The organism is Actinophytocola sp., assembly GCF_009379765.1.
Classification (GTDB): Bacteria; Actinomycetota; Actinomycetes; order Mycobacteriales; family Pseudonocardiaceae; genus Actinophytocola.
The window spans coordinates 1-55,155 of record NZ_WHTD01000038.1 but is presented as its reverse complement, the minus strand read 5'-3'; the positions used below and the strand labels follow the sequence as shown (position 1 = coordinate 55,155).

The 55,155-nt window shown below is 68.1% G+C and carries 61 protein-coding genes and 2 pseudogenes; 37 read left to right on the top strand and 26 right to left on the bottom strand.

Features of this window, described 5'->3' with window-relative positions; translation table 11 throughout:
- Positions 1-4: 4 nt before the first annotated feature.
- The 8 genes from GEV28_RS14340 to GEV28_RS14305 all read right to left on the bottom strand — a co-directional run bounded on the left by GEV28_RS14340 (position 5) and on the right by GEV28_RS14305 (position 6,595).
- On the bottom strand, positions 5-811 hold the full coding sequence (locus tag GEV28_RS14340; protein WP_291412551.1) for an RNA methyltransferase: 807 nt from the start codon (positions 809-811) through the stop codon (positions 5-7).
- Positions 812-1,185: 374 nt separating this feature from the next.
- The gene (locus GEV28_RS14335; protein ID WP_291412550.1) at positions 1,186-2,517 is read right to left on the bottom strand and encodes a recombinase family protein; all 1,332 of its coding nucleotides are present in this window, start codon (positions 2,515-2,517) and stop codon (positions 1,186-1,188) included.
- A 139-nt stretch (positions 2,518-2,656) separates the two neighbouring features.
- On the bottom strand, positions 2,657-3,271 hold the full coding sequence (locus GEV28_RS14330) for a PIN domain-containing protein (protein ID WP_291412549.1): 615 nt from the start codon (positions 3,269-3,271) through the stop codon (positions 2,657-2,659).
- Positions 3,268-4,050 carry an ImmA/IrrE family metallo-endopeptidase gene (locus tag GEV28_RS14325; protein ID WP_291412547.1) on the bottom strand — a complete coding sequence of 261 codons (783 nt, stop codon included), beginning with the start codon at positions 4,048-4,050 and terminating at the stop codon, positions 3,268-3,270. Before GEV28_RS14325 ends, GEV28_RS14330 begins: the two co-directional genes overlap by 4 nt.
- Positions 4,051-4,149: 99 nt before the next feature.
- On the bottom strand, positions 4,150-4,485 hold the full coding sequence (locus GEV28_RS14320) for a helix-turn-helix transcriptional regulator (RefSeq protein ID WP_291412545.1): 336 nt from the start codon (positions 4,483-4,485) through the stop codon (positions 4,150-4,152).
- A gap of 235 nt (positions 4,486-4,720) precedes the next feature.
- Positions 4,721-5,158 carry a DUF6527 family protein gene (locus GEV28_RS14315; RefSeq protein WP_291412543.1) on the bottom strand — a complete coding sequence of 146 codons (438 nt, stop codon included), beginning with the start codon at positions 5,156-5,158 and terminating at the stop codon, positions 4,721-4,723.
- Positions 5,155-6,339, bottom strand: a complete 1,185-nt coding sequence (locus GEV28_RS14310; RefSeq protein ID WP_367115103.1) for a ThiF family adenylyltransferase — start codon at positions 6,337-6,339, stop codon at positions 5,155-5,157. The genes GEV28_RS14315 and GEV28_RS14310 overlap by 4 nt, the downstream gene beginning before the upstream one ends.
- Positions 6,314-6,595: a multiubiquitin domain-containing protein gene (locus GEV28_RS14305; protein WP_291412539.1), complete on the bottom strand. Its 282-nt coding sequence runs from the start codon at positions 6,593-6,595 to the stop codon at positions 6,314-6,316. Before GEV28_RS14305 ends, GEV28_RS14310 begins: the two co-directional genes overlap by 26 nt.
- Before the next feature lie 129 nt (positions 6,596-6,724).
- Between GEV28_RS14305 and GEV28_RS14300 the strand changes: the two genes are divergently transcribed.
- The gene (locus GEV28_RS14300; RefSeq protein ID WP_291412537.1) at positions 6,725-7,105 is read left to right on the top strand and encodes a helix-turn-helix transcriptional regulator; all 381 of its coding nucleotides are present in this window, start codon (positions 6,725-6,727) and stop codon (positions 7,103-7,105) included.
- 4 nt (positions 7,106-7,109) lie between these two features.
- Complete coding sequence (locus GEV28_RS14295; RefSeq protein WP_291412535.1) at positions 7,110-7,850, top strand: ImmA/IrrE family metallo-endopeptidase; 741 nt, start codon at positions 7,110-7,112, stop codon at positions 7,848-7,850.
- 235 nt (positions 7,851-8,085) lie between these two features.
- Here GEV28_RS14295 and GEV28_RS14290 read toward each other — a convergent pair whose 3' ends face one another.
- From GEV28_RS14290 to GEV28_RS14280, 3 genes and pseudogenes are all read right to left on the bottom strand, one after another.
- Entirely contained in the window at positions 8,086-8,538 is a 453-nt protein-coding gene (locus GEV28_RS14290; protein ID WP_291412534.1) for a helix-turn-helix domain-containing protein, read from the bottom strand.
- A 170-nt stretch (positions 8,539-8,708) separates the two neighbouring features.
- Positions 8,709-8,852 (bottom strand): annotated as a pseudogene (locus tag GEV28_RS14285) (type II toxin-antitoxin system HicA family toxin); the annotation flags it as partial.
- A 54-nt stretch (positions 8,853-8,906) separates the two neighbouring features.
- The gene (locus GEV28_RS14280) at positions 8,907-9,302 is read right to left on the bottom strand and encodes a YbaB/EbfC family nucleoid-associated protein (RefSeq protein WP_291412532.1); all 396 of its coding nucleotides are present in this window, start codon (positions 9,300-9,302) and stop codon (positions 8,907-8,909) included.
- Between the two features lie 108 nt (positions 9,303-9,410).
- On the opposite strand from GEV28_RS14280, the gene GEV28_RS14275 reads away from it, so the two are divergent.
- From GEV28_RS14275 to GEV28_RS14265, 3 genes are read left to right on the top strand one after another with little or no spacing between them, the layout of a single operon-like run.
- Entirely contained in the window at positions 9,411-9,722 is a 312-nt protein-coding gene (locus GEV28_RS14275) for a type VII secretion target (RefSeq protein WP_291412530.1), read from the top strand.
- Between the two features lie 2 nt (positions 9,723-9,724).
- Positions 9,725-11,008, top strand: a complete 1,284-nt coding sequence (locus GEV28_RS14270) for a C2 family cysteine protease (protein WP_291412528.1) — start codon at positions 9,725-9,727, stop codon at positions 11,006-11,008.
- 17 nt (positions 11,009-11,025) lie between these two features.
- The gene (locus GEV28_RS14265) at positions 11,026-11,874 is read left to right on the top strand and encodes a hypothetical protein (protein ID WP_291412526.1); all 849 of its coding nucleotides are present in this window, start codon (positions 11,026-11,028) and stop codon (positions 11,872-11,874) included.
- Positions 11,875-12,540: 666 nt separating this feature from the next.
- Here the strand turns inward: GEV28_RS14265 and GEV28_RS14260 are convergent.
- The gene (locus GEV28_RS14260; protein WP_291412524.1) at positions 12,541-12,966 is read right to left on the bottom strand and encodes a MerR family transcriptional regulator; all 426 of its coding nucleotides are present in this window, start codon (positions 12,964-12,966) and stop codon (positions 12,541-12,543) included.
- A gap of 28 nt (positions 12,967-12,994) precedes the next feature.
- On the opposite strand from GEV28_RS14260, the gene GEV28_RS14255 reads away from it, so the two are divergent.
- From GEV28_RS14255 to GEV28_RS14185, 15 genes are all read left to right on the top strand, one after another.
- On the top strand, positions 12,995-13,717 hold the full coding sequence (locus GEV28_RS14255; protein WP_291412522.1) for a methyltransferase domain-containing protein: 723 nt from the start codon (positions 12,995-12,997) through the stop codon (positions 13,715-13,717).
- Positions 13,718-13,884: 167 nt separating this feature from the next.
- Positions 13,885-15,882: an aminodeoxychorismate synthase component I gene (gene pabB / locus GEV28_RS14250; protein WP_291412520.1), complete on the top strand. Its 1,998-nt coding sequence runs from the start codon at positions 13,885-13,887 to the stop codon at positions 15,880-15,882.
- Positions 15,869-16,903 (top strand): nitronate monooxygenase, encoded by a 1,035-nt coding sequence (locus GEV28_RS14245; protein WP_291412517.1) that lies wholly within the window; start codon positions 15,869-15,871, stop codon positions 16,901-16,903. The genes pabB and GEV28_RS14245 overlap by 14 nt, the downstream gene beginning before the upstream one ends.
- Before the next feature lie 37 nt (positions 16,904-16,940).
- Entirely contained in the window at positions 16,941-17,369 is a 429-nt protein-coding gene (locus GEV28_RS14240) for a VOC family protein (protein ID WP_291412554.1), read from the top strand.
- 132 nt (positions 17,370-17,501) lie between these two features.
- Entirely contained in the window at positions 17,502-17,675 is a 174-nt protein-coding gene (locus GEV28_RS14235) for a hypothetical protein (RefSeq protein ID WP_291412515.1), read from the top strand.
- 1,274 nt (positions 17,676-18,949) lie between these two features.
- Entirely contained in the window at positions 18,950-19,237 is a 288-nt protein-coding gene (locus GEV28_RS14230) for a hypothetical protein (RefSeq protein ID WP_291412513.1), read from the top strand.
- Between the two features lie 25 nt (positions 19,238-19,262).
- Positions 19,263-19,535 carry an acyl carrier protein gene (locus GEV28_RS14225; RefSeq protein ID WP_291412511.1) on the top strand — a complete coding sequence of 91 codons (273 nt, stop codon included), beginning with the start codon at positions 19,263-19,265 and terminating at the stop codon, positions 19,533-19,535.
- The gene (locus GEV28_RS14220) at positions 19,532-19,774 is read left to right on the top strand and encodes a phosphopantetheine-binding protein (protein WP_291412509.1); all 243 of its coding nucleotides are present in this window, start codon (positions 19,532-19,534) and stop codon (positions 19,772-19,774) included. Before GEV28_RS14225 ends, GEV28_RS14220 begins: the two co-directional genes overlap by 4 nt.
- Before the next feature lie 167 nt (positions 19,775-19,941).
- Positions 19,942-21,009: a 4-hydroxyphenylpyruvate dioxygenase gene (hppD, locus tag GEV28_RS14215; protein ID WP_291412507.1), complete on the top strand. Its 1,068-nt coding sequence runs from the start codon at positions 19,942-19,944 to the stop codon at positions 21,007-21,009.
- Position 21,010: 1 nt separating this feature from the next.
- Positions 21,011-21,334 (top strand): hypothetical protein, encoded by a 324-nt coding sequence (locus tag GEV28_RS14210; protein WP_291412505.1) that lies wholly within the window; start codon positions 21,011-21,013, stop codon positions 21,332-21,334.
- Entirely contained in the window at positions 21,331-22,353 is a 1,023-nt protein-coding gene (locus GEV28_RS14205) for a methyltransferase (protein ID WP_291412503.1), read from the top strand. Before GEV28_RS14210 ends, GEV28_RS14205 begins: the two co-directional genes overlap by 4 nt.
- Positions 22,350-23,585: a cytochrome P450 gene (locus GEV28_RS14200; RefSeq protein WP_291412501.1), complete on the top strand. Its 1,236-nt coding sequence runs from the start codon at positions 22,350-22,352 to the stop codon at positions 23,583-23,585. Before GEV28_RS14205 ends, GEV28_RS14200 begins: the two co-directional genes overlap by 4 nt.
- Positions 23,582-24,610, top strand: a complete 1,029-nt coding sequence (locus tag GEV28_RS14195) for a thiamine pyrophosphate-dependent dehydrogenase E1 component subunit alpha (protein WP_291412499.1) — start codon at positions 23,582-23,584, stop codon at positions 24,608-24,610. The genes GEV28_RS14200 and GEV28_RS14195 overlap by 4 nt, the downstream gene beginning before the upstream one ends.
- Entirely contained in the window at positions 24,610-25,581 is a 972-nt protein-coding gene (locus GEV28_RS14190) for a transketolase C-terminal domain-containing protein (RefSeq protein WP_291412497.1), read from the top strand. The genes GEV28_RS14195 and GEV28_RS14190 overlap by 1 nt, the downstream gene beginning before the upstream one ends.
- Before the next feature lie 46 nt (positions 25,582-25,627).
- Complete coding sequence (locus tag GEV28_RS14185; RefSeq protein WP_291412495.1) at positions 25,628-26,950, top strand: MFS transporter; 1,323 nt, start codon at positions 25,628-25,630, stop codon at positions 26,948-26,950.
- 314 nt (positions 26,951-27,264) lie between these two features.
- Here the strand turns inward: GEV28_RS14185 and GEV28_RS14180 are convergent, their stop codons facing one another.
- Positions 27,265-28,200: a 3-oxoacyl-[acyl-carrier-protein] synthase III C-terminal domain-containing protein gene (locus tag GEV28_RS14180; RefSeq protein WP_291412493.1), complete on the bottom strand. Its 936-nt coding sequence runs from the start codon at positions 28,198-28,200 to the stop codon at positions 27,265-27,267.
- Between the two features lie 65 nt (positions 28,201-28,265).
- Between GEV28_RS14180 and GEV28_RS14175 the strand changes: the two genes are divergently transcribed.
- Entirely contained in the window at positions 28,266-28,697 is a 432-nt protein-coding gene (locus tag GEV28_RS14175) for a PaaI family thioesterase (protein ID WP_291412492.1), read from the top strand.
- Here the strand turns inward: GEV28_RS14175 and GEV28_RS14170 are convergent.
- From GEV28_RS14170 to GEV28_RS14160, 3 genes are all read right to left on the bottom strand, one after another.
- Positions 28,669-29,937: an MFS transporter gene (locus tag GEV28_RS14170; RefSeq protein ID WP_291412489.1), complete on the bottom strand. Its 1,269-nt coding sequence runs from the start codon at positions 29,935-29,937 to the stop codon at positions 28,669-28,671. The genes GEV28_RS14175 and GEV28_RS14170 overlap by 29 nt on opposite strands.
- Positions 29,934-31,508 carry an AMP-binding protein gene (locus tag GEV28_RS14165; protein WP_291412487.1) on the bottom strand — a complete coding sequence of 525 codons (1,575 nt, stop codon included), beginning with the start codon at positions 31,506-31,508 and terminating at the stop codon, positions 29,934-29,936. The genes GEV28_RS14170 and GEV28_RS14165 overlap by 4 nt, the downstream gene beginning before the upstream one ends.
- A 361-nt stretch (positions 31,509-31,869) precedes the next feature.
- Positions 31,870-33,465: a class I adenylate-forming enzyme family protein gene (locus tag GEV28_RS14160; protein ID WP_291412485.1), complete on the bottom strand. Its 1,596-nt coding sequence runs from the start codon at positions 33,463-33,465 to the stop codon at positions 31,870-31,872.
- A gap of 222 nt (positions 33,466-33,687) precedes the next feature.
- Here GEV28_RS14160 and GEV28_RS14155 point away from each other — a divergent pair, with 222 nt between their 5' ends.
- From GEV28_RS14155 to GEV28_RS14145, 3 genes are all read left to right on the top strand, one after another.
- Complete coding sequence (locus GEV28_RS14155; RefSeq protein WP_291412483.1) at positions 33,688-34,281, top strand: TIGR03086 family metal-binding protein; 594 nt, start codon at positions 33,688-33,690, stop codon at positions 34,279-34,281.
- 48 nt (positions 34,282-34,329) lie between these two features.
- Positions 34,330-35,034 (top strand): sulfotransferase domain-containing protein, encoded by a 705-nt coding sequence (locus GEV28_RS14150; protein ID WP_291412481.1) that lies wholly within the window; start codon positions 34,330-34,332, stop codon positions 35,032-35,034.
- Positions 35,035-35,159: 125 nt separating this feature from the next.
- Positions 35,160-35,930 (top strand): hypothetical protein, encoded by a 771-nt coding sequence (locus GEV28_RS14145; protein WP_291412479.1) that lies wholly within the window; start codon positions 35,160-35,162, stop codon positions 35,928-35,930.
- Here GEV28_RS14145 and GEV28_RS14140 read toward each other — a convergent pair whose 3' ends face one another.
- Positions 35,931-36,203, bottom strand: coding sequence for a phosphopantetheine-binding protein (locus GEV28_RS14140; RefSeq protein WP_291412477.1), 273 nt, complete (start codon positions 36,201-36,203; stop codon positions 35,931-35,933).
- Positions 36,204-36,580: 377 nt separating this feature from the next.
- Between GEV28_RS14140 and GEV28_RS14135 the strand changes: the two genes are divergently transcribed.
- The 9 genes and pseudogenes from GEV28_RS14135 (at position 36,581) to GEV28_RS14095 (ending at position 44,775) form a co-directional block, all read left to right on the top strand.
- Entirely contained in the window at positions 36,581-37,861 is a 1,281-nt protein-coding gene (locus tag GEV28_RS14135) for a condensation domain-containing protein (RefSeq protein ID WP_291412475.1), read from the top strand.
- Positions 37,862-38,122: 261 nt separating this feature from the next.
- Entirely contained in the window at positions 38,123-39,439 is a 1,317-nt protein-coding gene (locus GEV28_RS14130) for an SGNH/GDSL hydrolase family protein (protein WP_291412473.1), read from the top strand.
- Positions 39,440-39,667: 228 nt separating this feature from the next.
- Positions 39,668-39,730: pseudogene (locus GEV28_RS14125) on the top strand (hypothetical protein); the annotation flags it as partial.
- A gap of 56 nt (positions 39,731-39,786) precedes the next feature.
- Positions 39,787-39,918 (top strand): hypothetical protein, encoded by a 132-nt coding sequence (locus GEV28_RS14120; protein ID WP_291412555.1) that lies wholly within the window; start codon positions 39,787-39,789, stop codon positions 39,916-39,918.
- Positions 39,919-40,050: 132 nt separating this feature from the next.
- The gene (locus GEV28_RS14115; protein ID WP_291412471.1) at positions 40,051-40,482 is read left to right on the top strand and encodes an SRPBCC family protein; all 432 of its coding nucleotides are present in this window, start codon (positions 40,051-40,053) and stop codon (positions 40,480-40,482) included.
- Between the two features lie 101 nt (positions 40,483-40,583).
- A complete protein-coding gene (locus GEV28_RS14110; RefSeq protein ID WP_291412553.1) occupies positions 40,584-41,261 on the top strand; it encodes an LPXTG cell wall anchor domain-containing protein in 678 nt (225 codons plus the stop codon).
- Between the two features lie 85 nt (positions 41,262-41,346).
- On the top strand, positions 41,347-42,702 hold the full coding sequence (locus GEV28_RS14105) for an aminotransferase class I/II-fold pyridoxal phosphate-dependent enzyme (protein WP_291412469.1): 1,356 nt from the start codon (positions 41,347-41,349) through the stop codon (positions 42,700-42,702).
- Positions 42,692-43,510 carry a putative RNA methyltransferase gene (locus GEV28_RS14100; RefSeq protein WP_291412467.1) on the top strand — a complete coding sequence of 273 codons (819 nt, stop codon included), beginning with the start codon at positions 42,692-42,694 and terminating at the stop codon, positions 43,508-43,510. Before GEV28_RS14105 ends, GEV28_RS14100 begins: the two co-directional genes overlap by 11 nt.
- Positions 43,511-43,521: 11 nt before the next feature.
- Positions 43,522-44,775: a Gfo/Idh/MocA family oxidoreductase gene (locus GEV28_RS14095; protein ID WP_291412465.1), complete on the top strand. Its 1,254-nt coding sequence runs from the start codon at positions 43,522-43,524 to the stop codon at positions 44,773-44,775.
- Here GEV28_RS14095 and GEV28_RS14090 read toward each other — a convergent pair.
- A complete protein-coding gene (locus GEV28_RS14090) occupies positions 44,766-44,894 on the bottom strand; it encodes a hypothetical protein (RefSeq protein WP_291412464.1) in 129 nt (42 codons plus the stop codon). The genes GEV28_RS14095 and GEV28_RS14090 overlap by 10 nt on opposite strands.
- A 135-nt stretch (positions 44,895-45,029) precedes the next feature.
- On the opposite strand from GEV28_RS14090, the gene GEV28_RS14085 reads away from it, so the two are divergent.
- A complete protein-coding gene (locus tag GEV28_RS14085) occupies positions 45,030-45,587 on the top strand; it encodes a TetR/AcrR family transcriptional regulator (RefSeq protein ID WP_291412462.1) in 558 nt (185 codons plus the stop codon).
- 66 nt (positions 45,588-45,653) lie between these two features.
- On the opposite strand, the gene GEV28_RS14080 is transcribed toward GEV28_RS14085, so the two are convergent.
- The 6 genes from GEV28_RS14080 to GEV28_RS14055 all read right to left on the bottom strand — a co-directional run bounded on the left by GEV28_RS14080 (position 45,654) and on the right by GEV28_RS14055 (position 51,353).
- Positions 45,654-47,126: a beta-N-acetylhexosaminidase gene (locus GEV28_RS14080; protein WP_291412460.1), complete on the bottom strand. Its 1,473-nt coding sequence runs from the start codon at positions 47,124-47,126 to the stop codon at positions 45,654-45,656.
- 202 nt (positions 47,127-47,328) lie between these two features.
- Positions 47,329-48,159 carry a carbohydrate ABC transporter permease gene (locus GEV28_RS14075; RefSeq protein WP_291412458.1) on the bottom strand — a complete coding sequence of 277 codons (831 nt, stop codon included), beginning with the start codon at positions 48,157-48,159 and terminating at the stop codon, positions 47,329-47,331.
- On the bottom strand, positions 48,156-49,142 hold the full coding sequence (locus GEV28_RS14070) for a carbohydrate ABC transporter permease (RefSeq protein WP_291412456.1): 987 nt from the start codon (positions 49,140-49,142) through the stop codon (positions 48,156-48,158). Before GEV28_RS14070 ends, GEV28_RS14075 begins: the two co-directional genes overlap by 4 nt.
- Positions 49,142-50,440, bottom strand: a complete 1,299-nt coding sequence (locus GEV28_RS14065; protein ID WP_291412454.1) for an extracellular solute-binding protein — start codon at positions 50,438-50,440, stop codon at positions 49,142-49,144. Before GEV28_RS14065 ends, GEV28_RS14070 begins: the two co-directional genes overlap by 1 nt.
- Before the next feature lie 362 nt (positions 50,441-50,802).
- Positions 50,803-51,102: a hypothetical protein gene (locus GEV28_RS14060; protein WP_291412452.1), complete on the bottom strand. Its 300-nt coding sequence runs from the start codon at positions 51,100-51,102 to the stop codon at positions 50,803-50,805.
- Positions 51,099-51,353: a hypothetical protein gene (locus GEV28_RS14055; protein ID WP_291412451.1), complete on the bottom strand. Its 255-nt coding sequence runs from the start codon at positions 51,351-51,353 to the stop codon at positions 51,099-51,101. The genes GEV28_RS14060 and GEV28_RS14055 overlap by 4 nt, the downstream gene beginning before the upstream one ends.
- A 156-nt stretch (positions 51,354-51,509) precedes the next feature.
- On the opposite strand from GEV28_RS14055, the gene GEV28_RS14050 reads away from it, so the two are divergent.
- The 3 genes from GEV28_RS14050 to lpdA all read left to right on the top strand — a co-directional run bounded on the left by GEV28_RS14050 (position 51,510) and on the right by lpdA (position 54,096).
- A complete protein-coding gene (locus tag GEV28_RS14050) occupies positions 51,510-52,367 on the top strand; it encodes a helix-turn-helix transcriptional regulator (RefSeq protein WP_291412449.1) in 858 nt (285 codons plus the stop codon).
- A 12-nt stretch (positions 52,368-52,379) separates the two neighbouring features.
- Positions 52,380-52,580 carry a DUF397 domain-containing protein gene (locus tag GEV28_RS14045; RefSeq protein ID WP_291412447.1) on the top strand — a complete coding sequence of 67 codons (201 nt, stop codon included), beginning with the start codon at positions 52,380-52,382 and terminating at the stop codon, positions 52,578-52,580.
- A 130-nt stretch (positions 52,581-52,710) separates the two neighbouring features.
- Complete coding sequence (gene lpdA / locus GEV28_RS14040; protein WP_291412445.1) at positions 52,711-54,096, top strand: dihydrolipoyl dehydrogenase; 1,386 nt, start codon at positions 52,711-52,713, stop codon at positions 54,094-54,096.
- A 170-nt stretch (positions 54,097-54,266) separates the two neighbouring features.
- Here the strand turns inward: lpdA and GEV28_RS14035 are convergent, their stop codons facing one another.
- Together GEV28_RS14035 and GEV28_RS14030 are read right to left on the bottom strand one after the other, a co-directional pair.
- The gene (locus tag GEV28_RS14035) at positions 54,267-54,419 is read right to left on the bottom strand and encodes a hypothetical protein (protein WP_291412443.1); all 153 of its coding nucleotides are present in this window, start codon (positions 54,417-54,419) and stop codon (positions 54,267-54,269) included.
- Between the two features lie 309 nt (positions 54,420-54,728).
- Positions 54,729-55,124, bottom strand: coding sequence for a hypothetical protein (locus GEV28_RS14030; protein ID WP_291412441.1), 396 nt, complete (start codon positions 55,122-55,124; stop codon positions 54,729-54,731).
- Positions 55,125-55,155: the final 31 nt, after the last annotated feature.

Below are 55,155 nucleotides of genomic sequence, written 5' to 3'. Positions count from 1 at the left end.
GTTTCTACCAACCGTCCTTGTGTGCGCGGGCCTCGTAGAGCAGCACGGAGGCCGACACTGACACGTTGAGGCTGTCGGCATAGCCGAGCATCGGCACGCCGACGCGGCTGAAGCCGTGCTGATACCACGGCTTGGTGATGCCGTACCGTTCACTGCCCACGACCAGCGCGGTACGCCCGGAGTAGTCCAGGGCGCGGTAATTCACGCTCTCGTCGGTGTCGGCGAGATAGACCGTGAACCGGCGGGATTTCAGCCAGCCGATCGCGGCGCTAGTCTCCTCGAACTCGATGTGCGGCACCCGCACCGACATGCCCTGGCTGCCGCGCAGCACCTTCGGGTGCGACATGCGGGTGCGTCGGTTGGTCATGATCAGCAGGTCGGCGCGGCAGGCGTCTAGCGTGCGGATCAGTGTGCCCAGGTTGCCAGGGATCTCCACCCCATCGGTGACCAGCACCAGCGCCGAGGTCGGTAGCTCGATCTCGTCCGGCTGCCAGGTCGGCATCTCGACCGTGGCCAGGAGCCCATCGGGGTTGCCGCGCTCGGCCATGCGCGTCATTGTCTTCGCCGAGACCTCGAACGTGCGCCGCGCGCGTTCGGACAGCTCGTGCCCGCGCTTCTTGGCCTCGTCAGAGTGCACCAGTTCGGGGCACCAGTAGAACGTGTCCACCCGCAGGTCGGTGTCCAGCGCGACCCGCGCGGCCCACAGCCCCTCCGCGACGAACAGCCCGAAGCGGTTCGGGGCGGTGTTGTTCTGGATAGCCAGAACATCCTTCACCGCCGGATGGCTGATGCCGATCTGCTGAAACTCCATACGTAAGCCGCTCGCTCCGGTCGGGGGTCGACGGGCAGATCGCCCGCCGCCCCCATGTTAACCGGGCCAAGGTGCGCGTCTTGGCTGGCCAGCTCCACGTGCCCCACTGGACGACCAACGGACGCGCTCTCCGGGCTACGACCGCGTGCGTACCGGCCGGATGGAGACCTCCGGCCCGTCTACCAGCACTTTCTGGTTCTTATGGATTAACGTTAGGTCCACCGAGGATTCGAGTTTTACGTTCTGACATGCGGTTTTGTACGCAGAGTAACCCTCTCGCTCGAACATGAGCGAGAGGGTTTTCGCTGTTCAGGGCCTGTTTTCGTGTTTTAGTCCCGCAACGGTGTGAGCCTGTTGGGCTCGTGTTGTTCAAGTCAGGGCGTCGTCGGCCACAGTTCGTGGTTGGTGATGCGGTCGTCGGCGAGGTAGAGCTGGCGGAAGAGCGCGTGGTTGAGTAGCTGGCGCTGGTCGTCGGTGCAGCCCCGGTAGACCTGGACCGGGTCACGAGTCCAACCAGCGGTGTCGGCCGCGGTCAGTCTCGCCAGAGCGTCGGTGATCCGCTGTTGGCTTACGGTCACGTAGTAGCGCTCGACAGCGTGTTCGGCGACAGAGACGTTCGCGTATGGGGCTGGGCAGGTGCCTTGCTGTCGGTTGCGGCAGAAGAAGTAGGTGTATGCGTCGCGGCGGCGGGTGACAGTGTGCTGGATGATCAGCCGTCCGCTGTTGCCTGCCTGGTGGCAGCGTCCGCAGTACAGGATGCCTTTGAGGTAGTGGTGGTGTACCCGCCGCCGCTCTCCGGAGGTGGTGCGAGCGTCGAGGACGGCTTGGACGCCGTCGAACAGGTGCGGGTCGACGAGCGGTTCGTGTCGGCCAGGGAACTCTTCGTCCCGGTAGGTGACGTAGCCGAGGTAGTAGCGGTCGCGCAGCATCCGGGCCAGTTTGCTGATTGACACCCGCTGTGCCGGGTTCCGGGTGGTCGGACGGGTGCGTAGACCTCGCTGGTAGAGCTGCTCGGAAAGTTGGTTGAGGGTGAGATTGTCGGCGGCTACAAGTTCGAAACCGAGCCGGACCAGAGGCCCGCGCTCGGGGTCGACGACGATCGTGCGGATGTCACGGCCGTCGTTGCGGTCGATGTGGTTGAGGTAGCCGAGTCGGGCGCGGCCGATGGTGCCGCCGTTGCGGGCCTTCTGTCCCATCTTGTAGGCGATGTCGGCACCGGATTCTCGGGACTGGTATTCGTTGAAGGTCGCGAGGATGCCGTGCATGAGTTGGCCGACCGGGGTGTCGTCGACCGACTCGGTGGCGGAGATCAACGTGACGCTCTGCCTACGTAGATCCGTCATGACGATCGCGTCGTCGATCCGGTTCCGGGCTAACCGAGAAAGCTTGTAGACGATCACATGGGCGATGTCGTCGGTGTCGCGGATGCGGGCGAGCATCCGCTGGAACGCGGCACGCTTGGACATCTCCAGTGCCGACCGGCCTGGTTCGACGTACTCGTCCACAATCGTCAGGCCGAGTTGCTCAGCCTTGCGTTGGCAGGCCGTGCGTTGCGCAGGAATCGAGATCCCTTCCTGGTCGTGATCCCGCTCGACCTGCCGTGTCGACGAGACCCGGAGATAGATCACTGCCTGGCCGTCCGGAGGCGCTCCGCCGAGCAACCGGTCGTTGGCAGCGGGATATGAGGACGCACCGATATTGTTCATGGCGGCGAGTCGAGCAACGCTGAGCGTCGACCGCGACTCCACACGTCCGTTGAACGGCCAGGTTCACGTCATTGGGTCAACGCGGCGATGGTGAACCGGCTTTCGACGCGTGCCGTCATCAGGGGCATGCCGCAACGTGTCAGGACCAGTGGACAGATGCCAGGAGGTTGGTGATCTCGATCGGCGGTAGGCCGTCATCGAGACCGCGCAGCCGGTCGTAGATGCTGCGCATCGTGGCCTTGTCTGGAATGTGCTGTCCGCCTGCCGCGCGCTCCAGGATTGTCAGCGTGCTCACTAGTCTGATCGACCCCACAGCGTGACCGCTGGTCCGGAGCCGTCTGAGTCGGTTGATCTCCGAGGTGGCGATCCGTGCTCCTGACCCGTCATCGATGAGCACGGTCACCGTCTCGCCCGATTCGGCAGCGACGACCGCGTGCGCGATGACCATCGTCTCGCCCAGATCTTTCGGGTGTTTCAGCCTTTCTTCCATGGGTAGTTGGGTGATCCGGTGGACGACCGCTGCGAGTTCGGGTGTCTGGTCATCGGAGAGTATCTGTACCCACTTGGGTGTCAGCTTTTGCCAGACCGCTGCGGCGGAGCGGAAGCGCCCATCCTGTCGGGCCTTGCGGAGCACCTCGTCTTGCACGGTCTCCGGGGTGCTGAGCGGACCCAGGACCTCGATGAGGAGGCGCTCTTTGTTGATAGAGAGGAAATTCAGGCCGGGGCCGGCGTCGATGATCGGCCGGTGGCTCATCCCGAGTCGCTCTCTACCGCCATAACCTGGCCGTTGTCATCTGGCGCGTTGAGATCCTCTTCTAGAGCCGCCAGATCTACGTAGACGTCGGGCAGTTCGGCGGGGGCCGCCCACGCGATTGCCGCCTCTGCGGGCACAACACCTGCCTCACGCAGGTCCGCCTCGGCGGCCTCTAGTGTAATGCCGCGCAAGGTGGCGATGGCTTGCGCAGGCAGCACCGCCTCCGCGTAGCCCTTGATCGCGCGAGCGAGCAACTGTTGTGGTGCCCTCCGCTGATCGGAGTCGGCCTGCAATGCGCGGTACTGATCGCTCCATCCGAACCGGACAGCCAGTTGTGGCGCGGTAAGCGCCATCCAATCCTGCTTTGTGTCGTCATCGATGTAATTGGCTTGGTGCAGCGCGATGGCAGCAATCTGGGGTGATACCAGGAATCGCTGAACGACCGCAGAGAGGGTGGGTTGGGTCGCGAACTCTCGATCTCCGAGGAACTCGCGCAAGCCCTCGACCGGTACGAGCAGGTGCCGCGCGAAGGCATCAGCTCGAATCTCCGCGGGGCTGCGTTCGCTCAAGTTGCTCGTACCGTCGTCTGTCCAGTCCTCGAACAGCACGTGGCCAAGTTCGTGGGCAAGCGTGCTGCGTTGTCGCATCGGGTTCGGGGTGCGCGCGACGCCGATGAACACGGCGCCGCGCGCAGGGTCCCGCATCGTCAGGCCGTGTTCATCCGGGCCGACGTCGAGTACGGCCACGTCGATCCGGGTCGTCTGCTCGATGACCGCCACAAGGTCACCTAACGGCTGCAAGCCCAGGTGGTGCTCTTGGCGGAACCGCGCGGCGGCGGTACGACCTTCAGTCTCAGCGCTCAAGATCATCTATCCACATCAGACCGTGGCGGGGATGGCCTGGTCGTCCAGGTAGTTGTCCAGTTCCAGGAAGTGCAGCAGCGCTTCACGCATGCGGTCCATATCGGAGTCGTTGGTGGCGCGGGCCGCGCACTGCACTCGGTCGGCCACCGTCCCAGCTTCGGTGAGTTGGGCGACCGTATGTCCAGTTGCCCACGCGATCGCTACCACCTCCGGCATCTTCGCCGCTCTATCCCCGGAGATGATCCGCGACAAGGTGGGCTGCGAGATGCCGGTCGCGTCCGCAAGGGCGCGCTGACTGAGGCCCGCAGCAATGCGGGCGCGCTCAAGGCGCACACCGACACCCGTTGTCATCGTAGCCACCCTTCACAGGACTGAATCATGATCGGTTGATATGATTCAGTGTAGCTGGGTGCTGCACATAACGCCAGCGCGAGCAGTCTGGGCTCAGTCCTCCGGTCCACGTCGGCGGGGCGATCGACGACATCTGAGCTTGCGGCAGCCAGCCAACGGCCTTGCCCTCGAACCCGGCGGCCCACCGGTGCTTCGAGTAGCCACTTGGCGGCCCGAACGGCGCAACTGGGCACGGTTAACTTCGAGACCGTCGCCGAAGCCACGCAAGGGGGCGGCGCCGATCTCCGTTCGTGGTTTCCGCGGCTTCTGGTTCATGTTCGACAGCCTCGCGGCTGGCGAAGTACCGCTCCCGCTCCCGATTGTCGCGTGCCTGGCCAGCCGCGATCCGCTCGTCGGTCCAGTCACTGGACCATCGCACCTGGTTCGACCTGATCCAGTAGTGCGATCGACAGGGGAAGTCCCAGTTACCGATTGATGGGGTCAGCGACACGGTCTCGCCGTCGTAGAACAGCTGCCAGTCGGCCGGACCGATTGGTGTGATGACCTTGTTGCCGCACCCACAGACGCACTGGTGCACGGCGGTGCGGTACGTGATCGAGATGTAGAGCACCGCCTCGGCGAGCTTGCCGGGGATGTACTCCACGAACTCGTGGGTGATCGAAGTGCGCCTCATGGTGTTTGGTCGTCATTCAGCAACTGGTTGCCGCCGATGGTGTAGGTCGTGAACATCTCGTGCTCCTGATCGAGGTAGAAGCCGTACAGCTTCTTCCACTTGATCACGGCCAGGACTGCGTTGAGCATGTTCAGATCAGCGGTCTGGATGTTGCGGTCGTACTCGTCGTCTTCCTCGTCGCCGAACGGTATCCGCTGGTGGTCCCACACATGGGTGCGGTGGTCGGGTGTGCTCGCTGTGACCCGCAGAATGCCCCCGAGTGACTCGCCGACCCGGTAGACGCCCATGCCCGCGTCGATGAACGGGATCCCGAATTCCTCCAACTTCGTCACGATGAACTTCTTGGCAGGGCCGGAGTCCATGGCCAAGAAGACGAAGGTCATCGCTCGCAGCTCATCGATGTTCGACCCGACGACATGGACCGGGTGCGGAACGATGCCCCGTCGCATCACCTCGTACATCCGCTGGTAGTGCTCCACCTTGGTCGGCACGGCGTCGAGTTCCTCGACCGAGGCCGCGCCCGGTGCCCGGAACGCATTGTGGGCGTACAGGATGTCGCGGTCGTAGACGTGGATCTCGTGGATCGGCGTCTTGACGATCAAGTCCAGGATGAACGAGCCCGTCCCACCAAGGCCGACAAGGGCGACCTTGGGCAGGGCCAACTTGTCGGTGATCGAGCTGATCCTGGCGCGGCTGGACGCTGAGTCCAGGTAGCGGAACACCGAGTCCTGCTCGGCCACCTGCACGACGGGAAAGGTCCGAGCTGTCGCCGCGGGATCGATGACCTGCGCCGGCCCGGACACCATATTCACGTACGAAGCGATCTTGGCGTGGTAGTCGGCGTAGTAGCCCACAGGCGGCTTGCTCGAGAACGTGCAATCTGCGACAAGACCCTCGGCGACGCGGATCGCGCCGGTGCTGTTGATGATCTTTGTCAGTGGCGAGCCGTGCTGGTCGCACGGAATCCCTCCAGCGAACGAGACAACATGATCACTAGGTCTGATCGTGCTCGAGCCGCTCGTGGATAGCTCGGAGATGATCACGCCATACGCGACCTCCCGCGTGGACGTCACGTACGGCACATGCTTGACCAGCAGATAGTTCGACCGGATTTCGAGGTCGAAACCCTCGTCGCGCAAGCGCGCGAGATCCGAACTATGACTTACCAGTGGGTGTGACATCGAAAATCGTTCCCTGCTTCTTGACTTCAACGACGCCACCCTCGACCAGGATGCCCTCGTGCTTCGGACCCTTCGCCTTGCGGTAGGTCACCGTGAACGTGGTGTCCGGGGACGGCCACACCGGGAAGGCGATGGCGACCACCTCGGTCCACGACACCTCTTCGTGAGGGATCACGGCCAACTCGCCGTTGACGACGATGGCGAACCCCGTCTTGTCCGCCGTGCCCTCGATCTCGACGCTCGCTGCTTCGTTCATCTCGGCCTCCTATGTGGCCTGCGGCTACGCCGCGTTCGCTTGCCCGCGTGTTCGCGAACATGCGTACAGAGTAGCACCGTGGCGCGGATGGGTCTTTCGACACGCCGACATGTACGCTCGTGAGCGGACATGCCAAACACACCCTCACGCCCAACACTCGGCCAGCGAATACGGGACGCCCGTGTGGCTGCTGGGCTGTCCCTGCGCGAGCTTGCTCGCCGCATCGAGCGCGCGCCGTCGTACTTGAACGACATTGAGCACGACCGACGCGTTCCATCCGAAGCCGTCGTGATGCAGCTCGCCTCCGAACTCGACCTCGATTCCGATCTCCTGCTCGCTGCGGCCGGTCGGGTCGGCGAAGGCGCGGAGCGCTACATGAAGTCAAACCCCACGGCCGGGGTGCTGTTCCGCCGAGTCTCCGGCGCCGGCCTTGGCGAGCAGGACTTGAAGCACCTGCTCGAGCAAGCCGAGAAGATCATCGACAAGCGCGACCAGGGCACAGGCGAGTAACGGCATGCAGTGGTACCAGGGGCCTGAAGGCGATCAACGAATCTGGTACGAGCCGGACGAGATTGAGCGCATCGCGGAGGATGAACTCCGTCGCGCCAGTCTAATGCCGTCGCTCGCCGAACCGGTCACGGACCTCGAGCGTTTCATCGAGGGTCATCTTAAGGCCGAACTCGATCAGTACGCCGAATTGCCTGACGACGTTCTGGGGCTCACGCAGTTTCAAGCGGGTCGACGGCCAGTGGTCTCCATCAACAGCAAGCTGACCGAGTCGGCCGAAGCGGACGTTACGAATCTCGGCGCCGTCGGTCGTTGGCGCGCCACTATGGCTCACGAAGCTACGCATATTCTGCTGCATCGGTATCTATTCGATCCCGAAATGGCTCAACTCGCTGGCGCTCAGGTTGGTTCCAACGCACCCGGCGAGCGCGCAGGCTTGATGCGCTGCCTACATCGCGACGTCGTGCCCGTGAGCACGCAGGACGCCAGCCAGGCCCGACGGCGACGAGACTGGCGTGAGATTCAGGCCAATCGCGGCATGGCCGCGCTTCTGATGCCAGACCGTCCATTCAAACGTCTCGCGTTTCAACAAATGACCAACCTCGGTTTGACCACCGTCTCAGCTGGCACCGCAGCCGCGGATACGCTCATGGCAGCAATGGCCGAAATCTTCAACGTCTCAAAACAAGCGGCCATGATTCGGCTCGAAACCCTGCAAGTCTGCTCACCCAGTAGCGGCGAGAAATAGCGACTGGCCGTCCACGGCAACATCAGCACCGAGTGCGGCAGCTCGGTCTGGGGCTCTCGACTGTTGCCCCAGCGGGACCTGTGTGGAGGTGGTCAACGAGGGCCTCCGAGGTCCCACCCTTTAGCGGCTATTTGTCAGCGTGTCGGCGTGAACACGCGACCAGCGACTCCGAGAAGCGCGTTGGCGCAAGACCGGTAACCCGCTGGTTCTGACATGGCGGCAGCGAGTGGTCCCTTCAAGGTCGTGGTTGTCCGTGTGCGTCGCGGGTGGGGATGCCGCGTTCCCGCAGTTTGGTCAGCACGGTGGTGTGGTCGACGCCCAGGTGTTGGCCGACTCGCGCCAGTGACCATCCGAGGTTGTAGAGGTGGATGGCGTCGTCGACCTGCTTGGGGGAGAGTCCGCGACGGCGCATCGGTACGTCGTGTCGTTTGAGGATGTTGCTGACTGTCCGCCGTTCGATGCCGAACCGGGCACCCAGCTCGTACACCGTCGCTCCGGCCTGGTAGCCGACGATGAGTTCCTGGACCTGCTCGGCGTCGAGTTGCCGTGCCCGTCGGAGTTTGAGTTTGGGTCGGTCGACGGGCGGTGAAGCCGGTGCAGTGGGGTCGGGTAGCTGCTGAAGCAGAGTCTCCAGGGCTTCTACCTGGGGTTTTGTGTTGTAGTAAGCTCCCCCAAGCTCCACACCCACAACAGCAGGTCACGGCCCACTCACGTGCATCAGTGAGTGGGCCGTGACTTTCGATGTCCGATTTTGGGAGCGGGATGGGAGCATGCTCCCGGATCAGGCGGTCTGGCGCTCGCGTAGAAGCGCGTCCAGGGCAGGCGCAGCGGAGCGCGGCGAGATGCGCAGTCGTTCGGTCAGGGACTGTTCCCACAGTTGGGGGTCAGTGGGGCAGGTCCTGGGACCTCGGCTGTGGTGAGTCCAGCCTGGCGGATGATGGATGCGAGGGTGCCGCGCTTGATGGTGCCGTGTTGGGGTACGACGGTGACGCGGCCGTTCGGGTGGCGGTAGACCGTTCATGATCAACCGGTGGTCGCACCCGCCTTCACCGACCCCTACCAGCCACGATCACTTTTGTAGACGGAGTCGATGAAGTCCGCGTCGCCATCTTCGTCGTCCGGATCGGTAGTTGGGCGGGGCGGCGGTGCGGGACTGGCTTGGGTGTCGCGCAGGTTGTCGAGTGCGACGGCCACGCGGGGGTCGGAGCGGAAGGTGTCGAGCCTCTCCGTGATCACCGCTTCGGCCTTGCTCTGGGCTTGTCGCTGAGTAGTGAGGATCATGGCGGCGAGGTCGTCTGGCCTCATCTTCATCGCGGCGGGAGAAAGCTGGAGGGCGACTTGCCGTTTCGCGCTCGCCTCGGCGCGGACGGTGCCGTCGGCCGACTCGGCCGAGCGCGACGCGGTGAGGGCCGCCTGGATGTCGGCCAGACTCGAGTGGATGGCATCAGACACACGGTCAGCATAGCGGCCGTTCTTGGCCGTTTTCACCAGCTTGGTTGGTTGTTCGCGATAGCCTTGGCGGCAATGTGAGTCGGTCGACGAGCAAGGCTTGGAGAGGCGATGCCGAACGCTTTTCAGGTGGAGTCTGGTCAATTGCGGAGCGCGGCCGCGTCGGTCGAAGGTTGCTGTCGACAGCTTGGGTCTGGGCGGAAGTCGGACGCAGCCGGAGGGGTGAGTTCCGGCATGGCCGGGTTCGCGGTGGTTCGTGCCTGCGAGTCAGCGAGCGAAGCGTCGGGTGAGGCGTTCTCGGGAGTCGCCAAGTCGTGGCGGGCGTGGTCGGACGCCGCGGCCGGCGGAGCCGCGCGGTACGAGCAGGTCGACGCGAGCAACGAGTCCGTGATACGCGGCGCCGGCTCGAACGTGGTGGTGTGACGATGACGATCGGCAAGACGCAGGCGTTGGAAGGCGATGTGGGTGCGCTGCGGGCTCAGGCTGAGGAGTTCCGCGCCAACGGCAAGCTGCTGCAGGAGGGGAACCGGATCGCGGCCCGGGTGCTGGGCGACCTGTCGACCAGTTGGTTCGGCGACGCCGCAACGGCAGCTGCTGAGTCCATGGGTCGGGCCGAGCAGCAGGTCCGCACGATCTCCGACGCGCATTCGGACGCCGCCGACGCCGCCGACGCGGGCGCGGACGGCATTGAGGGATATCAATTGCTCGCGCGCAAGGGCATCATGCAGGCGGAGTCAGAAGACTTCACGGTGACCGAAGACGGCTCGGTGACCGCCCCGTCGGCGTTGCTGTACGTCCGAGGCGACGCCGACGCTGAGCAGGTGGTGGCGGCGCAACATGCCCTGGACGAGAAGGCGCGCCAGTACGAGGCGTCGATCAAGCAGAACCTCGCCGGCATGGCGGCAGAGGACGCCGAGGCCGCCGCAGCGATCAGCAACGCCTTTGAGGGTCTGTCCGAAGGCGACCTGAACCCGGAGGGCCCGCCATCCGATCACGGTACCGAGGACCGCTCGGATGACCCGCTCTATCCCAACGGGGAGCCGAGAATTGAGGACATCGATCAGGGCGACTTCGGCGACTGCTGGTTGTTGGCGGCGCTGGGCTCAACGGCACTTACCGACCCTGAGAAGATCAAGGACCTCATCACCGACAACGGCGATGGCACCTACAGCGTCCACTTCCAGGATGGCGACGTCACGGTCAGCGACGATGCGCTGCTGGACCAGGGCGCGGACCAGGGCAAGTGGGTGGCAGTCATCGAAACGGCGTACGCCGAGCGCGAAGGCGGCACCTACGACGAGATCGAGGGTGGGTACGCCGATCATGCGTACGAGGACCTCTTCGGCGCCGACACCGGGAACTTCGACCCCGACTCCAGCAATGACTTGTTCTTCGGGGACAACAAGTCACCGGGTGACTCGTACGACGAGATGAAAGAAGCTCTCGACGACGGGCGACCGGTCACCGCGAGCGTGAACGGGAGGATCGGTATCGACGGGGGACACGCGCTGATCGTGACCAACGTGTACGAGCGCGACGGCGTGCAATATGTCGAGATGATGAATCCGCACGCCTCGAACAGCTCCGACATCATCAACGGAGTCGAGGAGGCCGGTGGGGAGGCATATCCCGACGGAAGGATCGTCATGAGCGTCGACGACTTCTCTGAGGAGTTTTACAAGGTTCGCTACGTGAAGGACTGGGATTAGTGAAGCGGGCAGGGGCCGTGATCGCGATCCTGGTGGCGATGGCGGCCGGTTCCTGTTCAGCAGATCAGAAGGAGCAGCCGATGCGGCCCGAAACCACTACCGATGAGCGGCCGGGCCACGGCCGCGACGAGGCGACTGACCCGGCCGAACCAATCAAGGAGCTGGTTGCGGACGCCGATCTGATTGTGACGGGCTCGGTCATCGACGTTGAACCGTCCATCAACGCCACCAACGCGCAAACGTTCGACCCGCAGACCGCGACGATCGAGGTCGAGTCCACCCTGAAGGGCGACGTCGAGCCGGGAAAGCTCGCGATCACCAAGCCGGAGTCTCCCTATTTTCTCGCCGAGGCCTCGGATGCGCCGAGCGACCGGAAGGCCCGATCCGGTGGCATCTTCGTCCTGAGGGATACCGGTGACACACCAACGCTCCTCGGCCACGTCGGAGTCCATGACCATGAGTTCGCGCCGCAGTGGTTCGACCGTGTTCTCGCCGGCCTTCCGGCCAAACTTCCGCCGCCGACCAACGATCAACTATCAGAGTGGGTGGCCAGGTCAGACGTGATCGTGTTTGCCGCCGCGACTGGCGACGCGGGCCGTGTCGAGATGCGCACGCCACGGCTCGACTGGGCCGAGGCCGGAACGCTGGAGCCGATCGAGGTGCTCAAGGGCGATCTGGCTGGCCTCATCGAGGTGGCTCGGGGACCGCAGCCATCGCTGCCCGGCGGCACGTGGGCCTTCCCGGTCCAGAAGGAACGGACTGGGGTGTTCTTCCTCGATATGTCGAGCGAACCGCCGACGGTCATCAACACGGCTGCGCCCTGGGATGTGTTCGCCCACCAGGTCCGACAGCTCCTACGAGGCTGAGGTCCGTCGGCTCTGCCGACGTCTATCCGGCCAGCATTGGGCTCCGGGCGTGGAAGAGGTGGAAGATCTCGTCGGTCCAGCGCTCTTGATCGTCCATCAGCCGCCCAGATGAAGCGCGAGATTGAGCACGTTACCCGAACAGGAATGTCAGGCCGACAACGATGCCATGATGACAGTGACGGACTGGACGACCGCAGCCTGGTTGGCGGGCGGATGAGTGGCTGGGGCTTGGCGCGGGTCATCGAGCACCGCCAGCTGCGACGCGCGGACGTCCGTGAGTATCGCGCATCGTCACTCCGCGTTCGAGGAGGCGTTTGCGCACCGTGTCCGCGGCGACGTCCATCCGCTCGCCGATGCCGTTGCACGACAAGGCGGACGTGTTCGCCCGGAATGGGTGGCCTGGTGGTGGGCACAAACCAACCAACCCAACGGGCCGTATGGGCCTTGCGGGCCGTTCTCAGCCTCGACCCACCAGGCCCGGAACACGGCCAGCTCTACACCGCGCCCCCCGTTCTGCCAGGTGCCCACCGCTCAACGCCGCCCCGTCACCATCCGACCCACATAATCGGGCTACGGTTCCTGCCGGCGGCGTTGCCGGTCCGCCCGAGTACAACCCGGTACGAGGACGAACCGGCGCCTTGCCAGCAGAAACCTGGACTCGCCGACTCAAGCAACAGACTCCCGGCGGGGGACACTGACAGATCCGACCATCTCCTCCAGCTGGGCCTGGTAACGCGGGCAGGTCGCGAAGTCCTCGTGGGTGCACGAGATCGCGCCTTCCAGCAGTGCCATCGCCGCCTGGAGGTTCGCCATCCGGGACCGGAGCTCCGCGTGGTGGCGGTGCAGCACCCGCTGGCGCTCGGGAGGACTCCCGGCGGTCAGCATCTCCCGGATGTCCGACAGCGGGAAGCCCGCCTGTTTCGCGCGGAGGATCGACGCCACCCGGTACAGGTCGTCGCGGGTGTAGCGGCGGCGGGCGCCGGCGACGCGGGCCGGGGACAGCAGGCCCTCGGACTCCCAGTGGCGCAGGACGCGGGTCGGCAGGTCGAAGTGGGCCGCCACCTGGCCGATCGTCAGCGGGCTTGACTTCATGTCAACATTAAGTCGCACCATGGCCGGTATGTCCACCTTGCTGAACATGCTCGATGCCCTTGACTCGCTGCCCGGATCCGTCGAGCTCCGGGCGCGCTCCTACGAGCTCCTGGGCCCGGTCGAGGGCCGAACCGTCGTCGACGTCGGCTGCGGCGGCGGGCGCGCCGTCCACGAGCTGGGCGCGCGAGGCGCCCGCGCGATCGGGGTCGACCTCGACCCGGACATGATCGCCGCCGCGAGGACGCGCTGGGACGCCGAGCTCCACGTCGCAAGCGCCTATGAGCTGCCGCTCGGCACCGGGGAGGCGCACGGCTACCGGGCCGACAAGGTCCTCCACGCACTCGACGACCCGCCGAGGGCCCTCCGCGAGGCGCGCAGGGTGCTGGGCGACGGAGGCCGGATCGTCCTCCTCGGCCAGGACTGGGACGTCATCGTCATCGACTCCGACGACCCCGAGACCACCCGGCGGCTCGTCCGCGCCAAGGCCGACACGATCGCCGTGCCGCAGGCCGCGCGGAAATACCGCAACCTCCTGCTCGACGCCGGCTTCACCGACCCGACGGTCGAGGTGTACACCGGCGTGTTCACCGACGACTCCATGCTGCCGATGCTCGCCATGATCGCCGCCGGGCACGAGGAGTGGCTCGCCGAGCAGGTCGAGCGGGCCCGCACCGGGCGCCTGTTCATGGCCGTACCGATGTTCCTCGTCGCCGCGCGTCGTTCGCGTCGAGCACCGGTCGAGCCGCGTTGACCAGGTGAACTCCGTTCCACACCATGGGAAGCGCGCCCAGACCCCTGGCCGGCAGCGGCGCGTTGGCCCTCGCTGCCGGCCAGTCCCCACCACCCGCGTGACTCAGCGCTCCTTGCGCCGTCCGGGCCCATCGGTCAGGCTCGGGCGGTTCCTTCGCGAGGTGGCGGATGCGCACGCTGATCATCGACAACTATGACTCGTTCACCTATAACCTGGTCCACCACGTCGGCTCGGTCACCGGCGTGGCGCCCGCGGTCATCCGCAACGACGAGCCCGGCTGGACGGTGGGTGAGCTCGACCGGTTCGACAACGTCATCATCTCGCCGGGCCCCGGCCGCCCCGAACGGGTGCGGGACTTCGGCGTCTGCGCCGAGGTGATCCGCGCCGCCGGCATCCCGCTGCTCGGCGTCTGCCTCGGCCACCAGGGCATCTGCCACGTGCACGGCGGCGCGGTCGGGCAGGCCCAGGAGGTCCGGCACGGCCAGGTCTCGCCCGTGCACCACCGCCAGCAGGACATCCTCGCCGGCCTGCCGTCGCCGTTCGACGCCGTGCGCTACCACTCGCTCGCCGTCACCCGGCTGCCCGCGGACCTCGAGCCGATCGCGACCACCGCGGACGGCGTGCTCATGGCCGTACGGCACCGGCACCGCCCGCAGTGGGGCGTCCAGTTCCACCCCGAGTCGATCCGCACCGAGCACGGCCACCGGCTGCTCGCGAACTTCCTCGGTGCGCCCCGCCGGGAGCGGCCGGTCGTGCGTGCCCGCACGAAGCCGGCGGCCACGATGCTGCACCGGCGGATCGCGCTGGACGTACCGGCAGAGGCCGTGTTCGACGGCCTCTACAAGGACTCGGCCCACGCGTTCTGGCTGGACAGTGCGAACGGGGAGCGGTTCTCCTTCCTCGGCGATGCCGCCGGTCCGCTCGCCAGGGTGGTCACCGCGGACGTCGCGGCGAGGACGGTCACCGTCCGCTCGGCGGCCGGCGGCCGGACCACCATCGGGTCCTTTGTGGACTGGCTCGCGCGGGACCTGGCCGCGCACCGCGTCGCCGCCCCGGACCTGCCGTTCGACTTCGCGCTCGGCTGGGTCGGCTACCTCGGCTACGAGCTGAAGGCCGAGTGCGGCGGCGCGCACGTGCACCGGTCCGGCCAGCCCGACGCGGCCATGATCTTCGCCGACCGGGCCGTCGCGATCGACCACCACGACCGCGCGGTCCACCTGCTCGCGCTCGACCATCCGGGCAACGTCGCGTGGCTCGACGAGACCGAGACGACGCTCAACGCCGTGCGCCCGCAGCACGCCGAGCCGTTCGACGCCGAGCTCGGCCCGCTCCGCGCGCGCCACGAACCCGACGCGTACCGGCGGCTGATCGCCGAGTGCCAGCGCGAGATCACCGCGGGCGAGACCTACGAGGTCTGCCTCACCAACCAGCTCACCGCGCACGGCAAGCTCGACCCTTGGCCCGCCTACCGGGCGCTGCGCCGCACCAACCAGGAGCCGTTCTGCGCGCTCCTGCGACTCGGCGACCTCAGCGTGCTCAGCGCCTCGCCGGAACGGTTCCTGCGCGTGTCCGCCGACGGGACCGCGGAGTCCCGGCCCATCAAGGGCACCCGGCCGCGCGGCGCGACCCCGGCCGAGGACGCGGCCCTGCGCGAGGAGCTGGCCGCGAGCGTCAAGGACCGTGCCGAGAACCTCATGATCGTCGACCTGGTGCGCAACGACCTCGGCTCGGTCGCCGAGCTGGGCTCGGTGAGGGTGGCCGAGCTGTTCGCCGTCGAGACCTTTGCCACCGTGCACCAGATGGTGTCCACGATCCGCGCGCGGCTGCGGCCCGACGCGACGGCGGTGGACTGCGTGCGAGCCGCGTTCCCCGGGGGCTCGATGACCGGCGCGCCCAAGATCCGTACGATGTCGATCATCGACAGGCTGGAGGACGGCCCGCGTGGGGTCTACTCCGGTGCGCTCGGTTACTTCTCGCTGAACGGAAGCGCGGACCTCAGCATCGTGATCCGCACTCTCGTGGTCGAGCCGGACCGGGTGTCCTACGGTGTCGGCGGTGCGATCATCGCACTGTCCGAACCGGACGCCGAGCTCGCGGAGACCGCGGTCAAGGCGATCCCGCTGCTTCGCCTGCTGGACCAGGAGTTCCCCGATGTTCCTCGATGAGCTGCGCCACCCGATCGTCCAGGCGCCGATGGCCGGCGGCGTGTCCACGCCCGCGCTCGCGGCCGCCGTGTCGAACGCGGGCGGGCTCGGCTTCCTGGCCGCCGGCTACCTGACCGCGGACGCGGTGCGCGAGCAGATCCAGGCGACCCGCGAGCTGACCGACGGGCCGTTCGGGATCAACATCTTCGTGCCCGACACGTCCCGAGTGGACGGACCGGCGCTCGCCAGGTACCGGGACCGGCTGGCCGCGGAGGCGCGGCGCTACCGGGTCGGCCTGGGCGACGCGTTCGACGACGACGACGGCTGGGCGGGCAAGCTCGCGGTGGTGCGCGAGGAGCGGGTGCCGGTGGTCAGCTTCACCTTCGGCTGCCCGGATCCCGGCGTGCTGGTCGAGCTGAAGGACGCGGGCAGCTCGGTCGTGGTGACCGTGACCTCGGCCGACGAGGCGGTCGAGGCCGTGGCGGCCGGCGCGGACGCGCTGTGCGTGCAGGGCGCGGAGGCCGGCGCGCACCGCGGCACCTTCCACAATGTCGATCCGATCGACGACACCGGCCTGCTCCCGTTGCTGCGCAAGGTGTCCACCGCGGTCGACCTGCCGCTGATCGCCGCGGGCGGGCTGTCCGCGGGCGCCGACGTGGCGGCCGTGCTGGTCGCCGGCGCGCGCGCCGCGCAGCTGGGCACGATGTTCCTGCTGTGCCCGGAGGCCGGCACCACCATGCAGCACCGGGCGGCGCTGCGGCGCGCCGGGCGTACCGCGGTGACCAGGGCGTTCACCGGTCGTCCGGCCCGCGGGCTGGTCAACCGGTTCCTGACCGAGCACTCGGCGGCGGCGCCGGCCGCGTACCCGCACGTGCACCACCTGACCCGGCCGCTGCGTGGGGCGGGCGACCCGGAGGCGATGTCGCTGTGGGCGGGGCAGGCGCACGAGCTCGCCCGCGAGGTGCCGGCCGGGTCGCTGGTCGTGACGCTCGCCGCGGACGCCCGGCGGGCGATCGACGAGGCCGCGCGCCGATTCTCCTGAGCTGTCGGTGGCCGGCGGTACTGTCCGCGTCGTGACTATGTGGGGTCTGACCGTCGACTGCGCGCGTCCGGGTGAGCTGGCCACGTTCTGGGCGCTGGCGCTGGGGTATGTGGAGCCGCCGCCACCGGAGGGTTTCGCGACCTGGCGCGAGTGGTTGGTCGCCCATGACGTGCCGGAGCAGGAGTGGGGCGACGGCGCGTATCTCGAGGACCCGGCCGGCGTGGGGCCGACGCTCTCGTTCATGCGGGTTCCGGAGTCCAAGGTGGTCAAGAACCGCTTGCACATCGACGTCAAGGTGGGTGGCGGCCGGCGGACGCCGTGGGAGCAGCGGTGGCCGCGGGTGCTCGAGATGGTCGAGCGGCTCACCGCGGCGGGGGCCGCGTTCATCGAGGAGCACTCGATGGACGGGCGCGGTGACCACGTCGTGATGGCGGATCCGGAGGGCAATGAGTTCTGCGTCGTCTGACGGCTGATCGACCCGGCACTTCCGGCGGAACTCGCCTAGGACCCCGGTGGGTGCGTCGCTATGTGATCAAGAAGTCCGCACGGACCTCCGCTGAGCCGGGAGGGTGTATCGCTTGCTCCGCGACGGGTCGACGTGGCCGGCGGCACCGAGATCACGTGGACGGTCAGCTTCGGACCGAAGTACTACGGCTACGAGATGACCGTGCTCGTTGAGCTGACCGTGCGGCCCGGCAGTGGGCACTTCCCCTGGCTCGACGATCCGAGGTGGCTCGAGCGGACCGTCACCGCGTTCCTGGACGCACGCTGACGGGTTCACCCTGACGGTCCAATCCGCGTCCTGTGCGGAGGCCACGTGCGGGCGCACTGACCGTGTTCACCGGCCGTTCCGCAGCAGGTCCTCAATGGTGTCCAGGACATGTCCCGTAATTGGCCGAAACGTCGCGGAAGCGGTGATCCCGATGTTCCGGATGAACGAAATGCTCCTCCGGTCCGGTTTTTCCGTCTGTTCAAGACTCGGTGAAGCTGTGACAGCAGGGCCGCCGAAGATCGGCAGACGTAAACCAGTGGCCGGTCACGGCCTCGTCGGCCGTGCCGGCCACGCCCAGCGACGCCTACCGCATGGCAGGGCCGGCGGCGCAGCCGGCCGGATAAAGGCGCGAAATCTCGGTCACGCGTTATGTAATTCTTCCCGTAAATACCGAGAACCGGGCGCCCAGAAATCCGCGATAATTGGTCCAGTCGCCGTCACTGCGTGTGATGAAGGGCCGGACAAAGTCGCGATCCGCGGGTCGGCGTTCTTCATCCGTATGGCCGAACGGCGGATGCGTCGCTAACCCGTACGCGCGCCCGTTCGGTGGGCACCATCCGGCGAATGCGATGACCCATCGGGGCGAATTGTCCGATCTGCACGGTCCGTGCCGGACCCGCGAGCGGTCCTCGGCCTCGCGCGCGCGGCGGCGCTTGTCGGAGCAGGTCGCCATAGTCCTTTGTTGCCAGGCGATTCGTCCGCCCGGCCGTATCACGACCGGCGCGGTCACCTGCGGTGACTGACGTTGCGTTATCAAACAAGTACGTAAAGCTTTATTGAGTCTTCTGCTTCTCAGGGCGTGGGAATTGACGTACAGTCCACCGCTGTCGGGTTGAGAGGCATAGCAGCCCGGTACGTCACAGCCCCTGTTTGGGGCTGATTTAGGCTGCAAATTTTGTGAGGGCCTACGGTGCTCGCGGGAATGAAGGCGGAGTCCGCTTCCGAGGTCGGGCCGGAATGGGTGGACGACGTCCTGCTGGCCGGTCCGGACAAAAACGTCCCATTGCACCTGTCGACTGGTCCGATCGCCCAGTCGGTACTGCGCCAACTGGTCGCAGAGCGCCGCGAGGCGCTGGCCGCGGCCGGCTTGCGGCAGGGCGGTTGCGTCGCGCCGCGGCTGCCGCCCTCGCTGGCCTACGTTGCCAATCTCCTTGCGGTGTGGCGGATCGGGGCGCAGGCGGTGTTGATCGATCACCGGCTGACCCAGTACGAGCTCGACCAGGCGGTGCGGCGCCTCGGCGGCCAACTCCCAGGTGTCGGTCGGCGGACTCAAGGTGGACCTCACCGAGGTCGAGCACGCGCTGACCGAGGTCTCCGGTGTAGTCGGCGCGGTCGTCTTGTACGACAACGAGATCACCGCGTACGTCCAGCTGGAGGACACCGCCACCGGCCCGGGAGTCGAGGCGGCACTGGCCGAGCGAGTGGCCGGGTACAAGCGCCCGCGCACGATGCACGTACCGGCGGCGTTGCCCCGCATCACGACGGGCAAGCTCGTCCGTGATCGCGCGGTGCTTGCGCGCCGCGGTCTTCCGTGCCAGGCCGAAGAAACCGAGCGTGCGTGAGCCGCACACAGAGAGAAGGTAGGCAATGCAGGCTGCGGAGATCCGTGCGTTCGTCCTCGAGACCTTGGCGGAGATGAACTACGACACCGAGGGTATCGAGGACGACAGCACGCTCGGCCCGGCCGGAGTGGACCTGGAGTCCTTGGCGCTCGCCGAGCTCGCGGTCCGGGTCGAGGACAGGTTCGGCGTGCGGTTCGCGGAGGAGGAGTCCGAGGAGCTCGCGCTGATGACCGTCGGCGAGTTCACCCGGACGGTCGCCGAGCGCGTCGGCAATGTGGCCAGCGCGGGGCAGGCGTGAGCGAGCCGGCCCTGGACCGCAAGGACGTCGTGGCGATGGTCGCCAGCTTCGGCGACAGGCCGGTGGACGAGGTGGGCGAGCGGATCGACTCGATCCAGCTCGCCTGGCTCGTGCACCAGGTGGAACAGCGCTACGGCGTGCAGATAGAGCTCGATGATGCCCAGTTCGGCCGCATGAGCACGATCACGGGCGCCGTCGACGTGTTACGCGAGAAGGTCATGGTGGTCGAGGATGCGTGACCCTGCCGGACGCGGGCTCGCTGGGCGACGAGCTCGCGTCGGTGGTGCGCGAGGCGTGCGAGGAAAGCGGACTTCGCGCTTTCGAACTCCTTCGGTTTCGGTGGGCAGAACGTCAGTGTGGTCCTCGGTGACGCGAGCACCGTGAACAAGCGGAACGGTCAGGACAGATGAAGGTTTCAGGGATCGATCACATCGAGTTGTACGTGGGTGACGCACGACAGGCGGCGTTCTACTACTGCACGGCGTTCGGCTTCCGGGTCCATGGGCAGGGCGGACCGGAGACCGGCCTCAAGGGGCAGCGTTCGCTGCTGGTGTGCCAGGGCGAGGTCCGGATGGTGCTGACCTCGGCGCTGGTCCGGGACCACCCGGCTGCCGAGTTCGTCAGCCGGCACGGTGACGGTGTCGCGGTGATCGCGATGGAGGTTGACGGGGTCGAGGCGACCTATGCGGCGCTCGTCGAGCGTGGCGCGGCCCCGGTGTCGGCGCCTGCCAAGTACGCCGTGGCGGACGCGGCGGTGACGACCGCGGAGGTCGGTGGGTTCGGCGACGTGGTGCACCGGCTGGTGCAGCGCGACGGGCCGCGGGCGGAGTTCCTCCCGGGCGTGTTCACGATGTCCGAGGTGGACACGGCGGCCGAGGGTCGGCTGTTGGGCTTGATCGACCACTTTGCGGTGTGTGTGCCGAGCCAGACGCTGGACGCGACTGTCAGGTACTACGAGGACGTCTTCGGTTTCGAGGAGATCTTCCAGGAGTACATCCAGGTCGGCGAGCAGGGCATGTTCTCCAAGGTCGTGCAGAGCGCCTCGAAGCTGGTGACGTTCACCCTCCTCGAGCCGGACACCGCGCGCCAGGCGGGGCAGCTCGACGACTTCCTGCGCTGGCATGGCGGGGCGGGCGTGCAGCATGTCGCGTTCACCGCCGAGGACATCGTCGCCGCGGTGCGGGCGCTGGGGGAGCGGGGGGTGAAGTTCGCGAAGACGCCGGGCACCTACTACGAGGCGCTGCGTGAGCGGATGAGCGACCTGGTGGTGCCGGTGTCGGATCTGCGGGGCGTGGGTGTGCTCGTGGACCGCGACCACTGGGGGCACCTGTTGCAGATTTTCACCGAGTCGATGCATGTGCGCCGCACACTGTTCCTGGAGGTCATCGAGCGCCGGGGTGCGCTGACGTTCGGCAGCGGCAATATCAAGGCGTTGTACGAGGCCAAGAACCGCGAGCTCACGGGAGTTGCCTGAGATGACGACGACGGAGCGTTTCGCGCTCTCGGAGCGGGAACTGGGCCTGCTGCCCTCCGATGAGGACGTGGCCCGCTACGCCCGGCACGGCTGGTATCTGGCGAAGAAGCTGTTCACCGACGACGAGGTCGACGAGCTCGTCGGGGCGAGCGAGCGGTACTGCGCCGGGGAGCGGTCGCGGCGGCTGCCGTCGCGACCGCCGCGGCTGGCGTACTGGGCGCCGGGCAACGGCAACGTCCAGCGGCACAACGACTACGTGCACTACGAGCCAATAGCGCAGGGCGACCGCGAGCGACCGGGCCGAGCCTGCGAGGCGCGGTCGTGAGCAGTGTCTTCGCGCGGCGCAAGCTGCTCGGCATCTTGTCGAGCAGCTGGGTTGCGCAGGCCTGCTACGCCGTGGCCAAGCTCGGCCTGCCGGACGCGATGGCCGCGGGCCCGCGGCCGGTGGCCGAGCTGGCCGCGGAGTGCGGCGCCGATCCGCGGGTGCTGAACCGGCTGCTGCGCGCGATGGTCTCGATGGGTCTGTTCCGCCAGACCGCGCCGCAGACCTACGCGCTGACGTCGGTGACCGAGTTCCTGCGGTCCGACGTGCCCGCGTCGTTGCGGCAGATGGCCGTCCTCGACGGGGAGGAGGTGTTCCGGTCCTTCGCGGACATCATGCACACGGTGCGGACCGGATCCCCGGCCTTCGAGTCGATCTACGGTGAGCCGTTCTACGCCTACCTCGCCGGCCAGCCGCAGCTCGCCGCCACGTTCGCGGAGGCGATGAACGGGGCGCAGGTCTCGGCCACGCTCGCCCTGGGCGACCTGACCGGGGTGACGCGGCTGGTCGACGTCGGCGGCGGGAGCGCGGGGCTGCTGACCGAGGCGCTGCTGCGGTACCCGGCGCTGCGCGGGGTGCTGCTGGAGCTGCCGGAGGCGGTGCGGCAGGCCAAGACCACGGTGACCGAGGCCGGGGTCGAGGACCGGGCCGAGCTCGTCGAGGGCGACTTCTTCGAGGCGGTCCCGGCCGGCGGCGACGCGTACGTGCTCGCCCGGGTGCTGCACAACTGGACCGACGAGCGGGCCGAGCTGATCCTGCGCAAGGTGCGCGAGGCGATGACAACTGACGGGGCGCCCGGCGGGCGGCTGATCGTCCTCGAGCAGCTGCTGCCCGAGGCGGAGATCGAGCCCGGGCCCGGCAAGGGCATGGTCGACCTGCTCATGCTCGTGCTCATGGAGGGGCACGACCGCACCCAGGCCGACTACCGGCGGCTGCTGGAGCGGGCCGGGTTCGCGCTGCGGACCGTCCGGCACGGCAGCGGGCCCGACGCCGACAGCATGCTGGAGGCGGTACCGGCATGACGACCATCCACACGGGACAGACGGCGTCGCTGAAGGCGCTGCTGTCCCGCGAGGGACGGCTGGATCCGTACCCGCACTACGCCGGGCTGCACCGGCTCGGGCCGGTGTGCGTGCTACCGGACCCGGCGGACCGCTTCGACGTCGTGGTGCACGGGTACGACGCGGTGCAGCAGGCGCTGCGCGACCCGGCCCTGCACGTGATGACCGGCGACTACCCGGACCGGCGCGGCGCGCAGCGGTGGCGGGCGCACGCGGCGCTGCGGACGCTGGTCAAGTCGATTTTCTTCACCGAGGGGCCGGACCACAGCCGGGTACGCCGGCTTTTCGCGCAGGCGTTCACCGCGCGGCGGGTGGCCGCGCTCGAGCCGGCGGTCGTGCGGATCATCGAGCGGCGCCTCGACCGGCTCGCCGAGCTCGGCGCGCACGGCGAGCCGGTCGACCTGCTCGCCGAGTTCGCCCTGCCGGTGCCCAGCGACGTGGTGGGCGAGCTGCTCGGGGTGCCCGAGGACGACCGGGACTGGTTCCCGGCACGGGTCCGGGCGTTCGGCGCGATCCTCGACCTCGGGGTCGGGGTCTGGCGCTACCAGCAGGCCGCCGACACCGCCGCGGCGGAGCTGACCGGCTACTTCGCCGAGCTGGTCGCGAAGCGGCGCGCGGAGCCGCGCGACGACCTCGTCAGCGTGATCGTGCACGGCGACGGGGAACTCGCAGACGACGAGCTGCTCGCGAACCTGCTCACCATGTACAACGGCGGGTTCGTCACCACGACGCACCTGATCGGCAACGGGCTCGTGCTGCTGCTCAACCGTCCACACGAGATCAAACAGGTACTGGCCGACCCGCGGTTCGCGGCGGGCTTCGTCCAGGAGGTGTTGCGGCACGAGCCGCCCACGCACTTCAGCATCCGCTGGGCGAGCGCGGACACGGTGCTCGCCGGGGTGCGGGTGCCACGGGACAGCCGGGTGCTGGTGCTGCTGGGCGCGGCGAACCGCGACCCGCGCCAGTTCCCCGACCCGGACGTGTTCGACCCGGACCGCGACCAGGGACAGCCGATGTCGTTCGGCATGGGCGTGCACTACTGCCTCGGCGCGGTACTCAGCCGCATCGAGGGCCAGCTCGCCCTGCCGATGCTGCTGCGCCGATTCCCGGACCTGGCGCTGGCGGCCGAGCCGGGGGAGCGGCACACGCTCATGCTGCGCGGCTACGAGACCCTGCCGGTGACGCTGTCATGACCAGCCGCGCCCACCCGGATCGTCCGGCCGGTGGCCACCGGGACGGCCTCGTGCCCGGCGAGTCCACTGTGGAGCTGTACCGGATGGTGCGGCTGATCCGGCGGTTCGAGGAGCGGGCGATCGAGCTGGTGCGCTCCGGTGACGTCGTCGGTGGCATTCATCCCTATACCGGGCAGGAGGGGGTGGCGGCCGGGGTGTGCGCGGCGCTCGGTGCGGACGACATCGTGACCGGGACGCACCGCGGCCACGGGCACGTGCTGGCGAAGGGTGCGGATCCGGCGCGGATGGTGGCTGAGCTGTGTGGGCGTGCGACCGGGCTGAACCGGGGTCGCGGTGGGTCGATGCACGCGGCGGACTTCGGGGTGGGCGTGTTCGGTGCGAACGCGATCGTTGGTGCGGCCGGGTCGATCGCGACGGGTGCGGCGTGGGCGCGGCGGCGGCTCGGTGTGGACACCGTCGCGGTGAGCTTCTTCGGTGATGGCGCGGTCAACGAGGGCGTGCTGCTGGAGGCGTTCAATCTGGCGGCGCTGTGGCGGGTGCCGGTGGTGTTCGTGTGTGAGAACAACGGCTGGGCCACGACGATGCGGGTGGCCGACGCGGTTGCGGGCGGCATCCCCGCGCGGGCCGAGGCGTTCGGTATTCCGGCGGCCACGGTGGACGGTCAGGATCCGGAGGCGGTGTTCGGTGCGGCGCGTACCGCGGTCGAGCGGGCGCGGGCGGGGGACGGGCCGGCCTTCCTGGAGTGTCACACCGAGCGCTTCGACGCCCACCACACGTTCGAGCACAAGGCGCGGCTGGGTTACCGGTCGGCCGGGGAGCTGGCGCGGGCCCGCAGCCGGGATCCGGTGGATATCCAGGGCGCGCGGCTCGCGGCGGTCGAGCGGGAGCGGGTCGACCACGAGGTCGAGACGTTGCTGGCCGACGCGGTCGCGTTCGCGCTGGCGAGTCCGTTTCCCGATCCGGTGGGCGCGCTCGACGATCTCTACGCGAGCGGGTTGCGCCCGCGGCAGGGGAGTGGTGTCTGATGCCGCGGTTGTCCTATCTCAAGGCGCTCAACCGGGCGCTGGCCGACGAGATGGCCGCGGACGAGCGGGTGTTCGTGCTCGGCGAGGACGTGCGGGTCGCCGCGTCGAACCTGACCGCCGGGCTGGTGAAGCGGTTCGGGCCGGACCGGGTGATCGACACGCCGCTGTCCGAGCAGGGTTTCACGGGGTTCGCCACCGGTGCCGCGCTCGCCGGTATGCGGCCGGTGATCGAGTTCCAGATCCCGGCGCTGCTGTTCCTGTCCTTCGAGCAGATCGTCAACCACGCGCACAAGTTCTCGCTGATGACAGGTGGGCAGTGCCGGGTGCCGGTGACCTACGTGCTGACCGGCGCCGGCTCGCGGACCGGCTGGGCGGGTCAGCACTCGGACAACCCCTACAGCCTGTTCGCGCACGTCGGGGTGACGACGGTCGTGCCGGCCACCCCCACCGACGCCTACGGGCTGCTCGTGTCCGCGATCCGCTATGACGACCCGGTGGTGGTGTTCGCCCCGGCCGGCGCGCTCGGCGTCCGCGAGGATGTCGACTTCGCCGCGCTCGCGCCGATCCCGCTCGGCTCCGGCCGGGTGCACCGCGCGGGCACCGACATCACCGTGGTCGCGGTCGGCCACCTCGTGCACGACGCGCTCGCGGTCGCCGACGAGCTGTCCGGCGAGGCGTCGGTGGAGGTGTTCGACCCGCGCACGGTGTACCCGTTCGACTGGGACGGCCTCGCCGCGTCGGTGCGCAAGACCGGGCGGCTGGTCGTGGTCGACGACGGCAACCGCTTCTCCGGTGTGGCCGCCGAGATCCTGGCGACCGTGGCGGAGCAGGTCCCGCTCGCCGCCCCGCCCGCGCGGGTGACCCGGCCGGACGGCGCGGTGTTGCCGTTCTCGCTGGAGTTGGACCACGCGGTGCAGCCGACCCGCCAGCAGCTCGCGGCGGCGATCAACCAAACCCTGAAGAAGGACTGATTCCGATGTCGGACTGTAGGCACATGGTGGTCGAGGAGCAGATCCGATGACCGAGCTCCGCGAGCCGACGAATCTCAGCGAGCAGAGGCAGCCGGGCGGCAGAGCGGGGCTCGCCATGCTGCTGGTCGCCTACGCCTTGTTCACCCTGGGCTCGATGGTGACCATAGTTGCCGTTCCCTGGCTGGTACTCACCACCACTGGCAGTGCGACCAAAATGGGCGTGGTCGCCGCGGCCACGACAGTGCCGTTCCTGTTCACCAGTGTGTTCGCCACACCGGCTGCCGACCGGCTCGGTATGCAAGCCACGGTCATCGTCACCAGCCTGGGCGGCGCGCTGTCCATGGCGGTGGTCGCCATCGTCCCGGACATCAACTTCGGTGTGCTGCTGGCCATGGTGGCGGTGAGTGGCGGGCTGAACGGTGTCGGCGGCCGCGCGCAACATGTAATGCTGCGCCCGATGGGTGAAGCAGCCGGTATGCCCATGATCCGGGTGACCGCCATCTACGACGGGCTGAACAACGTCGCCATGCTGACCGGCGCCCCGCTGGGTGGCCTGCTCATCTACTTGTTCGGTGCGCAAGGCGCCATCTGGGCGGACGCGGCGGCGATGGCGGCGTGCGCGCTGATCGTGGCCACACTGGTCCGGCCGCCGGCAGGCTCCCTGCCAGACAGCGGGGCCGCCGCGAACGAGCGGTATGTGGCCGCGTTGCTTCAGGGCTTCCGGCACCTGTGGGCCGACCAGCTACTGTTCGGGATGCTGCTCATGGTCACGTTGGCCAACGTGTTCAGCATCGCGAACTCCGCGGTGTTCGTGCCGTTGTGGGTGTCCGACGTCTACGGCGCGGCGCCTGCCATCGGGATCATTCTCGGGACGTACTCAGTGGGCGTGGTGCTTGGCAACGTCATCTTCACCGCAGTGGCGACCAAGGTTCCGCAGTACCTGACCTTCATCGTCAGCATCGTGTTGTGCACTGCACCCCGTCAGCTCATTCTCGGGATTACCGACGAACTGGTGTACGTGATTGTCATAACATTCGCGTCGGGGATGACGGCGGCCGCCATTCGTCCAATACTCGGCGCAATGCTCTACGCGCGAGTTCCGGTTCAGCTGCAGAACCGGGTATTCGGATTGGTGGCCGCGGTGTGCCGGGCCGGCCTGGCCGTCGGTGGGATTATGGCCGGATGGCTGGTCGCTGGACTCGGCTTGCGCGAAGCGATACTCATTTCCGGCAGCGTGTGTTTGTTGGTGACTATCGTTCCACTGCTACGCTACCGGCCCAGCGTGCATGGCCGGCTGCTCGCCGTCGATACCCAGCCTGCCGAGGAGGGTAAGCAGGCCAGCGACGATCCAGCTACCGAGAGGCACTGACCGGACGCGTGCACAGTTCTCTCAACGACAGTGGGCCCGCACCGCGTTTCTGCGGCCCGGGCCCACTGGTTCGCGTTAACTAGCGGGATACTTCGGCACCGCCGAAGGAAACAACGGAAAGTACGGAAAGGATGCTGTCGGCGCCGAAGGCAACTTCGGCTTCGCCGCCACCAAAGCTCACCATGTGAAACCTCCTTGGTAGAGAGACCAATACAAACAAGAGTATCTAGAGTTCGGTTCTCCACCGCAAGCTGCATTCGCTCAAACAGGTTGCGCCAAATGGCGTGCCGCCATTGGTACCAGGTACCGGGACACTAGTGTTCGAGAACCATCGCCGAGAAGATCGCGCCGTAACCGGCCGAGACGATGAGATAGCGGTCGCCCGCGGACAGCAGCCCGTTGTCCACGGCGGTGCGGTAGTTGAGGAACGAGTCCGCGGCGAACGTGTGGCCGATCAGGGGGACGTTGTCCAGCAACACCACCGTAGGCGGCAGGCCGAGCTGCTGGCATACCTTCCGCCAAGAGCGCACGTTCACATTGTGCGGCAGGATCAGCCGAAGCTCCTCGACGCGCAGCCCGGCCCGCTCGGCGGCCGTGCTGATCACCTCGCCCATCAGCACCGCGTACTCCTTGGCGAAGCGCTCCGCGTAGTCCAAGCTGTCGGGTGCCCAGTGGTCGAGATCGCCGCGCTGCAGCGCGGCGTAGCTCAGTACCCGATCGCGCGGGCCGTCCGCGGATACCAGGCAGGCCGCCGATGCCTCACCGAAGATCTGGGCCTCCGGCCGCAGCTGCTCGTCAAGGGTGAAGACCTGCTCGCCGGCAAGGATCAGCGCCAGGGCGTCCGGCTCACCGTCCGTTGCCAGCAGCCGCCCGGCGATGTCCACCGCGAGCAGGCCGGAAGCACAACCGTGGTGGCTGACCGCGAACGCGGTCGCCGCGCGGAGGTTGAGCAGTTCGCACAGTTCTGGCAACGGGTTCAGCGGATGGGGCAGCGATACCGGGACGGTGCGAGCGTAGAGCACATAGCGGATCTGACTCTCGTTGGCAGGTAGCGCTGACAGGCCGCGGGCGGCATGTGCGAGGAGATCGAGAAGCGTCTCGCCCGGCTTCTGGCGGCGGACCTCCGAGTAGCCGTAGGACCGCCGGAGAGTCTCGACCGTGGAGGCCGGTAGCTGCCAGTCGCTGAGGAGTTCCTCGAGTGGTACTCGGCGATCCGGAAGGTAGCCAGCGACCTCTCGTAGGGCGGTCATGAAGGCGAGAGTACGCGAACTCCCGCTGCGGATGGTGGTGGTCGGTGGCGTACTAATGTCGGCTCATGACGGGCGAACGCACGAACGGTTTCTGGGACGCCGTAGACGGCCGGGCACCGATGCCGACGGCGGCGAGGACGCTGGGTTGGACGCTGATCCAGGCGAGTCCCGAGCGGGGCGAGATCGAGGTTTCCTTCGAGGCGACCGACGATTTCCTCAACCCGGCGGGGACGGTTCAAGGCGGCTTCCTCACCGCCATGCTCGACGACACCATGGGACCCGCGCTGGCGGCCACACTGGACCCCGGACTGTACGGGGCGACCCTCGAGCTCAAGGTGAGCTTCCTGCGCCCGGCCAAGCCGGGGCGGCTGGTGGGTCACGGACGGGTCGTACACCGGGGTAGCACCATCGCCTTTCTTTCCGGCGAGTTGCTGGACGCGTCCGGTCAGGTGGTTGCTGTGGGGTCGGCTACCGCTCGGATTCTGGGGACTGGCTGAGCCGGCCGTGCACGCTGGTCCGGTAACGCAGCAACGGAACCATGGTCACCAGCAAGCACAGGGATCCGGAAAGGAGGATCGCCGGCTGTAGTCCGAAGCCGGCTACCGCGAGCCCGGCGAGTGTTCCGCCGAACGCGAGGCTACTGCCGGTGATCGCGCTCACCATGCCGAACACGCGATTCTGCAGCTCGACCGGAACGCGGGAGTAGAGCATCGCGCCGAGAATCGGTCGGATCGCCGCCTGGGTGACGCCACAGAGCACCGAGACGACGAGCACCACGACCAAGCTGTCGGTCAGCCCGAGCGTCAGTTGCCGGGGAGCGACGCACAACACCAGGCTGATGATGAAAGTCAGGTATTGCGGCAGCTTCGGGCCGAATATGGTGAAGGCGATGTTGCCGACGATCGCACCGCCGGCGAACGCGCTGAGAATGAGGCCGACCGCGGGCGCGGCGCCGAACCGCTCGTCCACCCACAGTGGCACGAACACCGCGTAGTTGGCCACGGTGAACAGATTGATCACCGAGGTCATCGCGAGCATCCCGACCAGCAGCCGATCCCGCCACAGGTGGCTGGCACCGCGCCGCAGTGCGGTGAAGTACGGCTCGTTCGCGGCCGCCTCTCGGTCTGGCATGGTGCCGGCCGGCGGATGCACCAGCAGCGCGACGAGTAGCGCGGACAACGCGAAGCTCGCCGCGTCGAACCAGATCGCGCCCTGTGGTCCGAGCCAGAAGATCAGCAGGCCGCCCAGCGGCGCACCGGTCACCATGGCCAGATTGCCGGTCCCGTCGTAGATGGCGGTAGTCCGGATGATCTGCATGCCGGCGGCGTCGCTGACCGGCCGGAGCAGGACATGCTGGGCACGGCCACCGACACCGGTGAGCGCACCCTTGACCGCGACCAGCGCGGCCAGCGGGAGGAACCCGATCTCCGGCGTGGCCGCGACGGCGACCATGGCCAGTGCGGCGGCGCCCTCGGCGACGATCTGCGTGCGCCGGATGCCGAGCCGGTCGGCCAGCGGGGTGCCGAACACCCCGGCCAGCAGCGAGGGAATCACGGAGGCCGCGGAGATCAGGCCCATCTTCGCCGGGCTGCCGGTGCTGACCAGCACCAGCCACGGCACGGCCACCGTCGTCACGATGCTGCCGAGCATGGACACGATGTGTGCCGCCAGCAGCGCGATGAGCCCGACCCGCCGGACGGTGCCGCTCGCGCCCGCTGTCTCGCTGACCGCGCTCAATCCGTTGTGCTTTCCACCAACACATGCGCAGCCGCGTACTCCTCGCGCAGCTGCCGCGTGTTCGTCTTGCCACTGCCGGTCCTGGGCAGATCGTCGACGAAGTCGAACGACCGCGGCGCCCACGCCCAGGTGAGCTTCTCGGTAACCAGCTCGCTGAGCTCCTGTTCGGTGACCGTGGCGCCGTCGGCGAGTACCACGTAGGCATGGGCGGCCTCACCGTGCTTCGGGTGTGGCACGCCGATCACCGCGGCCGCGCGGACCTGCGGGTGAGTGGTCAGCGCGTCCTCGATCGCACGCGGGAAGATGTGGTAGCTGCCGTAGGTCGTGATGATGACGTCGCTGGCCCGGCCGGTGAGGTAGATGTAGCCCTCGTCGTCGACGTAGCCGAGATCGCCGGTGCGCACCCAGCCGTCGACGAGCGTCTCCGCGGTCTGCTTCGGCCGGGCGACGTAGCCGGCGAAGTTGAGCTTGCTGGCCACCCACAGCTCGCCGGTCCTGCCCGCCGGCAGCACCGTGCCGTCCTCGCCGCGGATCTGCAGCCGCACGTCGCCGTACGCCGGCCCGCAGGAGCTGATCCGCTCCTGCCGGCGCGGGTCGTCGTCGATGCCGGGAAACGCGGAGATGAAGGGAGATTCCGACAGGCCGTAGGTGATGCGCACGACGGGGCCGAAGCGGTCGACGGCCTGGCGCAGCCGTACCGGGTTGCTGGCCGCGGTGCCCACGCTCAGCACGTCCAGCGCGGACAGATCGTGCGTGTCGATGTCGGGATGGTCCAGCAGCTCGTAGAGCATCAGCGGGGTGATGAACGTGGAGTTGACCTGTTCCCGTGCCAGCAGCTCGAGAAACTCCGTGGCGCGGTAGAACCGCATGACCAGCAGCGTGCCGCCGGTGAACAGGTACAGAAACGCCGAGGTCTGCCCGGCGACGAACCACATCGGCGTCACGGTGAGGTGGCGGTGGCGCGGTTCCCCGGCGGCGACGATCTGCTCAGCGAGGGCGAGGATCTGCTCGTAGAGGTTTGCCGTGTGGAGCAGTGGTTTCGGTATTCCGGTGGTACCGCTGGTCTGGAACACCGACTCCGGCGTGCCGGTCGCGGTGTCCACATCGAACGGTGCGGAGCCGGCGCGGCGCGGCGCGAGGATGTCCGGGCCGGCGTCGCCTGGACCGACGCAGAACGCCGGAATCCCGAGCCGGTCGATGATGTCGCGGCCGCGTTGCTCGTGCGCGGCCACTTCGTACAGCAGTGCCTCAGGCCGCACCTGGTCGAGATAGGCGGCCAGCTCCCTCGCTGAGCCGGCGTTGGACACCCACGCTGTGCGGCAACCGAGCAGGTGCAGTGCGAGCTGGATCATCGGTGCCTGCGGCGGATAGCCAAGCATCATCGCTACCGTGGTGCCGGGCCGCAGACCGGAGTCGACCAGGTTCGCCGTGATGTCGAGGACCGCGGCGCGGAGTTCCGTATAGGTGAACCGGGTCTCGCCGACCACCAGTGCCTCCCGGTCGCCGTACTCCGCGAAAAGCTCCAGTGCCCGCAACACGTAACCCGGTCCGGTGGCTGGCAGGGAACTCATCACACACTCCAGGTACTCTTCGGTAGTGAGTCACAATGTGTTGCACGCCAACGGATCCGAGCGGCTGCACCCTACCTGGGAAAGCGCCGCGACACGCCGGACGATGTGAATTCCTGTCACGGTGTGCGCGGTGTTCGGCTGAACGGGTCAGCGATGTTGGTCCCGTCTGGGGAACCTTTCGTGGTGCGGCACTAGTGTCGCGTGACCCTGAAACCTTTACGCCGCTGCGGCCAACGCGGCCCCTGTCTGTGTTACGGCGTTGGAGAAAAGCCCAAGTACATCCAGTACGAGCGGCTTTCCTCCGCCTCGCCAGGAACCACGTGGAACCACAGCGGACGCAAAGGAACAGGATCACGCGACACTAGGCCCTGACGGTGGGCCGCTCCTCCGCCTCGAGTGAACTGTCCGCGTGCTCGGCGGTGTACCTGGTCCGCAACTGGTTGAGGTTCGTCTTGCCGCTACCGGTTCGCGGCAGCGCGTCGATGAACTCGAACGTGCGGGGCGTCCAGGTTCGGCTGAGCTTGCCGGCGACCAGATCGCCGAGTTCCTTCTCGGTGACCGTCGCGCCCTCGGCCAGCACGACGTAGGCGTGTGCGACCTCGCCGCGGTCGGAGTCCGGCACGCCGATCACCGCGGCCTCCCGTACATCGGGGTGCGTGGCCAGGACGTCCTCGATCGGCCGGGGGAAGATGTGGATGCTGCCGGAGCCGGTGATGATCATGTCGCTGGCCCGGCCCGTGAGGTGGATGTAGCCCTCCTCGTCGACGTGGCCGACGTCGCGGGTACGCAGCCAGCCGTCCACCAAGGTTCCCGCGGTCAACTCCGGCATCCCCACATAGCCGGCGAAGTTGAGCTCGGTGGCCACCCACAGCTCACCGCTCTCGCCCGGTGGCAGCACCGTGCCGTCCTCGCCGCGGATCTGCAGCCGCACGTCGCCGTAGGTGGTGCCGCACGACCGCAGCCGGCCCGGCCGCGCGGGATCGGAGTTGATGTTGGGAAACGCCGAGATGAACGGGGATTCCGACAGCCCGTAGGTGATGCGGAGGACCGGTCCGAAGCGCTCGATGCCCTGCCGCAGCCGGGCGGGGGTGATCGCCGCGCTGCCAACGCTGAGCGTGTGCAGGCTCGAGCAGTCGTAGCTCTTCGAGTCCGGATGGTCGAGCAGGTCCTGGAACATCAACGGTGAGACATACGCGGAGTTGATCCGTTCCCGCTCGATGATGCCGAGAAACTCCCCTGCACCAAGGAAGCGCATGATGACGAGGGTGGATCCGGTGAACAGGTACAGGAATGCCGAGGTCTGTCCGGAAACGATCCACAGTGGAGTGACGGTGAGGTGGCGGTAGCGTGGTTCGCCGGCGGCGACGATCTGTTCGGCGAGCATGAGGATCTGCTCGTAGAGGTTTGCCGTGTGGAGCAGTGGTTTCGGTATTCCGGTGGTACCGCTGGTCTGGAACACCGACTCCGGCGTACCGGCCGCGGTGTCCACGTCGAACGGTACGGCGCCGGCGGGGCGAGCGGCGAGCGCGTCCGGCCCCACGCCGTTCGGGCCGAGGCAGAACCCCGGCACGCCAAGGCTTTCCGTGTGCTTGCGGCCCCGCTGGCCGTGGGTCCGCGCGTCATAGACGAAGGCGTCCGGTCGCACCTTGGCGAGGTAGGCGTCCTGCTCGACAGGCGTTCCGCTGTTGGAGATCCACGCCGTCCGGCAACCGAGCAGGTGCAACGCCAGCTGCAGCATCGGCGCCTCGATCGGATGGCCGACCAGTACCGCGACCGTTGTGCCGGGACGCAGACCGTGCTCGGCGAGGTTCGCGGCGATGTCCAGCACGCCGGCGCGCAGTTCGGCGAAGGTGAGCCGCCGGTCGCCGGCGACGATCGCCACTCGGTCGGCGTACCCGGCGAACAGTTCCAGCGCCTTGCGCACGTAGTTCGGCCGCATGTCCGACTTGGCTGCCATCTCGTTCTCCACACGCTTCGCTACCGCGAGTTACCAGGTCTCGTTTCGCCGAAGTCGTTGCGGCGACGGTGAACTCTACCTTCGTGGCCCCGACGATGGTTGGGTAAAATGCACGACCACAGCACCAAATCGACGTAGGCCGAATGGAGTAGCTTGTGCGCCGATTCGCGCGGACGTCTTCGATCCGTTCCATGTGGGCACGCCCGGGGTACTGTCTGCCGCATGGACTTGCGTGAGCTCGATAGGCGGGTGTCAGAGGCAACCTGCCGCATCGTGGCGAGCGTGTCGGACGACCGGCTGCGGCGACCGACACCGTGCGTGGAATGGGACCTTGCCGCGTTGCTGCGGCACATGACCGCGAACAACCACGGCTTCGCCGACGCCGCGGAGGGGAGGCCGGCGGATCCGGACGTATGGGCGGGACCGCCGCTTGGCGAGAACTGGCAGGCCGCGTACCAGGAGTCGGCACGGCGGGTGGCGGAGGCGTTCGCCGACGACGCGGTGCTCGACCGGACCGTTGAGGTGCTCGACTACGGGAAGATGCCGGGCTCCCGTGCTATCGGCATGCACTTCATCGACTACCTGGTGCACGGCTGGGATGTGGCGCGGGCAGTTGGTCAGGACCCAGCACTGGACGAGGAGTCCTGCCGTACCGTATTGACAATGGGCCAGCGCTGGCCGGACATCCCGCGGGTGTGGGGTGGTCCCGGTGCGCCGTGGGGAAACCGGGTTCCGGTTGCCGACGACGCGCCGGTGGCGGACCGGATGCTGGGCTTTCTGGGGCGATCGCCGAACTGGCCTGACCAGGACCTGTAGGAGGGGCACGTGCTTCGTGCGTTTTATGCAAGGCATCGAGCGGCGTCGATGTGGTCCAAGGCAATCGTGCAGGACATCGCGGCGACGCTCGGCATGCGGTTCCAGATCTACTTCGTCCATCACCAGTGGGCGGAGCACGGCTCGCTCGGCGACGCGGTGGCGGCGCTGCGGCCGGATTTCCTGATGTTGACCAATGCCAGGCAGATGGACGTCGACACGTTGCCGGAATCGCGTGGTGTGCACCTGTTCCGAGACCCGCGGGACATGGTGGTGTCCGCCTACTTCAGCCATCGCAACTCCCATCCGATCGAAGTGGACGGAGTGCAGTGGACGGAGCTGATCCGGCATCGAATCAACCTGCGCAAGATGGACAAAGACGCGGGAATGATGGCTGAGGTCGAGTTCAGTGGGTACTTCCTCGATCACATGCTGTCGTGGAACTACGACGCTCCGGACGTCCTGGCCGTTCGGATGGAGGACCTGGTCAGCGACTCGGTCGGGCAGTGGCGGCGCATGCTCGCGCACTGGGAGGTGCTCGACCTGCTACCCGACGGCTATCTCGACGAGTTGTTGCGGACCCGCAGCTTCGATCAGATGGCCGGCGGGGGAAGGAAGATCGGCGAGGAGGACGAGAAGAGCCACTACCGCAAGGGAGTCGCCGGCGACTGGCGCAACCACCTCACCGACGACCACCTCAAGCTCTTCCGCAAGCGCTACGGCGACCTCGCGGAACGCCTGGGCTACGACTGGTAGCCAACAGAATGCGTGGAATGTTCGCCACCGGACCGCTGACCGCGGGTGACCTGAACGGCGACGGCAAGCAGGTGCGAGTGCACAGTGCGGCGGGCCGGACCTTCGATGAGCTGACCGGCCAGGCGGTGAACCCGACGCTGCGAGCCTATGTCGCCGACTTGACCGCTCCGTACGGGATCGCGGTGCGTGAGGATCTGATCGAGCAGGGCGTCGGTCATTCCTACGGGGAGATGTGCGTGCCGCTGCTCGCCGAACTGGTGTCCGAGGAGCGTCCGGCCGATCTGCTCGTGCTCGCTACGGGCATCCCCGATGTTCGCCTCGGCCGTGCCACCGCGACATACCTGAGCTGGCACTGCGCGGGTGCTCCGCTGGCGTTCGCGGTCTGTGATCAGGGGCTGCTGGCCGCGTTCACCGCGCTGCATCTGATCGACGGTTACGCACGCACCGGCGGTTGCCGGCGAGCGGTGCTGCTGGTCGCCGAGCAACCGACCTTGTACCACGAACTTCCCGTGCCCACACCGGTTCCGGATCGCGCCGCGGCGGTTGGCGTGGTGCTGGAACCGGATGGGCCGCAGGGTGCGCTGTCGATCCGGCGGCACACGAACCTGGCGGAGCACCATGTGGCCGACGTGCTGGCCGCCGAGGTGGCCCGGCTTTCCGGCGACCGGTCGGAGCCGACCGTGCTTCTCGGTGCACAGCTGGCTGAGGTGGTAGCGGATCGGAGCGTCGGCGGCGACGTACGGGTGTGCCGGGAGAACCAGCCGTTCACCGGTATCTGGCTCGAGCTTTCGCGTGGCCTGTCCGGCTGGCAGGAAAGCGGGCGGCAGGTGTTGCTCGCGGAGTACGACCCGACGCTGGGATACCTGTTTTCCGCTACCGTTCGTTGCGGCGGATAGTCACCGGGACTGCGGCACCTCTTTTTTCTCGCTCCGCAGTTCTAGTACGGCCTGCCACACCGTGCCGGGCGTGGCAAAAGTCTTACTGGAGAAATACTCGTCGGCGAAGGTCACACCGTATTCCGCCTCCAGCGCCATGACCAGACTGATCAATTGAACCGAGTCGAGCCCGGCCGCGGCGAGGTCGGTATCCGATTCGAGGACGGCCCCTTCTGGGAGTTCTGGCAGGCTCTCGCTCAGCAGGGCCGGAAACCGGTCATCCCAGTCACTCATCGTGTGACGTCCTCCACATTTTCGGCTCGAGGAACCGGTGAATTACCGTGCCACACGCAGCCAGCAATAACGGTGATTAGCGCTGGCATCCCGAAGGTCCCTCCCGGTACCGCTCTTTTGCCGACTTGGAGCGTGTGCGACGCGAAGAGCGAATGAGACAGTAAGGATCAGCGACTGTGGCCGTCAACGACAAACGTCACAACACCGGTACAGATGTGACGTGGATCACATTCATCGGCGAGTAGGTCTCGCCGACCAATGCGTACAGCACGTGATCGATTGCTCCGTGTCATATCCGCGCTTATGGTCGAGGGCTGGCAAAATCATGAACTTGATCGGGCCGCTGCTACGGTGAGCCATACCGGCGAGGAGGACCGATGACTGTGATCGACAGAGCCAGGCTGACCTTTGGTCAGCTGTCCTTGTGGCGCTCGATTGAACGTTTCTCGCTGGAGCAAATGAGCGGGGTCAACCTGCGACAGGTCTGGCCGCTGCCGGACGGGGTCACAGCCGCCGACGTGCGGGGTGCGCTCGAGGCGCTGGAGGAGCGGCACGAGGCGATGCGTACCCGCTACCAGCTCGACCTCGGCCGCGATCTCGCGCAGCTGGTCTGGGCACCGGAGCCGGTCGTGCTCGATGTGCAGGAAGGTGGTGCCGACGCCACGGCGCTCGCCAGGCAAGTGAGCGCGGAGCTTGGCGACGAGCCGTTCGATCTGGCCGTGGACATGCCGTGGCGGGCGAGGCTGATCACCTCTGCCGGCCGGCCGGTATGCCTTGTGGTGTCGGTACAGCACATCACCGCGGACGGCTGGTCGATGCTGCAACTGGGCACGGAGCTCCTTGATCTCCTCGCCGGAAAGGATCTCGGCGAGTCAGCGCCGACGTGCAGGGAGCTTGCCGAGGAGCAGCACTCCGACGCGTGGGCGGACCGCAGGACAGCCGCCGTCGAGCACTGGCGGCGTGTGGTGGGCGAGGCGCCGGAACCGGCGGATGAGCTGTCCGCGGACGCGCGGACCCGATGGGCGACGCTACGTTCGGCGTCCTCGCTGCGCGATGCGCAACTGCTAGCCGGGCAGGGGAGGATCCCGTTGCCCAGCGTGGTGTTCGCGGCGTATGCGGCGGCGCTGCGCGCCCGGACCGGTCGCGACACCCACCTCGTCGGCCTCTTCGCCGGTAACCGCCTCGAGCCCAGATGGCGCAGCCTGGTCACGTCGATGAACCAGTTGGCGCCGATGATCGCCCGCCACGTCGACGGGGAGGATCTGCCGACCGCCGCGCGCCGCCTGCATTGGGAGTCGCTGCGGTCGCTGCGGCACGGAATCTTCGACGTGGACAAGGTCGCGGACGCGGTGAGTGAATACGGAAAGAATGGCGTCGGCGGCGGGTTCCGCTATTTCTACAATTTTCGCGACATGGCGCAGGCGGCCATTACGTCAGCGACCGCCGACGACTCCGCGGAAACCAACTGGAGTGTTGAGACGTCGTCGTCGGAACGCAATAATCAGAGCCCATTCTATTTGCGTGCGCATGCCGGCGAGGAGCTCATGCTCTCCCTGCAGGAGACGTCCTCGGTCGACGACTTCGCGCCGATGAGGCGCTTCGTCATCGCCATGGCCGAGGAGTTGCGCGACGCGGCCACGGCCGGGAGCGCCGGGTAGCGGTCCGCCCCGCGCCCGCCGGCGCACATTTCCCGCTTTGTGTTGTTGAGCAGGGGATTCGTAGCACTGCGCGACCGGAGGATCGCGCTGTGTTGCCGGGTGGACCGGATGGCCAGAAATGGTTGGGCTGGTCATACGAATAATGCGCGCCAGTTTGCTGACATCGATTGACCTGGAATCGGCGGCGTACTACGTTTCCGGTCACCAAACTCGTGGCCGGGAACCGGTCTGTTCTCGGTCGTTTTCTGGAGGTTCCACCGAATGACGATTCCCAAGAAGTGGCGTTCGCGATCGCTGATCGCCACGGGGCTGCTCGGCGCAGTCGTTTCGACCGTCCTGGTCGCCAGCACGGGGCAAGCGGTCGGGCAGGGGAGCGGGGGGCACCGTACGTCCCCCGAGTGGGTAGGCACCTGGGCCGCGTCGGTGACCCGGGGCAACGCCAGCGGTTCGTCCTTCGTGGGGTTGGACAACCAGAGCGCGCGCATGATCGTGCACACCTCCGTCGGAGGCGCCAAGATCCGGATCCGGCTGACGAACCTCCACGGCGAGCAGGCGATTGAGGTCGGCCGCGCCACGGTCGCCAAGCCGAACACCGCGACGGCGGCACTGTCCGACATCGACGCCGCGTCCACGCGGGAGCTACGTTTCAACGGCTCGCCGACGGCGACGATCAACCGGGGCGCCGAGCTGCTCAGCGACCCGGTCGGCATGCGCCTGGCCGACGACCAGGACCTCGTGGTCAGCGTGTTCTTCCCGACGCCGACCGGCCTGACCACGTTCCACCAGACGACCCGGCAGACCAACTTCGTCGGCGCCGGTGACCTGGCTGCCGCGGCCGGCGGCGGGGGCTACACCACCGAGCAGATCTGCTGCTGGTTCTTCCTGTCCGGGGTGGACGTGCTGCGCCAGGACTCGGGCGGCACGGTCGGTGTGTTCGCCGACTCGCTCGCCGACGGGCACGGCACCACGCTCAACGGCAACCTGCGCTGGCCCGACCAGCTCACCGACCGGCTGCTCGAGGTGCGCAGCGGCGACATCCCGGGTGTGCTGAACTTCGGCCTCGGCGGCTCGCGGCTCAACCACGAGGGCAACGAACCGGGTGACGGCGGATTCCCGGGCAACTTCGCGCTCGGCACGAACGCGCTGGCCCGGATGAACGAGGACGTGTTCTCCGAGACCGGGCTGCACACGGTCGTGGTGGACCTGGGCATCAACGACATCTGGATGAACAACGAGCCCGCGGACGAGATCATCGCCTCGCTGCGCCAGATCAACCAGCAGGCCAGGCAGCGCGGCATCCAGGTGGTCATGGGCACGCTCGGCCCGTTCAACGGACTGACCGTCGTGGGCAGTGTGTGGTCGGAGGAGAAGGACGCCACCCGCAACGCGGTCAACACCTACATCCGCGAGCACCGCTACGAGTTCGACGCCGTCGTCGACTTCGACAAGCTCCTCCGTGATCCGGCGGACCCGACGAAGCTGAAGGCGGAGTTCGACTCCGGTGACCACATCCACCCGAACGACGTCGGTTCCAAGGCGATGGCCGACACCATCCCACTGAACCTGATCGTTCGCTGACGTGCTCTCCGGGTCCCGGCCGCCGCAACCGCGGCGGCCGGGACCCGGAGCCGTCACGTCGGGGAAGGAAGGTGTTCACCCCGCGCCGGGTCGCCGAGATGGAGGGCGGCCTGCTCGACGTGATCTACGGTCTGCTGGACCGGATGGCCGAACTGGGCGCGGACGGCTCCGACGTCGACTTCATCGCCGAGTTCGGCGGACCCCGAGTCGACCGGGCGCGACCCGCTGGTGTCGCCGCTGCTCGCCGAGGACCTCACTGGCCTGCCGCCCGCGCTGGTCATCACCGCGGAGTACGACCCGCTGCGCGACGAGGGGGAGCGCTACGCCGCCCGGCTGCGTGAGGCGGGGTGCCGGCTGAGGTCACCCGCTACGACGGCATGGCGCACGGGTTCTTCACGATGTCGGGCGTGCTCGAGGGTTCCCGGTGGGCGGTCGCGGAGGCGGCCGAGTATCTGCGAAAGCGCCGGACCGATGGGTGAGACCGGGTCGCCCAGCCTGGCCGACATGGCATGCCTCGCGGAGGCCGTGCTGCCGCCGGAGGTGTGGGTTCTGCGTCGTCTGACAGCTGATCGACCCGGCACTTCCGGCGGAACTCGCCTAGGATCCGGCGGGTGCGTCGCTATGTGATCGAGAAGTCCGCACGGACCTCCGCGGGGCCGGGAGGGGTGTATCGCTTGCTCCGCGACGGGTCGACGTGGCCGGTCTGGTCGTCGCTGGGCGGGTTCGAGTTGGAGCGTGCGGGTGACGGCGAGCCGGAGGGTGTCGGTGCTGTTCGGGTGTTCGTCAGCGGTCGGGTGCGGGGTCGGGACGAGATCATCGGCTTCGAGCCCGACCGGCAGTTCCGGTACAACCATCTGAGTGGCCTGCCGGTGCGCGACTACCGCGGTGTGGTCGACCTGGTCCCCAAGGACGGCGGCACCGAGATCACGTGGACGGTCAGCTTCGGCCCGAAGTACCCCGGCACGGGGTGGATGTTGCGTTTTGCATTGGACCGGTTCATCGGGGCCGCCGTCAACGGCCTGGCGAAGCACGCCGCCGGGTAACGGTTCGCAAACGACGACTGCGCACAGTGGACCCTGCGCGTGGTCCGTGTGCGCGCGGGTGATAGAACTCGGCAGTTCAATCGGCAACCCCCGGAGTGCACATGAACCGGCTTACAACGCTCAGCAGAACCTTGATAGTCACCGCTCTGGCCACCGGAGTCGTGTTCGGGTTCGCCAACACCGCCACCGCCGATCGCAACCAGGACGATCCCGTCTCGGGTGACGAGCGCGCGACCGCCCATGCGGGCAACGTGGTCGCGCGGGACTGCTCCGAGCTGTTCGAGGGCAGTACCTCGGTCACGTTCGGGACGGGCGACACCGGCACCGACGATACGAACACCTACCTCACGATCAGCGGCGTGCCTGACGGCATCGACATCGTCGGCGTGATCGTCAAGGGCGGTAACGCCTACAACGTGTACGAGCCCGGCGACCTCGGCGACCTGCCGTGGATCGACCTGCACTCGCCGCTGGTGCCCAGCGGCAAGCCGGCGCAGATCAGCCACTGGTTCGCGTGCGGCGTCGAGTCGACCGAGACCACCACGCCTCCCGTCGAGACCACGACGGACACGCCGCCGACCTCGTCGGAGGGTGAGCAGCCAGGCAGTACCTCGTCGCCGGCCTCGTCGGCGTCGGAGGATGTCTCGCCCGCGGCCGAGGAGCAGGAACTGGCGGAGACCGGCTTCAACGGGGGTTGGCTGGTCGCGCTCGGTGCCATGCTGCTGCTCGGCGGTGGCGCGCTGCTGTTCACCATGCGGACGCGCGGCGCCCGCCGCTGACCGTCGCGTACGAGGGACGCCTCCCAGAGCGGGGGAGGCGTCCCTCGGTCGCGTTCGGGGGCTCTCGGCGTGCGATCGTGAGGGCATGACGGATCTATCCGGATGGCTACGTCAGGGCGTCGACGCGGTCGAGCGCTGGCAGCGCGGCTTCGCCGACCATCCCGCGCACCCGTGCCAGCAGGTCGACCCCGACCGGTTTCGTGCCGCGTTCGCCGAGCTCACCGAGCTCGCGGACAACTACCCGTACTTCCACCCCGACTACGCGGGCCAGATGCTCAAGCCGCCGCACCCGGTGGCGGTCGCGGGCTACGTCACGGCGATGCTGGTCAACCCCAACAACCACGCGCAGGACGGCGGCCCGGCCACCGCCCGCATGGAGCGCGAGGCCGTCGCGCAGCTCGCCGGCATGTTCGGCTTCGACCGCCACCTCGGGCACCTCACCGGTGGCGGCACGGTCGCCAACCTCGAGGCGCTGTTCGTCGCGCGTGAGTCGCATCCGGGCAAGGGCGTGGCGTTCAGCGCGGAGAGCCATTACACCCACGCGCGGATGTGCCAGGTGCTCGGCATGACCGGCCACTCGGTCCCGGTCGACGCCGCCGGGCGGATGGACCTCGACGCGCTCGACGCGTTGCTGGCCAAGGGCGAGGTCGGCACGGTCGTCGTCACCGCCGGCACCACCGGGCTCGGCGCGGTCGACCCGATCCACGAGGCGTTGGCCCTCAAGGAGCGCTACGGCGTCCGGTTGCATGTGGACGCCGCGTACGGCGGCTTCTTCACCCTGCTGGCGGGGGACGAGCGGATCGACCCGCGGCCGTGGCGCGCCATCGCCCGGTGCGACTCGGTGGTCGTCGACCCGCACAAGCACGGGCTCCAGCCCTACGGCTGCGGCGCGGTCCTGTTCGCCGACCCGACGGTGGCCCGCTTCTACCGGCACGACTCGCCCTACACCTACTTCACCGACGCCGACCTGCACCTGGGCGAGATCAGCCTGGAGTGCTCCCGCGCCGGCGCCGCGGCGGCCGCGCTCTGGCTGACCTTCCAGGTGATCCCGCCGACCCCGGACGGGCTCGGCGCCTTCCTCGCGGCGGGCCGCCGGGCCGCACTGGGCTGGGCGGAGCTCATCGAGGACTCCGAGGAGCTCGATCTCTACCAGCAGCCGGAGCTGGACATCCTCGCGTACTTCCCGCGCCGCGGCTCGCTCTCGGCCGTCGACGCGGCCAGCGCGCGGGTGTTCACCGACGGCATGAACGACAAGGCCGACCCGGTGTTCCTGTCCGTGCTCAAGGTCGACGCCGACGCGTTCGGGCGCAGGCATCCCGGCGTGACCGCCGACGCCGGCGGCGCGCGGCTCCTGCGCAGCGTATTGATGAAGCCCGAGTCGGAGGCCCGCGTCGACCGGCTGCACCGGCGGGTCGAGGCGCTGGCGGCCGATGCTCGCTGACGTCCTGCCCTACCTCGGGTGCCCGCACTGCGGCGCGGCGCTGACGCTCGCCGGCCCCGCGGTGCGCTGCGCCACCGGGCACGGGTTCGACGTCGCGCGCCAGGGCTACGTGAACCTGGTGCCGGGCAAGGTGTCCGGCGACAGCGCCGACATGGTGGCCGCGCGTGCCGACTTCCTTGGCAAGGGCCACTACGCGCCGATCACGCGCGCGGTCGTCGCGGCGGCGGGCGAGGTCCGGGGCTGCGTAGCCGACCTCGGCGCCGGCACCGGCCACTACCTCGCCGCCGTCCTCGACGCGGCGCCGGACGCCGTCGGGCTGGCGCTGGAGGTCGCCAAGCCGGCGCTGAGGTGGGCGGCCCGCGCGCACCCGAGGATCGGCGCGGTCGGCGCCGACGCGTGGGGCGCCCTGCCGGTGCGTGGCCGCGCGATCTCCGTGGTGCTCAACGTGTTCGCGCCGCGCAACCCGGCCGAGCTGAACCGGATCGTCGCCGCCGGCGGGCGGCTCGTAGTCGTGACGCCCACCGAGGACCACCTCGCCGCGCTCGTGGCCGCGCTCGACCTGCTCACGGTCGCGCCGGACAAGGCCCAGCAGGTGACCGCCCGGCTGACCCCGCACCTTCGACCATCCACACAGGACCTGGTCGAGTTCGGCATCGAACTGTCGCACCAGGACGTACTGTCGTTGGTGGGCATGGGGCCTAGCGCCTGGCACGTCGGCGTGGCGACATTGCGGGAGCGGGTGGCGGCCCTGCCCGAGCCGGTGCGGATCACCGCGTCGGTGCTGGTGACTGGCTATCGGAGGGCATGATGGACCGGCCGGTGACGTTCGCCGTGGTGGGCGCGGGGCAGCGGGGTTTCGGCTACGGCGGCTGGATCGCCGGGCATCCCGACCGGGGGCGGGTGGTCGCGGTGGCCGAGCCGCGGGCCTACCAACGCGAGGAGCTGGCGCGCCGCCACGGGGTGCCGCCGGAGCGGGCGTTCGGGTCGTGGCAGGAGCTGGCCGCGGCGCCGCGGCTGGCCGACGCGGCGATCGTGACCACTCAGGACTCCGACCACGTCGGGCCCGCGATCACGTTGGCGGACAACGGGTACCACCTCATGGTGGAGAAGCCGCTCGCGCCCACCGAGGCCGAGTGCGCCGAGCTGGTGGCCGCGGTCGTCGAGGCGGGCGTGCTGTTCGCCGTCTGCCACGTGCTGCGCTACCGGCCCTACACCAGGCTCGTCAAGGGGCTCGTCGACGCCGGCCGGATCGGCGACGTCATGAGCGTGCAGCACCTGGAACCGGTGGGGCACTGGCATTACGCGCACTCCTACGTGCGCGGCAACTGGCGGCGCAGCGACACCGCGTCGTTCATGCTTCTCGCCAAGTCCGGCCACGACATCGACTGGCTGCGGCACATCGTCGGCCGGCCCATCGAGCGCGTGTCCAGTTTCGGCTCGCTGTCCCACTTCCGGCGGTCGAACCAGCCGGCGGGCGCGGCCGACCGGTGCGTGTCGTGTGCGGTCGAGCCGGACTGCGCGTACTCCGCGCCGCGGCTCTACCTCGGCATGCTGCGCGCGGGCCGCACCGGCTGGCCGGTCAGCGTGATCACCGACGACGTCAGCGAGAGCGGCGTGGCGGCGGCGCTGCGCGACGGGCCGTACGGGCGCTGCGTGTACGCGTGCGACAACGACGTCGTCGACCACCAGGTGGTGGCGCTCGAGTTCGGCGGCGGGGTCACCGGCACGTTCACGATGACCGCGTTCACCCCGCACCTCGACCGCCACACCCAGCTCTTCGGCACCCGCGGCTACCTCGACGGCGACGGCGAGCGGGTGACGCTGCACGACTTCGTCACCGGCGAGGTGTCCACGCACGAGGTGCCGAGCGCGGGCCACGACGCGGATGCCACCCACGGCGGCGGGGACGCGGGCCTGCTCGACGCGTTCACCACGGCCGTCGCCACCGGCGACCCCGCCCACATCCTGTCCGGTCCCGCCGAGTCGCTGGAGTCGCACCTCGCGGTGTTCGCCGCCGAGCGGGCCCGGTTGTCGGGCACGGTCGAGCAGGTCCACGACTTCGGTCAGCGGTAGCTCCGGAAGGTGGTCGAGCCGGCTGGTGGCGTGGCCGAGCCGACCGGGTCGAACCAGCGTGGCGTCACCACCCCGCTGCCATCGCCGTCCGCCGACACGGCGGCGCCACGGGTCGACACGGCGCTGGCGGTGCGGGACCGATGGCCAGCACTGCGAAAGCACGGGTCGCAGATGCCACTCTAATGTGACAGTTCATGTGTTTAAAGCTACTATTGTGCGGCCCTCATCACAGGAGGTGTCACAAGGGGTAAGGTGTGGCATGTGCGGGCCGACGCTGTGCGCAACCTGGACGCGGTCTTGCAGACCGGCGCCCGCTGCTGGCCGCGGACCCGTCGATCTCGATAGCGACGATCGCCGCCGAAGCCGGGGTGGACCGGCGCACCGTCTACCGGCGGTTCGCCACCCGCGAGGCGCTGCTGGTGGCGCTGTTCAACGCGAAGCTCGACGCCGGCGAGCAGGTGCTGGACGAGGCGCGGCTGATGGAGGCGCCGGTCGCGGTGGCGCTGCACCGGTACGTGGAGCTGATCCTGCCGGTGAGCCGCCAGTGGCCGGTCGACTTCGGCCGCCTGGAGAGCGGCGACGACGCCACGGAGGAACGCCGCCAGCGCGTGCGGTCCCGCCTGGACGCCTTCGTGGACCGCCTCGTGGCGGAGGGCCTGTTGCGTTCCGACCTGCCGCCGGGCTGGGGCCGCGCGACGCTGGACCAGCTGGTCTCCCTCGCGGCCCACCGCTTCCCGGACCTGGAGCCGCCCCAGGCGGCGGACCTCGTGGTGGACACCTTGCTGAACGGCATCGGCGCGAACGTCCGCTGAAACGGGGACGGGCCCGGCGCCAGGTGGGTGCGGTACCTGGCGCCGGGCCCGACTGCCCGACTGGCGTCAGGCCGGCCAGTCGATCTGGGGCGAGCGGTAGAAGTCGATCCCCAGCTCGGTCCAGCGCGGTGCCTGCGCGGCCAGCCTCGTGCGGAACGACTCCCAGTCGTGGGTCGACCAGGGGGACCAGCCCAGCTCCGCTATCGCCGGCAGCCGGGGGAACGCCATGAACTCGATGTGGTCGCTGATCTCCAGCGTCTCCGACCACAGCGGCGCCTCGACGCCCAGCACCGCCGACTCCGGCACGCCCTGCAGGTACGAGCCAGGGTCCCAGCCGTAGGCGGTGTCGACCTCGATGTAGCCGGCCCAGGACAGGCCGAGCGGGGTGTTCTCGTCGTACTTCATGTCCAGGTACGACTTGTTCGCCGGCGACAGCAGGACCTTGTTGCCCCGCGCCACAGCGTCGGTCACCAGCTGGTTCGAGTCCGTCGTGCCCCAGTACTGCGGCAGCGCGGAGGTCAGCGGCGAGGCCTTCAGCAGGTCGTGCCAGCCGGCCACCTTCTTGCCGAGGTCCTCGGCCATCGGGAGCACCCGCTGGAAGAACTTGATGTAGTCCGGCTCGGTCGTCACGTGCGCCTCGTCGCCGCCGAGGTGCAGGTACTCGCCAGGGGTCAGCGCCGCCAGCTCGCGCAGCACGTCGCCGACGAACCGGTAGGTGATCTCCTTGTCGATGCACAGCGAGCTGAACCCGACCTCGGTCCCGGTGTACAGCGGCGGCGCCACGCCGTCGCAGTTCAGCTCGGCGTAGGAGGCGAGCGCGGCGTTGGTGTGCCCCGGCATGTCGATCTCCGGGATGACCGTGATCTGCCGCTCGGCGGCGTAGGCGACCAGGTCGCGGTACTGCTCCTGGGTGTAGTACCCGCCGGGGCCGCCGCCGACCTCGGTGGAGCCGCCGTAGGTCGCGAGGCGCGGCCAGCTCTTGATCTCGATCCGCCAGCCCTGGTCGTCCGCGAGGTGCAGGTGCAGCGTGTTGATCTTGTACATCGAGATCTGGTCGATGTAGCGCTTCACCTCCTCCGGCGAGAAGAAGTGCCGGGCGACGTCGAGCATCGCGCCGCGGTGGGCGAACCGGGGCTGGTCGACGATCCGGCCGGCCGGCACCGTCCACGGGCCGCGGGCGACCGACCGGCTCTCGATCCGCGCGGGCAGCAGCTGGCGCAGCGACTGCACGCCGTTGAACAGGCCCTTCGCGGTGCGGGCCTTGATCTCCACGCCGCGTCGGTCGACGTCGAGCGTGTAGCCCTCGTCGCCGAGCCGCGGGTCCACCTTGCCGAGGTCCAGCGAGATGGCGGAGTCGCCATGGCGGTCGTCGGTGACCGGCAGCCGGTAGCCGGTGGCCGGTCGCAGCAGGTCGGCGAGGTACTCGCCGACCCGCTTCGCCCCGCGGTCGACCCGGATCACGGTGTCCGGCGTCAGCCGGAACTCGCCGCCGTGGCGGTCAGGTGTGACCGACACCGGGGCCGGTATCACCTGGTTCATGCGCGACTCCTTGGGCGGATGGTGATCGGGAGAGGCCGAGGATTGCGCGCCGGCGCCGAGAACGGCCAGCGCGGAGACCGCGAGCACCACGAGGGCGCGGCGGGGAGCAGGGAGCCTGGACACGGGTCCTCCTGGGACTGCCGAGGGACAGGTCCATCAGGTATAGACCACCCGTGGTCCAGACCACAACCCGTCATTCCGGTCATCCCTTGAGCGCGCCCGCGGTCGCCCCGGACACGAGCTTGCGCTGCACGATCAGGAAGAACACCAGCGCCGGCAGCGCGTACAGCACCGACGCGGCCATGATCCCGCCCCAGTCCGTGCCGAAGACGGTCTTGAACGTCGACAGCCACACCGGCAGCGTCTGCTTGTCCGAGTCCCGCATGAACACGAGCGCGTAGAGGAACTCGTTCCAGGCGGTGATGAACGCGAACACCGACGTCGCCACGAGCCCCGGCCCGAGCAGGGGCAGCACGACCCGGCGGAACGCGGCGAACCGGCCGCAGCCGTCGACCATCGCCGCCTCCTCCAGCTCGTACGGGATGCCCGCGACGAACCCGCGCAGTGTCCACACCGTGAACGGCAGCGTGATCGCGAAGTACACCAGCAGCAGCGACGGCAGCGTGTTGAGCAGCCCGGCATCCTGCATCAGCAGGAACATCGGGATGAACAACGCCTCCATCGGTGCCATCTGCGCGATCAGCACCAGCAGCAGGAACCCCTTGCGTCCGCGGAACCGCAGCCGCGCCAGCGGGAACGCCGCCAGCACGCCCGCGACCAGCGAGCACGCCACCGCGCCGAGCGTGACGATCAGGCTGTTCGTCAGGTGCACGGTGAAGCCCGGCTTCTGGATGGCGCTGACGAAGTTGTCGAGCGTGACCGACAGCGGGACCAGGTCGTAGTCCGGGGTGAGCAGGTCGCCGGACGGCTTGAACGCGCTGGTGATCATCCAGTAGGTGGGGAACGCGAAGAGCACGGCGATGACCGCGCCGACCGTGTTGAGCGCGATCCGCTGTAGCCGGGTCTTGTTCATGAGACGTCAGCTTCCCGGGAGCGCAGCAGCAGCTGCAGGTAGCGGGCGGTGAGCACGAGCAGCACCAGGATCATCAGCACCGCGATCGCGGACGCGATGCCGAAGTGCCGGCCGGCGATGCCGCGCAGGTACAGCAGCAGCGGCAGCGTCGTGCTCCCACCGTCCGGGCCGCCCTGGCGGATCGCCCACACCTGCGCGAACACCTTGAAGTCCCAGATCACCGACAGGAACGTGGCGAGCGTGACCAGCGGGCGGATCGACGGCCAGGACACGGTCGCAAACGTTTGCCACGCGCTCGCGCCGTCGATGCTGGCCGCCTCGTAGAGCTCCTTGGGTGCAGAGAGCAGGCCGGCGTAGATCGTGAAGCACACGAACGGCACCGCCTGCCACCCGATCAGCAGGCCGATGACGGTGAGCGTGCTGGCCCCCGAGGAGAACCAGGAGAACCCGGCGAAGGAGTCGAAGCCCAGCTTCACCAGGGTCTTGTTGAGGATCCCGTACTGCTGGTCGAAGATCCACTGGAACACCGTGGTGGTGGCGAGGATCGGCGTCGCCCAGGCGAGCACGAGCGTGACTTGGACGGCCATCCGGACGCCGCTCGACAGGTGCCGCATGAGCACCGCGACAAGCAGCCCGGCGAGCACCGTGCCGGCAACGCAGGCCCCGGTGAACAGGACCGTCCGCAGGGTGATCGCCCAGACCTCGGGGTCGGACAGCACGTCCGCGTAGTTGGCGAGGCCGACCCAGACGACCTCGCCGCGGACGAGCTCGCCGAGGTCGAGTTGGCGGAAGCTGATGCCGACCACCTGGATCGCCGGCCAGGCGAGCAGCACCAGCATGGTAATGACGGCCGGCGCGAGCAGGAGATAGGGGATGGTGCGTTCGCCGAGACCAGCCCCGCCGAAACGGCCGCGGCGGCCCGCGCGCGGCGGTGCCGGCGGGGGAGTCCCCGCCGGCACCACGATCTGAGTGGTTGTCGTCATCAGCCGGTGAAGGCCGCGTCCAGTGCCGAGTTGGCGTCCTTGGTTGCCGCGTCGATGTCCTTCGCACCGGTGAGGTACGCGGTCAGCATGTCCTTGAGCGGGTTCTGGCCGGCCTCGATGGTGGCCCACTTCGGCGTGGCGGGAACCGCCTTGCCGTTCTGGGACGCCTCGGCCATCGCCTTGCTGATCGGGTTCGCGTCCAGCGCGGAGAGGTCGGTCGAGGCACCCGGCACCATGCCGGCCTCGGCCAGCTGCGTCTGGTACTTCGAGCTCAGCAGCAGCTTCAGGTAGTCCTTGGCCAGGTCGGCGTTCTTGCTGTTGACCGGGACGGCCAGGTTCGAGCCGCCCTGGAACACCGGCGCGGTGTCACCCGCGTTCTTCGACGGGATCGGGAACGCGGAGGTCTTGGTCTTGATGTCGGCGTTGTCCTTGGCGGCGGTGTCGACCTCCCACGGCAGCGCGATCATCATCGCGACCTTGCCCTGGCCGTAGATGCCGGCCTGCTCGGGGTTCTGCTCGTCGTTGTCCTTGGGCGCGGTCGTGCCGGAGGCGTCGACGATCTGCTTGTAGAACTCCAGGCCCGCCTTGGCCTCGTCGCTGTCCAGGGTCGCCTTGAAGTCGGTGCCGTCCTTCTCGGCGATGTCGCCGCCCTCGTCGTAGATGAACGACAGCAGGGCGTACCAGTTCTGGCCCGGCAGGTACAGCGGCTGGAACTGCTTGTCGCCGCCGAACTTGGCCTTGAGCTTGGTGATCGCGTCCAGCCACTCCTGGCGCGAGGTCGGCGGGGCGGTGATGCCCGCCTGCTCGAACATGTCCGTCCGGTAGATGACCTCGCGGTTCGCCGCGTAGAACGGGGTGGAGTACTGCTTGCCGTCCCATTCGCCGGAGGCCTTGAGGCTCGCGAGCCACTGGTCGCCGGAGAGGCTGTCGACGTCACCGGTGAGGTCGGTGAGCACGCCCTCGGCCGCGAACGCCGGGGCCTGGGTGTTGCCGAGCTCGATCACGTCCGGCGGGTTCTGGCTCGCCAGCGCGGTGGTCAGCTTGTCCTGGATGCCGTTCCACTCCTGGACCTCGTACTTGACCGTGACGCCGTCGTTGGCCTGCTCGAACTCCTTGTTGAGCTCGTCGGTGAGGGTCTCCGGCGCGGAGCCGTTCATCAGCCACACGGTCAGCGTCCGAGGCTCGCCCGCGGCCTGCTCGTTGCCGCCGCCCTCATCGCCGCCGCCCGATCCGGCGCAGCCGGCGGTAGCCAGCGCGATGGCGGCGACGCCGGCCATCACCTTTGTCCAGCGCTTCACTTCTCTGCCGTCCTCTCCGTGCCCATGACGAGCCCGCACCGGTGGTTCAGACCTCATGGTTTAGACCTAGTGGTATAGACCAATGGGAGAACTCTGGGCCTGCTCGGCGCCGGTGTCAAGACAGTTGCGAAAGACGTTGTAAACCGGGCCGGAAATCCAGGTGTCGCAAGGATTTTCCGGCCAACTTCTCACCGGTTCGATCACCGTCGCGGGAACTTCTCACCGGCCGTCTGCGGGCAATGGTTGAACCAGTGTGCCGACGAAACGACCGCTACCGGGGCTCCGCCGGGTCGCCGTTGGTCCGAATGGTTGAACCAATGGCGGTCAGCTGGACCTCCCGGCGCGCCGTCGGCCCGGCCGCGTCATCGCGGCTCGGTCGACCGGATCCGCGCCATGACCGCGGCGACGACGTGCCGGCTGTGCTCGAGGAACTTCAGGCCTTCCTCGGCGTGGCAGCGCCAGTAGGTCAGCTCGGCGATCAGCTCCTCGCGCATCGGCAGGTCGTTGGCGGTGAACAGCGCCTCCGCCGCTTCGGCGGACTGGCTAAGCCGAATGCCGAGTGCTACCTGGTATCCGCCGGGGAACTTCTCTTCCAGCCCGACCAGCTGGGTGATCAGCCGGTCCTCGGGGGTCAGCTCGGTGCCGTCGAACGGAGTGCTCATGACGCCGCGACCGCCGCCGGCTGCGCACCCAGCTCGGCCTCTTCCAGCTCGCGCAGGGCGTCCATCTCGGCCAGCGCCACGCCGCTCAGCTCGACGAACTTCCTCAGCGCGTCGACCGTGTAGGCGAACTCGAACGTCCGGTTGCCGCCGCTGATCATGAAGTCCACGTCCTCGCAGGTGTTGATGCTGTAGTTCATCTCGCAGCTCGCGCGGATGCCCACCCACGAGCTGACCACCAGTTCCTCGTGCATCTGTCCTCTCCTCGCGTCCCGTTGGCGTCTACGGCGGGTAGCGGTGGCGCCGCTCTCCGTCATGAGCAATAGTGCCTCTGTTAGATATCAAACGCAACTCAGCGTTTATGAGAGTGCGTTTGCTCTCCCACGAAGGAGTGAGGAATCATCGACACCGTGGCACCGAAAAGGCAGGCTCCGACGGTCCGGCTGCGCAGGTTGGCGGCCGAGCTGCGTCGACTTCGCAACGCGGCCGACCTGACGCGGGAGGAGACGAGCGAGAAGACCGGCATCAACAACGCCACGCTCTACCGCATCGAGACCGCCAGAGCGCGGCCGCAGATGCGAACGCTGGTCGCGTTGCTCAACCTGTACGAGGTCGACCAGGAGCAGCGCAGGTACCTGACGGACCTGTGCCGGGACGCGACCAGGCAGGGCTGGCTCCGGCCCTACCACTCGGAGCTGCCCGAGGAGTACACCGCGTACATCAGCTTCGAGGACGAGGCGCGCAGCGTCCGCAACTACGGGTCGCTCATCGTCCCCGGCCTGCTGCAGACCGAGGACTACGCCCGCGCCCTGATCCGCGGCGGGCTGCCCGGCGCCACCGACGACCAGGTGGAGGACCGGGTCCGCGCCCGGATGCAACGGCGCGGCGTGCTCACCAAGTCGCCGCCGCTGAAGCTCTGGGTGGTGCTCGACGAGGCGGCGCTGCGCCGCGTCGTCGGTGGCGTCGAGGTGATGCGTGCGCAGCTCGACCATCTCCTCGACGCGGCCAAGGCGCCGAACGTCACCTTCCAGCTCATCCCGTTCGGCGCCGGCTCCCACCCCGGCATGACCGGCCAGTTCAGCTTCCTGGACTTCAGCGACCCGCTGGACAAGGAGCTGATCTTCATCGACAGCATGGCCGGCGACCTGTTCCTCGAGTCCGACGCGGACATCGGCCGCTACCGGTCGGTCTTCGAGCACCTGGTGGCGGTGGCGCTCAGCCCGAAGCAGTCGGCGGCCGTCGTCGCCGAAGTCGCAGGTGAGTTGTAAGGAGGGCAATCAATGAACGAGGTTGATCTGTCGGGCGCGGTGTGGCGCAAGAGCTCCCGCAGCAGCGCCAACAGCGAGTGCGTCGAGCTGGCGTTCGTGGGCTCGCGGGCCGCCGCGCGTGACTCCAAGAACCCGGCCGGCCCGGTCCTCGTGTTCACTCCGCGGGCCGTGCGCGCGTTCGTCGCGGACCTCGGCCGCCGCGGGGCCGAGTAGCCCGTCCCGGGACGAACGGCGCCCGCTCGCCCGTGCGGGCCCGGGTGCTGTTCGTCCGTGGCCGGCGGGGTGCGCGCGCTCACGCCCGCTCGGCGTGGGGGACGGCGGGCGGCGGATTAGGGTGGAAGCCGTGAGCACACACTTCAACGTCGTGGTTCTCGGCGCCGGCCCGGGCGGCTACGTGGCCGCGGTGCGAGCGGCGCAGCTGGGGCTGTCGGTCGCGGTCGTCGAGGAGAGGTACTGGGGCGGGGTCTGCCTGAACGTCGGCTGCATCCCGTCCAAGGCGCTGCTGCGCAACGCCGAGCTCTCCTACATCTTCACCAACGAGCAGAAGACGTTCGGCATCTCGGTCGAGGGCCACGTGACGTTCGACTTCGGCGTGGCGCACGCGCGCAGCCGGACCGTCGCGGACGGCCGGGTCAAGGGCGTGCACTACCTGATGAAGAAGAACTCGATCACCGAGTTCACCGGTCGTGGCACGTTCACCGGCCCGAACGCCATCGAGGTGAACGGCGAGACCGTCACCTTCGACAACTGCATCATCGCCGCCGGCGCGTCGGCCAAGCTGCTGCCGGGCACGTCGCTGTCCGAGCGGGTGGTGACCTTCGAGGAGCAGATCCTCACCCCGGAGCTGCCGGGCAGCATCATCATCGCCGGCGCGGGCGCGATCGGCGTCGAGTTCGCCTACGTGCTCGCCAACTACGGCGTGGACGTCACGATCGTCGAGTTCCTCGACCGGATGGTCCCGCTCGAGGACGCCGAGGTCTCCAAGGAGCTGGCCCGCCACTACCGCAAGCTCGGCGTCACGGTGCTGACGTCCACCCGGGTCGAGTCGATCGACGACTCCGGCGACCAGGTCACCGTCGAGGTCTCCGCGAACGGCGAGCGCAAGACGCTCCAGGCGGACAAGGTCCTGCAGGCCATCGGCTTCCAGCCCAACGTCGAGGGCTACGGCCTGGACAAGACCGGTGTCCGGGTCAGCGACCGCGGCGCGATCGAGATCGACGGGTTCTGCCGCACCAACGTCGACCACATCTACGCGATCGGCGACGTCACCGCGAAGCTCATGCTCGCGCACGCCGCGGAGTCCATGGGCATCGTCGCCGCGGAGACCATCGGCGGCGCGGAGACCATGGAGCTCGACTACCGCATGATCCCGCGCGCCACGTTCTGCCAGCCGCAGATCGCGAGCTTCGGCTACACCGAGGAGCAGGCCCGGGAGGCCGGTTTCGACGTGCAGGTCGCGAAGTTCCCGTTCACCGCCAACGGCAAGTCGCACGGCCTCGGCGACACCCGCGGCTTCGTGAAGCTGCTGTCCGACAAGAAGTACGGCGAGCTGCTGGGCGGGCACCTGATCGGCCCGGACGTCACCGAGCTGCTGCCCGAGCTGACCCTGGCCCAGCAGTGGGACCTCACCGTCCACGAGATGGCCCGCAACGTCCACGCCCACCCAACCCTGAGCGAGGCCGTCAAGGAAGCACTCCACGGCCTGGCCGGCCACATGATCAACCTCTGACCCACGCCCTGAACGACGCGCTGGCGACCCAACACTTGCGGTCGTGCCGTGGGTGGCATGAACACCTCGACTCGGCCACCGTGTCCCGGACCCCCAGAAGTGCCAAGGTTGGATGGCAGAATGCGGCCTCGGACGAAAATGGACTTGACAAGTTCGGTTTCGATCGCCGGTTACACCGTGGAGGCGTCCTCGTAGACCACCCGGATGTGCTCGTACCCGAACATCGGTTTCGGTTTCCCCGGTGGCAACACCGGCACCACCGTACGGAACAACCACCGCATCGCCACATCTGCAGAGTCCTTGGCCTTGATCTCCGCGACCACGTTGCCGGTGCGGTCTGCGGTGTTCAGGGCGTCCCACAGGTCGCCAGCTTCTGCCTTGGCGACGCGGATGTCGGATTCACTGGCGACGATTTTCCTGCGCGCACCTTGTCAAGCCACCTCGCCAACTTGTTGAACTGTTGAGCAGCTTTCTGGTGGTGGAACGTCCCCTCAGGGTCGCTCTGGCCGACACCGTCTCTCGTTCGCCAGGGGGTTTGACGTCCCAGATGTAGACGGCGTCCTCGCCCCAGGGGGATGGTGTCGGCGACGCGGTTTCCACCTTTGCTGTGACGGCGCCGATCGGGCTGTTGCTCAACTCCCCATCACTGAGTCCATGAGGGAGGCCAGTTCGGGATCGACCTCCTCGACGATGCGGCGGTATTCGGGCTCTTGGAGGTTGTACAACACGTAGTGCATCAGCATGTACCGGGTAGCATCCTGGTCGGGGTGGTCGGCGAGGTATGCCTCGCGAACCACCCGCAACTGCGCCGCTACCCGATCCCTGGTGCGCGGATAGTCGTCCAGGGTCGGGCACATGACCGGACGCCACAACGCACCTGTGACGATGTCCCCGACCAGCAACCACAGCTCACGGCGCTGGTCGATCGCGTCTTCGACCGCCCGAGCGATGCGTTGGGCGAGGAAGGGGCGGGTCTCGGGTAGTCGCATCCACATGAGGTCACCGAGGAGGCCCAGGCTCCAGGTCATGGGCACGTCAGGCGTCGGTACGGCGTCCTCG

Coding starts and splice junctions, on each gene's coding strand:
- GEV28_RS14340 (WP_291412551.1), bottom strand. CDS start 811: ATGGAGTTTCAGCAGATCGGCATCAGCCATCCGGCGGTGAAGGATGTT.
- GEV28_RS14335 (WP_291412550.1), bottom strand. CDS start 2,517: ATGAACAATATCGGTGCGTCCTCATATCCCGCTGCCAACGACCGGTTG.
- GEV28_RS14330 (WP_291412549.1), bottom strand. CDS start 3,271: ATGAGCCACCGGCCGATCATCGACGCCGGCCCCGGCCTGAATTTCCTC.
- GEV28_RS14320 (WP_291412545.1), bottom strand. CDS start 4,485: ATGACAACGGGTGTCGGTGTGCGCCTTGAGCGCGCCCGCATTGCTGCG.
- GEV28_RS14315 (WP_291412543.1), bottom strand. CDS start 5,158: ATGAGGCGCACTTCGATCACCCACGAGTTCGTGGAGTACATCCCCGGC.
- GEV28_RS14310 (WP_367115103.1), bottom strand. CDS start 6,339: ATGTCACACCCACTGGTAAGTCATAGTTCGGATCTCGCGCGCTTGCGC.
- GEV28_RS14305 (WP_291412539.1), bottom strand. CDS start 6,595: ATGAACGAAGCAGCGAGCGTCGAGATCGAGGGCACGGCGGACAAGACG.
- GEV28_RS14300 (WP_291412537.1), top strand. CDS start 6,725: ATGCCAAACACACCCTCACGCCCAACACTCGGCCAGCGAATACGGGAC.
- GEV28_RS14295 (WP_291412535.1), top strand. CDS start 7,110: ATGCAGTGGTACCAGGGGCCTGAAGGCGATCAACGAATCTGGTACGAG.
- GEV28_RS14275 (WP_291412530.1), top strand. CDS start 9,411: ATGCCGAACGCTTTTCAGGTGGAGTCTGGTCAATTGCGGAGCGCGGCC.
- GEV28_RS14270 (WP_291412528.1), top strand. CDS start 9,725: ATGACGATCGGCAAGACGCAGGCGTTGGAAGGCGATGTGGGTGCGCTG.
- GEV28_RS14260 (WP_291412524.1), bottom strand. CDS start 12,966: ATGAAGTCAAGCCCGCTGACGATCGGCCAGGTGGCGGCCCACTTCGAC.
- GEV28_RS14255 (WP_291412522.1), top strand. CDS start 12,995: ATGTCCACCTTGCTGAACATGCTCGATGCCCTTGACTCGCTGCCCGGA.
- pabB (WP_291412520.1), top strand. CDS start 13,885: ATGCGCACGCTGATCATCGACAACTATGACTCGTTCACCTATAACCTG.
- GEV28_RS14245 (WP_291412517.1), top strand. CDS start 15,869: ATGTTCCTCGATGAGCTGCGCCACCCGATCGTCCAGGCGCCGATGGCC.
- GEV28_RS14240 (WP_291412554.1), top strand. CDS start 16,941: ATGTGGGGTCTGACCGTCGACTGCGCGCGTCCGGGTGAGCTGGCCACG.
- GEV28_RS14225 (WP_291412511.1), top strand. CDS start 19,263: ATGCAGGCTGCGGAGATCCGTGCGTTCGTCCTCGAGACCTTGGCGGAG.
- hppD (WP_291412507.1), top strand. CDS start 19,942: ATGAAGGTTTCAGGGATCGATCACATCGAGTTGTACGTGGGTGACGCA.
- GEV28_RS14210 (WP_291412505.1), top strand. CDS start 21,011: ATGACGACGACGGAGCGTTTCGCGCTCTCGGAGCGGGAACTGGGCCTG.
- GEV28_RS14200 (WP_291412501.1), top strand. CDS start 22,350: ATGACGACCATCCACACGGGACAGACGGCGTCGCTGAAGGCGCTGCTG.
- GEV28_RS14195 (WP_291412499.1), top strand. CDS start 23,582: ATGACCAGCCGCGCCCACCCGGATCGTCCGGCCGGTGGCCACCGGGAC.
- GEV28_RS14190 (WP_291412497.1), top strand. CDS start 24,610: ATGCCGCGGTTGTCCTATCTCAAGGCGCTCAACCGGGCGCTGGCCGAC.
- GEV28_RS14185 (WP_291412495.1), top strand. CDS start 25,628: ATGACCGAGCTCCGCGAGCCGACGAATCTCAGCGAGCAGAGGCAGCCG.
- GEV28_RS14180 (WP_291412493.1), bottom strand. CDS start 28,200: ATGACCGCCCTACGAGAGGTCGCTGGCTACCTTCCGGATCGCCGAGTA.
- GEV28_RS14175 (WP_291412492.1), top strand. CDS start 28,266: ATGACGGGCGAACGCACGAACGGTTTCTGGGACGCCGTAGACGGCCGG.
- GEV28_RS14165 (WP_291412487.1), bottom strand. CDS start 31,508: ATGAGTTCCCTGCCAGCCACCGGACCGGGTTACGTGTTGCGGGCACTG.
- GEV28_RS14160 (WP_291412485.1), bottom strand. CDS start 33,465: ATGGCAGCCAAGTCGGACATGCGGCCGAACTACGTGCGCAAGGCGCTG.
- GEV28_RS14155 (WP_291412483.1), top strand. CDS start 33,688: ATGGACTTGCGTGAGCTCGATAGGCGGGTGTCAGAGGCAACCTGCCGC.
- GEV28_RS14150 (WP_291412481.1), top strand. CDS start 34,330: ATGTGGTCCAAGGCAATCGTGCAGGACATCGCGGCGACGCTCGGCATG.
- GEV28_RS14140 (WP_291412477.1), bottom strand. CDS start 36,203: ATGAGTGACTGGGATGACCGGTTTCCGGCCCTGCTGAGCGAGAGCCTG.
- GEV28_RS14135 (WP_291412475.1), top strand. CDS start 36,581: ATGACTGTGATCGACAGAGCCAGGCTGACCTTTGGTCAGCTGTCCTTG.
- GEV28_RS14130 (WP_291412473.1), top strand. CDS start 38,123: ATGACGATTCCCAAGAAGTGGCGTTCGCGATCGCTGATCGCCACGGGG.
- GEV28_RS14110 (WP_291412553.1), top strand. CDS start 40,584: ATGAACCGGCTTACAACGCTCAGCAGAACCTTGATAGTCACCGCTCTG.
- GEV28_RS14105 (WP_291412469.1), top strand. CDS start 41,347: ATGACGGATCTATCCGGATGGCTACGTCAGGGCGTCGACGCGGTCGAG.
- GEV28_RS14100 (WP_291412467.1), top strand. CDS start 42,692: ATGCTCGCTGACGTCCTGCCCTACCTCGGGTGCCCGCACTGCGGCGCG.
- GEV28_RS14080 (WP_291412460.1), bottom strand. CDS start 47,126: ATGAACCAGGTGATACCGGCCCCGGTGTCGGTCACACCTGACCGCCAC.
- GEV28_RS14075 (WP_291412458.1), bottom strand. CDS start 48,159: ATGAACAAGACCCGGCTACAGCGGATCGCGCTCAACACGGTCGGCGCG.
- GEV28_RS14070 (WP_291412456.1), bottom strand. CDS start 49,142: ATGACGACAACCACTCAGATCGTGGTGCCGGCGGGGACTCCCCCGCCG.
- GEV28_RS14060 (WP_291412452.1), bottom strand. CDS start 51,102: ATGAGCACTCCGTTCGACGGCACCGAGCTGACCCCCGAGGACCGGCTG.
- GEV28_RS14055 (WP_291412451.1), bottom strand. CDS start 51,353: ATGCACGAGGAACTGGTGGTCAGCTCGTGGGTGGGCATCCGCGCGAGC.
- GEV28_RS14045 (WP_291412447.1), top strand. CDS start 52,380: ATGAACGAGGTTGATCTGTCGGGCGCGGTGTGGCGCAAGAGCTCCCGC.
- GEV28_RS14030 (WP_291412441.1), bottom strand. CDS start 55,124: ATGACCTGGAGCCTGGGCCTCCTCGGTGACCTCATGTGGATGCGACTA.